This is a genomic window from Ktedonospora formicarum, from assembly GCF_016587355.1.
Classification (GTDB): Bacteria; Chloroflexota; Ktedonobacteria; order Ktedonobacterales; family Ktedonobacteraceae; genus Ktedonobacter; species Ktedonobacter formicarum.
In genome coordinates this window covers 1-57189 of sequence record NZ_BNJF01000008.1, presented here as the reverse complement: position 1 = coordinate 57189, position 57189 = coordinate 1, and the positions used below count along the sequence as shown (strand labels likewise).

Sequence of the window (57189 nt, the reverse complement as noted above, 5' to 3'; positions counted from 1 at the left end):
AGGCAGATGGCAAGGACACGCCCATGGGAGGTCAGCGATGCATTGTGGGAGCATGTTGCTCCCTTTTTTCCTCCAGCCCCCTCGCATGCCAAAGGAGGCCGTCCGCGCCTGCCTGATCGCCAAGCCTTCGAGGCCATCGTCTACGTTTTGCGCACCGGCATCCAATGGAATGCCTTGCCACGGGAATTGGGAGCCAGTTCCACCATTCACGATCGCTTTTAACAATGGGAGCAAGCGGGGCTGTTCAAGGCATTGTGGCAAGATGGACTGGCAACCTACGACGAGCTGGTGGGCATCCAGTGGGAGTGGCAAGCGATGGACGCAGCGATGAACAAATCCCCCTTTTGGCGGCACCGCGACTGGTCCAAATCCCACCGATCGCGGCAAATTGGGGACAAAGCGAAGCGTGTTGACTGACGGGGCAGGGATCCCTCTGGCACAGGTGATCGATGAGGCCAATCGACATGATGTCAAACTGCTCAGCGCTACCCTGGATGGAGTGCTCATCCAGCGACCAGAACCCGACGGAGAGCGATTGGAGCAATTGTGTTTAGATGCTGCCTATGACTCAACCCCGGTCTATAAAGAACGTGTTGCTCGTCATTATTGGCCGCACGTGCGTAGCCGAGGGCAGGAGCGTCTGGAGAAAGAGATTCTCCCAGGTTATCGCGCTCGTCGTTGAGTGGTGGAACGAACCCATGCCTGGCTCAACCGCTCTCGTCGGATCCTGATACGGTGGGAGAAAAAGGCGGAAAACTCTCTCGCCTTTCTTCATCTGGTTTGCGCGCAATTGCTCTTTGCGAAGATTGCGGTTTTCGGATAAGCTCTTAATGACTCTGCATACAGGCGAAAGGAAAGATGTTACTCGGCAACGCGTAGGACAACTTTTCCGCGTATCTGGCCACCTTCGATCAGTTCGTGTGCTTTGCGTGCCTCTGCAAGCGGGAGAACCGTCTCGATGTGAATGTGGACATGCTCCAGACCAATGAGCCTGCCAATCTCGTCCAGTTGTGCCGCATTAGGCTGCACCCAGGCGATATCTTGAATGGTTACAGAAGCCGCAGCCGCCTGTTCGACAGAGTACTCACCCCAGAAAATGGGAACTAAGGCGCCACCACGCTTCAGTACCTGGAGCAGGCGATTACCATGTTTGCCACCCACTGCGTCAAAGACCAGATCAACATTCTGAGCCGCTTTCTCGACCGGAGTCGCAGTGTAATCAATAAACTGATCAACGCCCAGTTCCCGCAGAAACGCCTCATTGCGCCCCGATGCCACGCCAATAACCCTTGCACCTTTTCTCTTCGCAAATTGTACCGCGAAGTGCCCCACTCCACCGGAGGCGCCATTGATCAAGACAACCTGTCTGGCCTCTAAATGTCCATGATCAAAAAGTGCCTGCCAGGCCGTGAGGGCCGCCAGTGGCACGCCTGCCGCCTGGATATGATCCATGAAGGGTGGTTTGTGAGCTAACTGTGAAGCCTGGGCCGTGGCATATTCAGCGTAGGTGGCGCCGTTCATCGTGAGCCCATAGACCAAATCGCCCACCTGAAAGGCTGTGACCTCAGGCCCAACCGCTGCAATCTCTCCTGAAAGATCATTGCCTGGAATAAAGGGAAATGGGATGGTGAGCCCGAATTGTTTATTGGCAATCCCTGCACGGATGTTCTTATCACCAGGGTTTATTCCTGCGGCATGAATGCGAACCAAAACCTCTCCAGGTCCTGCGATGGGGCGTGGAACATCCTCATACTGTAAGACCTCGGGGCCCCCATAGGTAGGAAATCGGATAGCTTTCATGGTGGGTGTCATGGCTATATTCATTCTCTTCTTCCTCATTGTGCTGCTCAACCGGTAGCCTCTGGTGTCTCTCGATGATGTACATCAAGCTCTCTGAAAGGTGGCTTCCTGGCTTCTCTATTTGCCTGAAGTATACGCGCTGTAAATGATGAATGCAAATCATTTTTGTCATAATATCATGAATGTTTTGCATAAGATTTCTTCCCTTTTCAAAGCCTTGTGATATTGGGTCGTGCGGAACTTTGGCGACCCTATTGCACATGTGGTGCTGGAGGTGATTGAAGCCCTTGATAGGTAGTATCAGAACTGAGAATACAGAAAGCTTATCAGGGTCCAGAGAATGCTTCTTACTGTTCGTCTCTCGCTATGAGGCTGTTTGTATCAATGCCTTCAAGGCGACAAGTTTTTGGAGAAAAACACGTCGTTGTTCTGGGAGTGAGATCGGTTCTCCCATGGCGCGACGCGAACGGAGGTAGTTGCGTAATTCGTCAAAAGCACAACAGAAACGTGCCGCCGCTTCAAATGTTCCAAAGCCACGCATGGGATAGTTGCGCTGTTTGATCCCTCGATGGTCTTGTTCCAGGCGATTATTGAGGTATTTGTTGCTCCGATGCTGAACAGGGGTGCCCATGGTCTCGCTTATCGCCCTGGGATAGGAACGATGACCATCTGTCGTAACCGATTCTGGGGTATGGCCAACCACAGCGACTGCCTGCTGGAAAAACCGCTGAGTTGCCTCCATATTTCGTTTTTCACTTAACATGGAGTCAACCAGATGACCATCGTGGTCGATGGCTCGATAGAGATAACATCACTTTCCATGCACTTTGAGATACGTTCCATCTACATGCCAAGACTTCCCAGCTTGTCCACGTCGCCTGGCTCGCAAGTGATCTGCCATCAATGGAGCAAATCGTGCTTCCCAATCACGTATGGCTTCATGAGTGAACGGAAAACCTCGCGCCAAAAACATTTCCGCGATGTCTCGCAGACTGAGTTTATAGCGTAGTCGCCACACGATTGCGAGCAGGACAATGTCTGTCGGGAATTCAAGGTAATTGAAAGGAGTACCAGTTCGCTCGTTGAATGTACGTTGACAGTGAGGGCAAAAGAACGTGGCGTAACCCAGTTTCGTTTTCTTCGCTCGTTTCGTCGTGGTTGTCATAGCACAATGTGGGCAGAGTTCATCAGTCAACATTCCCCATTCTCTCCTGTTTTTACAAGATCAGCATACCAAAAGTCTGACTTTCTTGCCAAGGAGTTGTCTGAGTTCTGACAGAACCATATGACCTGGAGAAGATCGGCTTCAAGGAGTGCGCCGGCGAGGGATGCGTGTGCTCGTCGCTGGCGCGCCTGTTTTCTCTGTGTACGCTTCTGTGAAGCTTGTGGTTATGGGCGAGGAAACGTGATGGTGGGGTTTACGTTGGACCGTTGATCGACAATCAGAAAAGCTGTCTGAGAGGTATTCAAAGAAAGTCTGAGAGAAATGCTCTCTACTGGAGAGTAGACTGGCAAATCGGTGCTATAGCGAAGGGGTTGGTTTTTTGCGGCTGTTCGTGTACAGACCCAATCAGTGAACTCACATGTGTACACTTCCAAGCGAAACGGGGCTGTTGCCGTTTCATCATGATTGTCCATTTCCTTTCCAGTTGCTTGGAGTGAAAGCTGATATGTATGCCCTTGAGAGGTCAGACTATCTTTGTGGTCAAAGCTGGGAAACAGAGAGCAGAGCAAGAGGATGTATCCACAGATCCCCATTATACAGATGGCTGTAAGTACCCCTGCGCCAACCACCAGCCGTTTCCAGGCAATCGGCAGCGCCTTCCATGTCACGTTTCTCCCTGTTTTGGAAACAGCAAAACGTGTGAAGAGGGAGATGCTGAGAAGGATGAAAAGAGAACCGAAGAGGGTGTAATAGAAGAACCCATAACGTTGTGTCTGCACCATCAGCCAGTACAAGAAAGGCAGGTTCCAAGCGTAGAGTTGCTGATTGAGAAAGAGGAGAGCGATGATGCCGCCAGAGATACTGATGCCAAGTGCCATCCTATTGAGGCTCTTCTTGTGAGAACGTGTAGTTGCTGATAAGCCTTTCATGGTGAACGTGATGACCTCCAATGAAAACCTTCCAGTGATACAACTCTTCTACGATGTAGATGTGCTTCCAACACTATTCATCTTGCGTGGTAATCAAGTCTATCAAATTTTTTCCCCTACATGTATGCTATCCTTCACAATCCTGTTATGGAAGGTGCCAGTTATCTTATCGCGCCAGAAGACCTCTGTGCTTCACACATGGGGATGAATGGCGCGCTCCTTTGTGGGGTAGAGCGGGCGGCTCAAAAGATTGCTCTTTTACACTGTACATGGTGGACTGTAACACATGAAGCAGAAACACGCCTACAAGTATCGGTGCTCTCCCACTGACGAGCAGAAGCAGACGCTGGCTCGCACTTTTGGCTGTGTTCGCTTCGTCTACAATTGGTTGCGACAAGAAGTCGCTTACGTAGCTGTTGGGACTGCTTAAACAGGACTCAACCTGGTGTTTCACCACCAGTACTCTACCAAGACCCGCGTCTGAAGCAATTTTGAGGTGGGAAGCTCTTGGAACAATGTATCCTCCTGAAAAGCCGATGGAACCGTGAGGGGAAATCGGAACTGCGAGCATCAATGCGGTTGAGGGGCTAGGGTGGATGGTATGGCTAACCCACGTGAACCGTTGATAAACGTCGTAAAGACGAAGAAGCCAAAGATGCTGAGAGGCTTCAACCAAAATGGTAAGTGACAGGAATAGAGGTATCCAGTTTCCTCTATCGTGGACAAAGATCACCGGCGGACAGACGGAGCCTAACCCATCCAGGTACGTAAGTGGAACTTGGTAAATCTGTATCTCTCCCCACGAGGGGAAAGCGATCCATGAGGAGAGCCCATAGAGATGCAGATAGAGGAGGACGGAGAAAGCAAAAGCCTTTCTGTAATGGAGGGGATAGGGATTGCTCCAATGAGGAAACATCATCCCACGCGAAAGCGGGCAGACTTCCGTCTGGTCTTTCATGACGAAAAGGATTGGCAAACGACACAGAAGGAATAGCAGATGGCGGCAGAAACGACCTCATTGGAACTCTCCAACGAAGAAATGTCTGCTGGTGCGTCCTTCCACGATATGCTCGAATGGCATGGTATCCAATGGTACCGGACCGAGCGTAACGTGCGGCGGCTCCAAGCCAGAATCGTCAAGGCAACTCAGGAAAAGAGATGGGGTAAGGTGAAAGCCTTGCAACGGCTCTTAACCCACTCATTTAGCGGTAAAGCACTTGCTGTGAAACGAGTGACAGAAAACCAAGGGAAAAAGACCCCAGGCGTAGACAAGATCACTTGGGAAACGCCGGAAAAGAAAGCACAAGCCATACGCGACTTGAAGCCGAGAGGCTACCATCCTCAACCGCTCAGGCGTGTGTATATCCCCAAGAGTAACGGTACTCAAAGACCACTCTCGATCCCCACGATGAAGGATAGGGCCATGCAAGCTCTCTATCTTCTGGCACTCCAACCTGTAGCAGAGACACTTGCTGACCCGCATTCGTATGGCTTCCGCCCCGAACGATGTACGGCAGATGCCCTTGTCTACAGCCATATACTCTTTTCACAAAAGAATGGCGCGGCATGGGTGCTGGAAGGAGATATCAAATCGTGTTTTGACAAAATCTCACACGGTTGGCTCCTGGCTCACATTCCCATAAAGAAGGATATCCTGAGAAAGTGGTTGAAAGCGGGATATATGGAGGAAAACGTCCTGCACGCAACCGATGAGGGTACACCGCAAGGCGGGATCATTTCACCCGTCATTGCGAATATGGCTCTGGATGGTCTAGGCCAGCAACTCCTTCAGCGATTTCCACGATCAGCTCATGGAAATAGCCCAAAGGTGAACATGGCAAGATACGCCGATGACTTTATTGTGACAGGAACAACCAAGGAACTCCTCGAACAAGAGGTGAAGCCGTTCATCGAAGAATTCCTGGAGAAACGGGGGCTTACCTTGTCACAAGAAAAGACAGTCATTACCCACATCAAGGACGGTTTCGACTTTCTTGGACAAAATGTACGTAAGTACAACAATGGTTCAGTCCTTACGACTCCATCGAAGAAGAATGTGAAGACATTCTTGAAGAGAATCCGAGAAACTATCGAAAGCTTTAAAGGGGATACAGCCGGACAATTGATCGTAACACTCAACCCCATGATACGGGGATGGGCGAATTACCATCGGTTCGGTGCCAGTAAGAAAACCTTTAACTCCGTGGACTGTGCAATCTACAAGAAGCTCTGGCAATGGGCAAGAAGAAGACACCCAAAAAAGAGTGCGACTTGGGTACGAAAGAAATACTTTACGACACAAGGGAACTACAATTGGGTGTTTACTGGGGAGATACAGGACGAGGATAGCCAGCCAAAGCTCGTCCATCTACGGCGAGCAGTGGATGTGAAAATCCAGAGGCATACTCCTATTCAAGGGAATGCCAATCCGTTTGATCCAGCATGGGAAACGTACTTCGAAAAGCGACTCGACGTAAAGACGGAGCGAAACCTAACTGGGAAGCGACAGCTCCTGCATCTATGGCGAGAACAAAACGGCATCTGCCCTATGTGCTACCAGAAAATCACCAAGATTACAGGGTGGCATTGCCACCACACCATCTGGCGAAGCAAAGGGGGCGCAGATCGAGTAGAAAACCGTGTTCTTCTCCATCCTAATTGCCACATGCAACTACATAACCAAGGTTTACATGTGGAGAAGCCGCGTCCGGAAAACAAGAAGGGCGTTCGAAAGGCTTGAGCGGCATGAGGACGAAAGACTCACGTGCCGTTCTTAGGGGGCTTGGGCGCAGCAATGCGCCCCGGCTACCCGGCGCACTGCGCAAAAAGACCGATGCGTTCTATAATGAGCACCAACACCTCTACTATAAAAACCTCTCTGCCATGCGCCCTCTCTTGAAACAGCAAAAGGAGCATGCCTGGCTCGCCGAGGCGTCAAGCGTCCCTTTGCAGCAAGCCCTTCGCCACCTCGACCAAGCCTTCCTCAATTTCTTCGAGGGGCGTGCCAAACATCCAGCCTTCAAGAAGAAGCGCCACCATCAATCGGCAACCTACACCGCCAATGCCTTCACCTGGCGCAATGGATGCCTCACCCTTGCCCGCGATGGGTGAGCCTCTGGCAATTCGTTGGTCGCGTCCTTTACCAGAAGGTGCGACCCCTTCGAGTGTCACCATCACCAAAGGCAGTGCTGATCGGTACGCGCGTGAGCATCCTGGTGGAAGAGGAGATAACGCATTTGCCATCCAATGAGCAGGTGATCGGGGCTGATCTTGGCTTGACGTCTTTTGTGGTGCTCTCCGATGGTGAGGTGGTCGGCAACCCCAGGTTGAGGTAAGCCCAGGATACGTGTAAAAATCGATCACAAAGCAATTTGTTATATTTTCATCCTGAGAGAAGGCCATCAAACTTTTGGATGGCCTTCTCTCAGGATGAAAACGTTGGAACCCCAAAGAGTTCTTTTTCTCGTCCTCATGGGTCAAGGCGAACCCGTACCAGTGCGGTCGCGAGTGCGGCCCGGCGAACCCCTTCTTCCTCTGGCTGGCCTTGCGCGTCCAGCTCGATCTCATAGAGCTTTCTCATCTGACGAGAGCGTCCGGCAAGAGGAATGAGGGCTTGCGCAACGGTCTCATCGCCATAAAACACTTCTGCCTCGCCGGTGCGTTTTTTGCCCCGGAGCCAGAGTGTCACTCGTGCATTCCCCCGCAGATTTTTCCACCAACTCCGACTCGAAATAACCTCTATCTGATTGCCCTGCTGGGTATATCCAGTCGGAAAGGTGTAGGTTTTTCCAGTCTTACGTCCCTGGAATGAAAGCAGCACAAGCGTGTGACTTGCGATACCATGCAAAGGAGAGCGCAAAAGGGGGATCATCAGCCGGTTTATCAGGGTAAAGATCGCCGGTGCTTTCTCGCTGGCATTTGCTTGGGTGGTTGATTGTAAAGAATCCGTCGTCATCTGTTTGTTCTCCTCAATGAAGGAACCATATGTACTCAGAGAGCAGGATCAGCAAAGGAGCGTCTGGCAACAGCTCAAGCCTGACTGGCCTTAGCCGTTTCGCGGCGCACGACTGGGAGAACTTCGCTGCCCAGCAGTTCAATCGTTTGGGCTACCTTCTCAAAGGGCAGCCCTCCAATGTCTACCTGGCCGATGAAGCGCTGATGCTCGAATAATTCATGCTGGGAAAGCATCTTATCAATAATTTGTTGTGGACTGCCAACAAACAGCGCGTTTTCTTGTCGGGCCTCCTGCTCATACTCCGCACGGCTAAACCTCATTCCCCTGGTTCGCTCGCCTCCCAATGCCAGGAAGTAGTTATTGCGGTAGGGATAGAAGGTGTCCAGCGCTTCCTGGGAGGTTTTCGCGACATGGATATAGCTGGTGACCGCAACCTTGAGGGTGTCCTGGTGATGCCCAGCGCGCAGACCCGCATTACGGTAGAGATCTACCAGAGGGACAAAGCGCCTGGATGCGCCCCCAATGATGCCCAGATTCATGGGCAATCCCATTGCACCTGCACGAACGGCACTTTGTGGTGTCCCACCAACGGCAATCCAGATTGGGAGCGGCGTCTGTACGGGACGAGGGGCAATCTCGGCGTCATTGAGCGGAGGGCGGAAACGTCCCTGCCAGGTGAGACGTTCGGACGCACGCAAGCGGACGAGCAGGTCGATCTTCTCCGCAAACAGATCGTTATAATCGTCGAGATTATAACCAAAGAGCGCGAAGGATTCGAGAAAAGCTCCCCGACCTGCAATGATTTCCGCTCGGCCATCAGAGAGCAGATCCAGTGTGGCAAAGTCCTCGAAGACCCGCACGGGGTCAGCCGTGGAAAGCACAGTGGCCGTGGTGGTTAGACGAATCCTTTTCGTTGCCTGTGCGACTGCCGCCAGGATAACTGGCGGCGCGGAGGCGGCAAAATCGAGGCGATGATGCTCGCCAAAGCCAAAGATATCTAACCCAGCCTCTTCGGCTAGCACAGCCATCTGGATGACCTCTTTCAGCCGCTCCTGCGCGCCTGGCGTGCGTTGGGTGTGAGGATCAGGGACCAGTTCACCAAAGGTATGAATGCCGATTTCCATGAGACCGTTTCTCCTTCCTGTTGAGGCTGGCACATGTCCTCTCTCCCCTTTTCCTAAAGCCCTGTTTGCAAGGTGTACAACGGGAGAACCGTGCCAATTTCTCGTTGCTTTCTCTTCATCCGAGGAGGCGCTCTTTACAAAGGAGCGAGTACCCAACGACCAACGACGATAAAGAGAGCAAGAAGCAGGAGAACGAGATTCATCCCAAGGACGGAAAATTCTCGACGAGAAAGATGAAAGATCATAGCGCACACCATGACCACACCTAACCCCAGGGCGGCAACGATGGTGAGCCAGGGAAGAATACCCGTCACCGCAGGAAGAACTAATCCCAGCCCTCCAAGTAGCTCACTGATTCCGATAAAACGGGTCAAGTCATCAGGAACATGATTGGCCCAGGGAAAACTCTTTTTGACTGCTGGCAGTGGCTGGAAGCCTTTCCTGCTTCCAGCAAAGAGAAACATCAAGGCGAGTAGCCCCTGAACAATCCACAAAGCGATATTCATTGCATGTGATCCTTTCGATCTTAATAAATGTGGACACGGGAACATCCACATTTATTAATTACCATATGATTAGGTTCCTAATAAATAGGCCAAAATTTTTAGTCTGTTCGACTCATGTTCTGGTGCATCTGCGTGAGTAGCTGGCGTAAGAAGGCTCGTTCGCGTGGAGCAATCCCCGCAAAAACCGCTTCCTGGAATTTCATGAATTGATCCGTGATGGATCGTTCCTTTTCGCGCCCTTGCTCTGTCAGATAGACCCGAACCAGGCGATTATCTTCCGCATCGCGTTCTCGCCTGACCCAGCCTGCCTCTTCCATTCGTTGGAGCACTTGTGTCACACTTGCTCCTTGAATGGAGAGTTGAGAAGCCAACTCTGACTGGGTTAACCCATCCTGGAGAAAGAGTCGGCACAGCACACCTGCGGGTGCTCGATGCATGCCAATTTGTTCCATTAAGCGATCAGAAAGGTGACGATACCCCAGGCTGATCTGTGCAAGCAGCTCCCAATCAGCAACAGCGTCTATTTCGTCAGACATCTCTCTCTCCTAGTTCATAATTCATTAAGAACCTAATCTTTTGAGAGCATAACAGATACCTTCTTCATCTGTCAAGCTACTCTACCAGACTGCTCCAGTACTTTCGCAATCTATCGAGACAAGAGAGCTTGATTGGAAGACGACCCACCGGAAAACTGTGCTCCCGTCCTTTCACGCAGGAAAACGCTACCCTTCAGATGGTTGGCTTCTCCCCCATTGACGACATATTTATAAAAGGTGGTTCGGCTGCGAAAACCCGTCCGTTTCATAATCTCAGTGACACTCATGGCCTGGCTCGCATAGAGTTCCTTGGCGCGTTCGAGGTTGGCAACGCTCATCTTCTTGGTGACAGCAGGCCGACCACCCTTGCGCCCCCTGGCACGAGCAGCCTCCAGTCCGGCCTGGGTCCGTTCGCTGATCAGATCGCGCTCAAACTTCGTCAATGCCGCCATGACGTGAAACATGAACTTGCCTGTAGGCGTGGTGGTATCAATATTCTCCTTCAAGCTCTGGGTATGGCGTGTCCATATTTGGGTCAATTTCGGAGAACGGCTGTAATCCCCAGATTTCATAGTGTTTGTGGTCGTGTGTGTGGAGTGCTGTGGTAAGGATACGATCCTGCCAGCCATTCGTCAGGGCAAGACAGGCCCAGTGGGATTTATTTCCATTGATCGATCGACCATCCTGGGTCCTTGATGGGATCTCTTGCCAGTAGCGAATGGCACAAGGTGATTCGATCAGTTTGGTCTGCCAGTCTTGTATGGCATGCATATATTCTTTGATGCCACATGGAAGCGTGTTGATAAAGGCGTCAACTTGTGAGAGCAGATGGTGTGGTGTGATCCTCTCTAGAATGGCTCGTGTGATGGCATAATATTTCGCTTGATACACACCAACCTCTTCCCAGCTCACGTTTTGTTCTCGGTCAAATCGTTACCGAGAGCTGCGGCGGCTTTGCTAGGCGCGTGTGCGTCACTGGCAGGAGCTGGAGCGATCTGGAAAAGATCTGCCTTTCATTGTGCGCCTCGCCGACGCGAGACGGCCGTGGAGAGGTTTTGCCCGTCCATACGAGGCGTAAGCGCATGGGAAATGCGCTTACGCCTCGTATGGACGGGTCTTTGACAGAGATACCATTGACACGTTTGATGTGTCGTTCATCATGGCAATGCCGATGGAGGAGACATTTGTTGCTGAGTGCTTCTCCTCCGCCTTCGCTCCTGGGCGTGATGTGGTCGATTTCAATCACATCCATATCCCCGAAGAGTAATCCACACCACCGACATTTCCCTTGTTGTTTGCATAACAAGGCTCCCTTGGCTCCATTGAACATGGGATGGTTTTTGAGTCGTTGGCTTCAATAGAGGCGGTTCCCATCGTAGGGACTGGCCACTCCCTTGACTTTGATGTGCTTCTGGATGTGTGCCTGTGCATGCTTGCGATCTGTGTTTGTCTTCCATTAACGAATGTTTGAACCTATTGCTATCACTATGTTCATCTGAGGATAGGAAGGAGAGCGGCTTTGGCAATGCCATCTGGAGTCTCCACCCTTACTAGAACATCTGGAACTTGCTCCTCGTGCTCGAGCCGGGAGCTCTGGGACCGCCCTACAGGATCAACCTCAACGTGCATTGAGATAAATTCTTTGGAGATTGGTGAGTTGGCCGAGCTCGGAAGGGAGCTGATCGAGCTGATTCTGGCTGAGATCGAGCTGCAATTCGGCCAATTGGCCAAGCTCAATGGGCAGTTGTGCGAGTCGATTCTGGTCAAGATCGAGTGTTTGCAATTTAGTGAGCTGCCCGAGCTCGGCTGGCAGTTGCGTGAGCCGATTCTGACTGAGATGTAAATGCTGGAGATTGGTGAGTTGACCAAACTCAGCGGGCAATTCTGTAAGCTGATTCCGCCTGAGACCTAATGTCTGCAATTTGGTGAGTTGCCCAAGCCCGGCGGGTACATGTGTGAGCCGGTTCTGACCAAGATAGAGCGTCTTGAGCGATTTCAAGTTTTGAAGGGTAGTAGAAAGGTATTGTAGTGTATTCTCCGATAGTGACAAAACCTCCAGATGAATTAATTGCCCAATCTCAAGAGGAAGAGAAGAGAGCTTATTGTGGAATAGCATAAGCACTTGCAGTTGTGTCAAGTCTCCAATTTCAGGAGGCAGCTCAGAAAGCATATTCATGCCTACATATAGTCTTTTTAACGTGAGTTATGGATAAACCCAACCCGTCAAGCAGCCAGAAGAGCGTGTTCATCCAGACGCAGACTGGGCTTTTTGTCCTGATGGCTGTAAGCAATGAGTCCAGCAATCAAATGGACGACAAAATTAGTAGGGCTGCGATGACGAGAATGCTCGAGTCTCAGAAATATTCTTGAGCTGGTCAATGATGGACTCGATGATGGCCCGTTAGAGAAGGGGTTCAGCCCACCGCAAATGAAATAAGTCTGCCTCCTCTTCTAGTTCTCGCTAAAGAATACTCCCTAGCAGCAGACCTTTTGAGCCATAATTACCACTAATAGAGAGAAGCAAAGTTTATGAAGAAAGGTTGTTACTCATCTACGTGAAGGAGTACAGTGATGCCCAACTGGTAGCTCGCGCGCGAGCGGACGACACATACGCTTTTCAGTTGCTCATCGAGCGTTACCAGGCAATGGCTTTCTACCTTGCACAACACTATATTGGCGAGACAGAAACCGCTCGCGAGCTAGTCCAAGATGCTTTTTTGCAGGCTTATCTTTCACTCGATCGTCTGCGCGATGCTGCTCGCTTCAAAAGCTGGTTGTATGGCATCGTCTTAAATACTTGCCGTAACTGGAGGCGCGTGCATCTTGATAGGACACTCTCGTTGGACGCTCAAACCATGCTCTTTGAAGATTCATATTCCGACAGTCTTTGCCTTGACCCACAAGAGATCGTCGAGGAGCGTGAATTGCAACAATTGCTACGCGTTGCCGTCGGTACGCTCACTCCCAAAAATCAGGTTGTCGCTTATCTCTTCTATTATGAAGATATGAGCGTTCAGGAGATAGCCCGCCGTCTCAACATAGCACAGACGACGGTCAAGAATCGCTTGCACAAGGGACGACAGCAATTACTGGCCCAACTCCAAATGCACTATCCAGAAATCGTAAGGCTAACTACAAGCAGGAGGAAGAAGAAAACTATGCTCTCGCTGAAGCTTGTCAAAGTTCTGTCAAAGAAGCAGCGTTTTTCCAGTGATACAACTATTATCCTGCTCGACGAGCAAAAACAACGCATCTGGATGCCGAGGATCTTTGAATACGTCCAGCCTCGTGACCAGATGCTTCTCCCCTTAGATGACGCTGTCATCGTTGATCCGAGCACGACCAATTTTCTCGTAGATATGATACGTACCTTGCAAGGAAAAGTAGAAGAAGTTGTCATTGACACTTTGTACGAGGACCTCCTCTACGCTCGTGTGCGTCTGAGCGGTCAGCGTGGGCGGCATACTATCAAAGCTCGCCTGCAAGATGCACTCCCATTGGCTCTACGAGATCACTGCCCTATCGTAGTAGCTGAAGAGATCCTCGATTTGCAAGCTATCGAGCTGGCAGAGTATGGTGAGACACTGCAACAACGACTAGCAGCCATAGAGGAAATCGCGGAGCAAAATCCACATCGTTTGCGGCTGCGTAGCCAGAGTCCTTCCAACTTCGATTTTAGCGATGGTCTGAGTGGCTGGAGGATTTTCACCACCCCACAGCAAGCGGATTATAGGCTTGATCTGCAGCAGACCCGTAGAGGAAAGGCCAGCCTTGCGCTCACCATCCACCAAGATATGACACCACAAGTTGTTCTGCTGAGCTATAAAAGTTTCTCGGCACTTCCTTACCGAGGTAAGCGCTTGCGGGCGAAGGCTTATCTCAAGGCAGATGGTATGCAGCAGCCAATCTTCAATATGAGCATCGCGGGTTCTTTTACAGACATAGATATGCCAGAGAAGTATAAACAACACACAAGCTATCAAGCAAATACATCATTGCTCTATATCCCAGACACAGGTAGCTGGACAGCGCATGAAGTGGTTATGGATATTCCGGCGAATGCGGATACGATCTCGTTCAGCTTTAGTATGCGAGGGCAAGGTAAAGGCAACATCTGGCTGGATGGTATACAGCTAGAGACGGTGGGTAAGAGTATGCCACTGACAGGAACGCTGATAGATCCGCTACCTCGGCAACCATTGAACCTGAATTTCGCGAACGGCCTGGAATTCTGGAGGGTGGAAAGCGAAACGCCCTGGCAATATGAGCGTGGCGTTGATCTCAGCCCGTCGTCTCCCGCTGCTTATATGAAGGTTATTAGCTCTGCCTCAGAGAGTCCCTGCACGTTACAGCAGATATTGAGCACAGAACTTTATGGTGGTCGTTGCGTTCGTTTCTCCGCTAACGTCAAAATTGCCTTCGCCGAAGCGCATGCCAGCCTGTTTATGGCACAGTTCTTAGGTGCGGCCAGGAGCGAAGAGAGCATCAAAGGCGCAAGCGAATGGACGTCCTACGAACTCATCTTAGCTGTGCCGGAAGGCTCATTTGGGTTGTGCTTTGGTATTACCTTGTATGGCACGGGGCAGGTATGGCTGAAAGACTTACAATTGCAACTAGAGAACGAGACTCATTGATGACAACAAGCCTCTTATACGTAAAAAGGATATACCGTTATGTCACAGATGCGAATTTTGAAAATAGTTGTGCAGAACAAGCATCATACCCAAATTACCACTTTTCTCTTACTTGATGCGCAGCAACAGAGAGTATTGGCGCTGAGCCTGTATGAAACCATACCAGTCGGTCCTATGCGCGTCTCTGCACAGCAAGATGCTACTGCTACTGAACCCCTCACCATTGATTTTCTCGCCAATGTACTGCGTGCTCTGGGTGGGACAATCGAAGAAATTATGCTCGTGACCCAGCCAGGAGGCGTGCTCTACGCTCAGGTCCATTTGCGCGACCTGCGTGGTCAGAACGTAGTGACTGCTCGTCTGAACGACGCGCTCCGGCTAGCTGAGCGTGAAAACTGCAAAATCTCCGCTTCTCAGGAGGTGCTGGATCTGTATGCTGTCAATCTGGCTGATTATGGAGCTATGCCCCAGGAGCAGTTCGCAGCCGTCGAACGTCTTGCGGAACATAATCCGAGGGCATTACTCCCTGCTTTGAGAGAACCGCGCAACCTCGATTTCTCCATGGGTTCGCGCTATTGGAGATTTGGCAGAGATACAGAAAATGCAAGCTATGCTCTTGATCCACTGGTCACCTACGCAGGCAATGCCAGCCTCGCCATTACATTGCACCAACCATTCACGAGGGGAAAGGTAAGCATTCTCTCATATGAAAGCTTCTTAGCTGACCACTATCGCGGTCAGCGTCTGCGCCTGGTGGCCTATGTAAAGGTGGAAAATATGCATCAACCGCTGTTTGAATTGATGGTGAATAGTTCTGTGGAGGAGTGTAGTGCTTCTATTTCTGGCTTCCCAGCCCGCTCCAGCAGATTAACACGCTCACATATCACACCTCCTACCGAAGGGAGCGACTGGGCACAGCATGAACTGGTCATCGATGTGCCAGATGATGCATACGATATTCATTTCTCGCTTGATACACATGAACAAGGCAAAATCTGGCTGGGTGGCCTGCACATTGAGACGGTAGATCAGCATGTGCCATTCACGGGTACTCTATTACGACCACCATCCCGGCAGCCGTTGAATCTGGACTTCTCAAGTGGTCTTGAATACTGGTCCGTAGAGGAGAGCGCTCTCTGGCACTATGAATATGGCATCGAAGAGAGTGCAGAGCCCCATAGAGCAGCTAGCGCCTACCTCAAAGCCATAGATGCTGCTCCTGGAGATTCATGTACCTTACAGCAGATGGTGAACATGCAGGACCACAAGGGCAAACAAGTTCGCTTGCAGGCCATGCTCAAAACGCAAGATGTTGAGCTGCAGATGAGCCTGTTCATTGGTAGCCCGTTTGTGGGCGTGGAAGGAGATAGAATTGAGGAGGCTATCAAAGGCACGACTACGTGGACATCTCATACGATGATCTGGCAGGTGCCCCAGGAGCAGCGGGGCTTGATGAGCTTCGGCATCGCACTACGTGGCAGGGGGCAGGTATGGCTGAAAGATGTGAGATGGGAAGTGATAGTTTGATTGTCTTGGCTATGGCATTGAGCGTCAAAGGAATGAACATCGCGACTTTTCAGTGACAGGAGCGTATCAACAGCATTATGCGGTTACTGATCAATGGCAGCCAGCCGTTGGGTATTGCGCTGACTGGGTTGCTCATTCAGTTCATAGGGCCGGTCGCGACAGTACTGGTTCTGGGCGTTCTACAGTTGTCGCTGGCTGTGATCGTGACTTTATCCTATCGTTGTCTCTTCGCACTCACCAGATGAAACAGAAAAATATCATTTGCTATCTTTTCGGGATTGTACTAAACAATCCTGAAGGGAGCCACACCTCATCGGGTGGCTCATATGGTCCTAGAGCCATGAGGTTCATTGCCTTTATTGCCCGGCAGCCTGCTTTCAGTGCTTTGCGATACAAGCTCGCCTCGCTCAAGGGGCAGAAAAAGAGAGTAACTTCAAGTAGGAGGTGTCCGGCTACATTACCAACAAGAGTCAAGGCATCCTCCTCTGTCTCGGCTACGTCGTGGCCGAAGAAGCCAGGTATGACGTAGCCGATGATGCGTTGCTGATGCTCTATGAGCAGTGGTGAGAACCCAAACCGTACAGCGGCAGCCACCTCATTGCACCGACCTGTCTTGTAGATACGAGCGGAAAGCTCCTCAATCGTGGACAGGTCGGCCTCTGTAACTGGCCGCATATTCTCGTCTGCTTTTACCGCTGGCGTGGCTTGTAACAGGGCTTAGGAACGAACAGTATCTATTCATCATCGGAGGGATCTCGCAATGAGTGTACTCGAATTGTTTTGTGCTGTCGATGATTTTTGGCAGCGCTTTGAACCGCAATGGAAAGCCAGTCGCTTGGCAGCAGGTCAACAGCGAGATCGTGCAGGCCAACTGTGCCCAAGTGAGGTAATGACCATTCTGATCCATTTTCACCAATCGAACTATCGCACGTTCAAAGCGTACTACATGGAACATGTGCAGACCCATCGGGCGAAGGAATTTCCCAATCTGGTGAGTTATCCGCGTTTTGTGGCACTCATCCCTGGCCTGATGGTTCCATTGCTCGCCTACCTACAGAGCCGGTTTGGAGCTTGCACGGGCATCAGCTTCATTGATTCGACATCTTTGGAAGTCTGTGATCCCAAACGCATCAGTGGACACCGCGTCTTTGCGGCGGATGCCAGGCGTGGCAATACAAGCACAGGCTGGTTTTTCGGCTTTAAACTGCACCTGGCCGTCAATGATCGCGGCGAGTTGCTGGCTTGTTGCCTCACTCCAGGCAATGTGGATGATCGGGCACCTGTTCCTTACCTGGTCAAAAGACTACGTGGCAAGTTGTTTGGGGATCGCGGCTACATTTCTACTCCTTTGATACAACTGCTTTTTGAACAGGGGTCTTGAGAGATGTGAGCATCCCAATTTCAGGAGGTAGCGATGAGAGATGTAAGCTCGGTAAGGCAAGTATCTTGAGCCGAGTTAATAACCCCCCAAAAGTCATGGTGCTTCTTCTAGAAGTGGCGTTCCTTGCATATCCCTTATTATTGGCTCTACAAGCGGATCTATCTATAATTCACGTTTTTGTACCCCGACATTCGCAGATTGCATGCGACATCCGCCGATGACATCCCCTTTCGAAGGGGGCCACTCAATCTAAATTCAATTTCACGCGCTCTAGAGGCTGTTTCACTTGACGAGGAACGTCTCACATCCCCCATGCTTGCTTGTTGGAGCAAGCCATTGGGAGTCATGAGATGGAGATACCCGTTATCCGAAACTTACCCAAATATGGACAAGCCATATTTCGCGTTCGGTTCCTGCTTCAACGAACAACGTGCCTGGATCTACCAGGTCTTACAGGATCTCCACAGGCGTGAATTCCGGTGTAACTCACCGTACAAGAAGTAATTCTAGCAGAAAAGAGGGACGAATGCAAGAGCAACAGATGTCAATAGAAAGGAATATTTGTCTACTACTCAAGAAACTTGTTTTAACCCTCTCAGACTCTTCGCCGTTTTTGCCGTGTCTAATGGGTCTTCTCTTCAGTTGGAATTGGTGAAAAACCAGGTACACTCTCGATACGCTTGCCGTGAAATGTCGAAGTGCTTCCAAGAGATGTCCCTTTGAGGCTGATCCTCGTGAAACACGTACCGGAGAAAAACATCCTGGCAAAAAACAAAAAGAAACTACTCTTGCACGCTGGTTCTTTTGTCTGAAAGTCTTGATGATATAATCTTCAACCGCTCATTATGGAGAAGAGCTCAGAGACGCGCCTACTGAAGCTGCCACTTTCCAGTAGGAAGGGTATAGTTTTGCCTGCAAAACTCATCCGTCTGTAGAGAGTGTTGCATGTACCTCTCCATGAGGTCAATGAAACTGGGACTCCTCTCTTTCTCTGGATCACTCCAATGCGTCCAACAAATTTTCCATAACGACCACTATGAACGCTCTTTCACGTGTGTATACACCGAAGAAAAAGCTCTAGGTTTGTGTCCTTTTTTCGGGAAGCAGAAGGCTGAGATTGGAAAGTGAGCCCCTATGAGTACAGCTACATTACAACTACATGGTGTGGAGATCGATCAACAGCACGCGCACATGCTTGAACGTGTTCATCCATACACCCTGGCCTTCATCCAGAAGATGCTTTCAAGCAAGCAATTCGATAGTGTTCAATTTCTTGCGCATCTTCTACAATTGGCCGAAGTCAAACAGCAGAGTATCGTTCCTCCAACCATAGAGACGACCAATCGAGCAATTATTCATCTCCAAAGTGCCCAAGAACTCAGTCAACGATCAGGATGGCCATGGGGATATACGACCACGTATAAGGTACTTCGGGTACTCGAAGCCTTAGGACTCCTTCAACGCAAGCCGGGAGAACTCCATTTTTTCTACGGTGCCCCCCAATTCCATACTGATATTTTTCTGAATCTCCAAAAATTGCAAGCGAGCAAGACCCCAAAAGTCCGGCAGTTAGCAACAAAGGTACAGCGTCGGCTTGAGCGTGATGTGCTTCACGGACAGCTGAGGATATTCGATGACCTTCCCGCTGCATCGAATGCCCCTGTTGCTCAAGCCACACAAACTTTTACGACTCTTTTGCAACAGGAGGGGATAGCGATTTCACCACGGCTTGCAGCAAAGCTCTCTGCCACCTGCGAGGACATTGCCAGGATGTTTGCCCAAGTTCCTCTCAGCGTTCAGCAAAAGGAGGCGTTGGCTGCTCAAGAGCGACCCTGGTACCCTTTTGAAGGGTTCACCGCAGAGAAGCAAACCCAGGAGGGAAATTTCGCTCTTCACATGGGGAATGCGACCCCTACAAAGCAAAGGCAAGAAAAAAGCAGTGAAGGGAATTCGGCACAAGAAAAGGGGAATTCTTACGTCACTCTGGTTGCATGTGGTGTTGTCCCGCTTGGAGAGAAGGTCTAAAGTAAAAGAAGAAGACCCTTTAAGGAGACAACAATGGCAGAGCATCAACCCACGTATACACGTGAATTTAAGCAGGAGGCTGTGCGACTGCTGCACGAAAGCGGCAAGAAACAGGCTCAAATTGCTCGCGAGTTAGGCATTTCGGAAAGCAGCCTCTGGCGATGGCGAACCCAAGACGAAGAGCATGGTGTCCAGGCGTTTCCAGGCAGTGGACACCAGCGTCCAGAAGAAGCGGAACTTCGCCACCTCAAGCACGAGTTAGAAGTCGCCCAACAGGAGCGTGATATTCTAAAAAAAGCTATCGCCATCTTCTCGCGCCCGCGTCTGTAAGATTTCAGTTTATTGCGGAGCATGCCCAGGAGTATCCCATCCAACGCATGTGTCAGGTGCTGGAGGTCTCCATTAGCGGCTACTACGCCTGGCGCATTCGTCCATTGAGTCAGCATGCCCGAGAAGATGGCCATCTTTGCGAACTGATTACGCACATTTTCCAGACCCATCGTGGTCTCTATGGCAGCCCACGGGTGCATGCCGAATTACGGGATCTGGGCATTCACTGTGCGCGCAAACGGGTCGTGCGTCTGATGCAATCGCTGGGGCTTCACGTCAGTCATCGGCCTCATCACGTTCACACCACTCAGCGCCAATCTGGTGTGCGGATGGCCGAGAATGTGCTCAACCGTGATTTTGGTGCCAATGACCCCAATCGCAAGTGGGTTGTGGACATCACTGACATTTGGACAGTGGAAGGCTGGCTCTACCTGGCGGTGGTGCTCGATTTATGCTCACGTATGATCGTTGGCTGGTCAATGGCCACGACGCATGATGAAGCGTTGGTCGAAGCCGCCTTGCGCATGGCTCTGGCCCGCCGCGCTCCTCAGAAGCATCTGCTGCATCACTCGGATCAGGGATCGGAGTACACCAGCCAGGCCTACCTGGGGCTCTTAGAACAGTTGGGCATCCAGGTGAGCATGAGCCGAGTGGCTAATTGTTACGACAATGCTGCGATGGAAAGCTTTTTTGCCACGCTCAAAAAAGAGTGTGTGTATCGCATCCATTTGCAGAGCCGCCAGCAAGCTCGGCAGGTCATCTTTGAGTACATCGAGGGATATTACAACCGGGTACGACGGCACTCAACGCTTGGGTACCTGAGTCCATGGGAGTTTGAACATCGTCTGACCTAGTCTTTCTCTTTGGACTTTCTTCCAAAGCGGGATACGACCAATGCTCCTCACACGCAAAAAGAGAGGCTATTTCGGAATTTCCCATTTCGCGAGAAGAAGGGCATTTCACTGAGACGGAAGAACAACAAGCGTCGTGCTCAAATGTCCCTTCTCCCTTCGTGAATTCCCCATATGAGGAGCGAAATTCCCCAATTGGGCGGGAGGAGGGGAATTCGCGAACGTTTAACGTTTCTAGAAAATATAATAATACTATTACATATAGTAACGATAACGTTGAGAGTTCCCCTTTTTCTTTAGCATCTTCGCAAGACCCTATGGGTATCCAGGTGAGCCAGGCATCTCGTGTGTTTGCTCAGGTCATAGAAGGACATCAGCGCAATCTCGCAAACTATCGTGCATATATCAACCGCTTTGGATATAAAACAGTCCTTGCAGCCTTCTTGTATTTAGAGCAGCAACGCTCCTCCTCTCATTCCCGTATACAATCACCTGGCAAATATTACAATGCAATGGTGAAGGCATGGGGAGCGCTTGGAACGTATGACCAGGCATGCCAAGTATATACTCAGGCTTATGCTGAGGGAAAAACACTGAGGATGCCGGGTATCCCCTGGGATATACAGCGTCTTGTAGCCCAATTTGAGCGGTGGCCCCTTGAAATGATGATCAAAGAGCTTCGGCAGCATCCTGACATCTTACAAGCGATGCCATTACCGAGTGTCGAGAAGAAAGCGAATGAGGAGCATCTTGGGGAAAGAAAAGAAGCTAGCTGGGAGCAAGGACAGGAAAGAGAACCCCAGACCCCACCACAATGGATGGGATATGAAGAATCAACCACGTTATTAGCACAGGTGCGATCTCAGGCGGCTGAGATTGAGGCAAACGTGGGACGAACGTGCTTCAACATCGCACCAACTCCACGAGCCTATAATGTTCGTGGCACTCACATGGAGGCCTATGTCATTGACGTCACGATTGAAGGGATACCAGTAGCATTTGCCTCGGTGAACCAATGGAAATTGTATTATCTGGAGCAGACAGACCTGAACGCCTATAAGGTTTTTCGCAAGTTGATGGAGGAAGGTGCTGAATATCTTTGATATGTTGGGAAGAAGAAGATGGTACCCATCCAAGAGATCTCACAATTGCCGCCTGAACTACATATGTGCCTTGCCGATGCCAATGGAATGCATAGGGTAGCAGAAGAGTGCTTGGACACTCACCACAGAGCGAAGTGCGTTGAACATGTTCTTCCAGAATCGTAGCCTAACTGATAGTGTTGATTTGCTCAAATGCCGGTGTGAGAATGGTAATCGCTCACGACTGCCTGCCAAACGCGACCAGCGGATCAACCTCGCCAACTAGCAGAACTTCACCACCTTTTGCCTAGCCTGCGCATTACAATTGTTTTGCTACGAGGGAGGAGGCGTTTCTGTTCTCTAGCCAGAATGCGATACAATAAGAGAATGAGTGGCTATTTGTTTCTCGGATGAAGGTGAGACAGAACGGTAGTATGCGATTACTGGTCAGTCAGGAAACTATCATAGCCCACTTCTCTGTCCCCTGGGAAGTGGCCTATTTAGAGGCTTTCGCCGCGCAAGGAGTTCAGTGGGTGCGCTTCTCGCGTGTGGGAGGTGGATCTCCCATTGGGGAGATTGAGACGCAAACACACCTTGTTCGATTGTATGAAGGTGTTGAGATTGGGAATCGGCAGGTAGTGTTTTTGGTACCTGCAGAACAGTATTTCTCTGAAGAAGGATGAAAAGCAGGCGATTATACATATGAATAGTGTTTATATATTTAAATCGTGATAAGATGTTCCTATTTGTTGTTGAAGAGACCTTTGTCTGAGAGCCTTCCTCTCTGGTGAAGATGTAGAATACACATACTTATACAAGAGAAATGAATTGCTTATACTACGTCTTCTGTATGAGCAGGACAATGATTCCGGTGGGTCTCTCTTTCTCAGCATGGTTGAAGGCGTCTCCTCAATTTTTTTTTGATGAGGTGATGCTTGTACCACCTCTCCTCCCTTACCTCTCTTGGCTGCTTGCCCTTCGAGCACGATTTTTGTTCCTCCATGAATTTTCGCCACAAATTTTCATTTTTCCTGTGTTTCGTTTCCTCTAATCCCTCTATCCTGGATGTGTTGTGGCTACATATGGGTATTTTCCCCTTACATGAGGAGTAGAGAGTCATCTCATATGATTGCAGAGGCAGTGGAGAAGCAGGAAAGAGAGGCAAGCTACAACTAGAGTAGAAATTTACTCCTCCTTTAAAAGAAAGAACTGTGCTATGTCAACAACGCTTCTGGAATCTGATGTGCTGGCATGCGATCCTCATCAACTCTACAGCCATGAGATCGCGAGCTATCCCTTGCTTTCATCACAAGAGGTTATTGAGCTTGCTCAGTGCATGGAGCAAGAATCTGAAGCCGAGCATGAGAGGAAGCATATGCCGTTTCCGTCAGCTTCTTCCCTTGCTCTTGGTGGGGCTCATATGCAGCAGGCTAAACAACGACTGATTGAGTGCAACTTGCGTTTAGTACGCAGTATCGCGTATAAGTATCGAGGGTTTGGCGTAGAAATGATGGATTTGATCCAGGAAGGGAATCTTGGATTGATCCATGCTGTCGAAAAGTTTGATTATAAGAAGGGGTATCGCTTGAGCACCTATGCGACCTATTGGATACGGCAATATATTTGCCGCGAACTCGCCAGACAGATACACAAAGTTCGTATTCCAATTTACCTTCAGGAGCGTTTCAAGCTTGCCAGACACCTCCTGGAAACCTCAAGAGAACCAGGCAAGCATGATCAGTCGCTGGCGAATCTGATGACTGCCTATGAGGTTGCGGAGTCTCAGGTGATCAGCGTCGATACGTGCTCGCTTGATATAGAGGATCAAGAACTGACTCCAGAAGAGCAGTGTATTCGTGACACGCAGCTCCATATGTTAAGGAAGCTGTTTACGCAATCTGAGCTGACGAAGCGAGAATGCTTCATCTTATGTCTTCGTTATGGGCTTTCTTCCTCTTTGAAGCAAGGGACGTTAGAATCGCTTCTCTCAAAAGAGCAAGAGCCTGACCGGTGCGAGCAGAGCTATGCCCACATAGGAGCGCTGCTGGGCCTGAGCCATGAAGCGATCAGACAAATTGAACTGCGAGCGATAAAGAAGGTACAGAAACAGGTGCAGGTCATGCAGGCAGCCGGACAGGAGATACACTATGCTGATTTCTTCTGAGACTCCCATTGCGTTTGTGGTTGGTTCTCCACTCACTGCGAAGCTCTTTGCAACTACCCTGCGACGGGAAGGTGTTGCCCCATTGCTCGTGCCAGCCAACACGCTTCTGCAAACCTGTTCCAGGTGGAAGGCGCCCAATCCCCAGTTGCTGATCTGGGAATGGCAGAGAGATGCAGCTCTGCGAGAGACAATGACCATGCTCAAAATCTTTCATGTGTGGATGCCAGGCACCTCCATTCTTCTGTATGGATGGCAGGTGGGAATGCAGGGAGTGCAACAGATGTTTGCCTGCATGGTGCTTCGCCTTGAAGGGCTTCATGTGCATCTGCTCTCAAAGCCCTTTCAGACACAAGCATGCCAGGATGCGCTCAATACCTATCTTCCCCAACGGTCAAAACAGGATATTGATCATATTCCCTCTCTTTCCTGTGAGGGAGGTCCTTATACTGTCTTCGCCAAGGAGGTCTTATGAAGAACTTTGATGAGCATCCCTTTGTGTTGCGTGATGATGAGGTAGGCGGTGTGGGGAATCTGTATTCTGGACCACTTCCCTCTCTCTCTCCTGCGCCAGTGGCTCCACTATTTGGGGAACGTGCATTCGGTCAAAAGGAGGAAAGAATGGATGTGGTGAACGTTCCTCTGACACAGCCAGAGCGCATTTCCAATCCTACTCCTTCACAGCCGTCAGCCCCTGCCGCCTCTGTGCCAAAGGCTCGTAAGCCCCATGTGGCGACAAAAACGTTGGTTGCCCTGGTGCTCGTGGCATTCTGCCTTGTTGGGATAGCGGCAGTGGCATTTGCCGCGCCAGTCCAAATAATTGCTCCAACGAGAGTCACCTCATCTCCAATGAGCCAGAGTACGCCAACGACGCAACCACCTGCTCGTGCTACACCAACGCCACCTCCTCCCACACCACCTCCATTGTATATCAATGGGGGGGATATCATCCTTCCCCAAGGGTGGGATTTAAGCGCTGCTGATGGGGTCCTCGCTATGCGAACGGCACTTGCTTTTGTTGATCAAGAAATGACGTTGGATTATCGGTCAGCTGGAAACAGAGATCATCATGGAGGCACCTTTACTGCCTCCGTCCCTCTGTTGACGCCAGCAGCTAAATTTCGCTTTCAACACAATGATGTTCGCGCAGCCAATAACGAGCTCTACGACCGGGTCCAAAAACAACATTTGGTGCAACAAGTAGTGAATGAGAATGCCTTAATTCAAAAATACCAACATGATCGTCAACAGGTGGCTATCATACAGATCGCTTTTCAATTGTATCAGAGCACCTTCACGACCTCTCCCACTGAGGGAAAAGTGGCGACAGAGCACAACATGGAAGTGCTCTTGCTAAAAGTGGATCAGGCGACCCAGGGGGCTGATGCTCCAATGGGAGGGACGGGCTGGCTTGTGAGCAACTATGCGCTGGATGCGGCAACCGTTGAAGCGGTACAACCTGCCTGAATGAGAGCGAGAAAAAGCTGTGCAGTACTAAATACGTACTGCACAGCTTTTTCTTGTAGGACGTTGAGGAAGAAGTACTAGAGATCAGTGATTTTAGAGGATGCCAGGTATAGTCTCTTCTTGAGAAGATGTAGAAAATTGGAGATGGACATAGCATAGAGAGGTGATATACATCTTCTCTTCTTTCAGAGGGCCTCTTCCCATTTACGTATATGTTAAACTGCAAATTCGGTTCGTGGTGAGCTACATGAGCGGACTAGAAGCAGAGATCTTTGCAAAGTTGTCCTTAGGCGTTTGAAAACCTTAACGCATTGATGAGAAGGTGCATCGTTGTCCTATGCATTCATGCGTATGGTAGGCATGAGGTTGTATGGCTGTTCTTCTGCTTCTTTTGCGGTGATGAAGGAAGAGGGAAAAGAGAATGCAACTGTTTCCGAAAAAGTAGGAAAAGGGATCAATCATGTGCAAGGCGCCACGCTTTCGGGCTGCTTGACAGATGAGAACATTTGCTCTACAATAATGAAACTAACAGGCAGGAGAAAGAGCAGAACCGCATGATTCGCGCCCATAAGATCAGACTACATCCCACCTCAGAACAGGCCAACGCCCTTGCACGCGCCGCAGGGGTGGCTCGCTTCGTGTGGAATTGGGCGCTGGCTGAGTGGAATCGGCAATACGAAGCCCAGGAGCAACCAACTGCCCTCAAGCTCAAGAAGCAATTCAACGCGATCCGACGAGCATCCTTCCCCTGGACGTGGGATGTGACCAAGAACGCCTCTGACCAGCCCTTTCTCGATGTGGGCAAAGCCTTTACGGCGTTCTTCGAGGGGAAGGCTCACCGCCCGAAGTTCAAGAGCAAGAAACGCAGCAAGCCGAGCTTCTATCTCGCCAACGACCAATGCAAGATCAGAGATCATCGCCTCTGGGTGCCCAAGCTCGGATGGGTCAATATGGCCGAGCATCTGCGCTTTCAGGGAAGAGTCCTCGGGGCACGCATCACCAGAACCGCCGAGTGGTGGTTTGTTTCCATCCAGGTCGAACTCCCGGACACGAACCCGATGGAGAAAGCGGCAGCGGTGGGCATCGATGTTGGACTCAACCGTCTGGCAACCTTGAGTACGGGAGAGCACGTCGAGAACCAAGCGTTTCTCACAACCACGCTCAAGAAGCTACGCCAAGCCAACAAACGCCTCCATCGCCGGAAGATGGGATCGCGCGAATCGGGACAAAGCGCGCAGAAAGGTGGCACGCCTGCACTACCAGATCGTCTGCTTGCGCCAGGATGTCCTTCAGAAACTCACGACCAGGCTGGCAGAGAGTTATGGAATCATCGGGGTGGAGAACCTGCACCTCAAGGGATTGCTCAAAAACCGACGTCTAGCGCGCGCGTTCTCCGATGCTTCGCTGGGCGCGCTGGTGCGTCTGCTGGAAGCCAAAGCCACTCAGCAAGGTGGACAGGTGATCAAGGTCGACCGTTTCTTTCCTTCCAGTAAGACCTGCCACGGCTGTGGATGGACCTGGGATGAGATGAGCCTCAAGGATCGCATCTTTGTGTGTCAGAATCCCTCCTGCTCGTACGTTCATGTTCCCCAGGATCGCGATCACAATGCTGGACACAATGTCTTGCAAGAAGCCCTTCGCTTGATCGGGCTCGTTGATCAAGCCGTCTCCGGTACTGGCTCGGACGAAGACGCAAACTTGGCTGTGGACGCGGGGTAAGACCAAAAAGACCAGCTGGTCTTGAGGCACCTACGGAGGAAGCAGCAACAACAAAAGATGGAGGAAGGCGATGCTTGCAGACGTTTTCCCACATTCATTGGAGCAGTTACAGGGAAGATCTTTGTCGTATGGTTGAAGCAAGAGAAAACGCTGTTGTTTCAATGTTTTTACTGAGGGCAAAGATTAATGAAAGCTAATGGAAAAGTGCATGTTCATGATGAGCTTGATGAGCCTCTTTCCCAGGATTTTCGTGACGGGTATCTGGCAGGATATCTTCAAGCGTTACAGGATATCCATTTCTTGCTTGGACTTGGGCATGACCCTTCCTCTGCTCAACGTTGGTGTCACCGGTTTTGCGAAGGGCCGCTTTTGAGATGGCAAGAACAGCATGGAGAAGACATACCAGAGGTTTGTGCGCTAGGAGGTACCTTGGAGACGCTTCTCCTGCGACTTGTTGAAGCACATCCTTTGGGAGCTCTCTGTCGTGTCGCGTGGATCAAACGGGGGCAGCAAGAGAATGCAATGACTATTGAGCGCTTGATGAAACAGCTACGCGCTTCGGATGGTTCTACGAATTTGCTCCAGGCTCCAACTCACTATCTTGTAGAGAAAAATGCCATCCGTTTTGATGAAGATTCCTTAGTATTACAGCTCATTGATGGGTCGGATGAAGATGGTTTTTGGTAATTCTCCTGTTTGATTACCTGTTTTCTCATAAGCAGAACCCCATCTGGATGTGAGACATCCAGATGGGGTTAAAACAAGTTTCTTGAAGAGTAGACAAATATCTCTTTCCGTTAGCATTTTAGCATTTGTTGCTCTTGCGTTCGTCCTTCATTTCTGCTATAATTACTCCTCGTACGGTGAGTTACACCGGAATTCACGCCTGTGGAGATCCTGTAAGACCCGGTAGATCCAGGCAAGTTGTTCGTTGAAGCAGGAACCGAACGCGAAATATGGCTTGTCCATATTTGGGTAAGTTTCGGATAACGGAACCATCACTGGAAGATCAGAAGATGGGTTGATTTGGGCAGGGCCAGAGGCTTCTGGCTCGGGGCCTTGGAGTACCTGCCCAGGCTTTTTTTAAGCACCGCTTCTTCTTCTGTGACTCGCAAGGCCGTTAAAAAAGCCATGGCGAGCATTGAAAGCGTGATGTGACGGAACCAACCATGCCAGGAATGCACTTCGTACTCACCCAGGCCCACTTCTCCTTTGGCGTCCTCAAAACACTGCTCCACTGTCCAACGCGCGCCGAACGCCTCGACCATCTCCTCCAGAGAGGTGCCAGTGGGAGCAAAAATCAATACATAGGCCATCTCCGCAGGTTTCGCGCCCTTCTCTAAGCTGCGTCGCACTAACAGCCAGCGCTGCCACCCCTCGGTCTCTGGTGCTGCCAGCTCGATACGTGTCCATACGAAGAGGCGCGGGCCTTTGCTGCCTGCGCCTGCACTCAATACCTGCCAATCTCCTCTCGCAAGAGCCTGGACAAACTGATCTACTCGTTTGCGAACGCTTCCCACTTCTATCTGCTCTTTGCAGGTTACCGCCAGGGCATATGCCTGTCGGCGATCCTCCAGAGCCTTCCGCAGTAACTGGGCACTCCCATAGACCGTATCTCCTGTAACCCAGGCGATGGGAAGACTAGCATCCAAGGTTCGTTCAAGCATGCGCTGCGCTAACTCCGGCTTGGTCGCAAACGTCACCGAATCTGGCACATGAGCTTCTCGGCAGCGCTCCTTGGGTGCGGCAAGTTTTTTTGCACGCAGATACATACCTCATTTATGCATTTCATTTTCTATACTCTTTGCATTGGATTGTGTATCGTTCCTCAGCGGCGCATTTGGTTGAGAACCTTTGGCGCGCGATCCATCGATCAGCAGCCCCAGTGAACCTCCTAGATCAGACGCAAGGAACGGCACCAAAACATGCCCCTTTAGGCATGGCTCCGACCTCAAAAAGTCTGTTGCAGACGTGTCATAAAGGGCTTGTATGGCGTTTCGTGAAAACGAAGCGAACACAGTTCTCGTGTTGAGAACGCTCGTTCTCTTCCTGCGTTTCTGATGATACCAAGTCTTCTCAGCCATCCTCTCCGAGGTGTGGATGAGATTGGGCAAAGTGCCCACCCTGGAAGTCCAGGATGAAGTCGGAAGGAGACAGGCATGTCCGAGAGCCCTGAGTACGAGAAGATCGAGACCCAGGAACTCCAGGACTCGGCAACCGTCGAGGAGACCTACGACGCCCAGGAGGCGTCGGAGGGCAGGATGCCGCTGGGGTTCGACGACCCGAGCCGGCACGCGAACTGATCGAGTCCCCATACTAACCAAGTATGGGGACTGAAGGATGGAGGAGCGAGGGTGTATGCCCTCGCTCCTCCATCCTTCTATTGAGTTCCCATGAGCGGAATCTTCTCATTATTACCGCCTCTCGGCGCAAAAAAACTTGCCGTACCCGCGCTCCTTGTCCTCTACCCAGCTTTTCGGCAAATACAATTCCCGGTCCAATAAGGCATGTCCACGTGCGCTTGCGTAGGAAAGAAACACGCCGATTTGACAATTCTCGATCCGTCCCGCCGTGCCACTGTATTGTCGTTGCACGCCGACTGATTTGCTCCCCTTTTTAAGAAAGCCCGTCTCGTCGATGACCACGACTGCTTCAGGCGTCGAAAGACTCTCCGAGACATAGGCACGCAACGCATCTCGTACTCTATCGCAGTCCCACTTTCCTCGATCCAACAGATGCTGGATGGCATAGGGGGTGGCTGCTCCCACCGCTTCCGCTACTTGCCATCCATTTTTTCGTTCCGCCATCCCCATTCATCCCTGCACATAGACAAGCGCCAGCTGAGAGGATTCGGGCCGCACAAAAGCCTGTCTGATCCGCTGGCCCAGCTTGTTGAAGGCGGTGGCCCATACCTCTTCAGGTAAGGCAGAGGAGGCATAAAGAGGCATGGAGACATCTCCTTTCGAGACAGAGATCGTGGTGGCGGAACGCCTCAAAGCCGGGAGATCTGTTCGAGAATCTCGTCAAGAAAGAGGACTTTCGCAAAGCCTTTTCTGAGCACCTGTAATTCGGGCTCCTGCATCGCAGGATCATCGGTGGCGGTGATATCGCTGCCGAAGATGACCTTGAAGCCGCGTTCATACGCCTGCCGAGCGGTGGTTCCACAACAGAAATTGGTGAGAGTACCACAAATGATCACCGTGTCCCTGTGTAGGTTCTTGAGGATCGTTTCCAGGGGGGTATCGTAAAATGCGCCATACGACGGCTTGTAGAGCACGATCTCGTCTTCTAAAGGTGCCAATTCGTGCCAGATGACGCCATCGCGAAACCAGGCAGCGTCTTCTTCAGCGTAGCGATTGGGCATGAGTGGCCCGGCCAGAGGCCGATCCAGGTAATGATGAGTTCTGGCAAAGGCTGTATAAATGACCGGAACGCTCTTTGCACGGCACGCTTCGATCAGTTGCTTGATGAGAGGAACCTGCCGAGTGGCTTCTGGAACCCAGAAGGGCGTGGAGTGTGGTTTGACAAACTCCTCCTGCATATCGATCACGAGTAATGCGCAGTAGTCTCGTTCCACCCCGAAGGCGGCGTTTCCTTCTCGATAGGCATGACGCGCGAAGGCGAGAACTTCTTGTTCCGAAAAGGTTTTTGTCATGGGATCTCCTTGAAAGGTCTGCTTGTCTGTGCAGAGTATAACAGGAAAGCGGTACCAAGTACATTCATTTCTGAAAGCGATATGCTATACTTCTTTCAAAATCGAAAGGAAATGGTGCGATGACTTTCAAAGATGATCGTCCGCTGGATGAGACGGGGTGGAGTATCCTGCGTGAGTTGCAAAAAGATGCGCGGCTTTCTTTTCCTGAACTGGGCCGACGGGTGGGACTTTCTACCCCAGCTGTTGCTGAACGAGTGCGCAAACTGGAAGATGCCGGGGTGATTACTGGCTATGGAGCGCGCGTCGATGCGGCAAAGGTTGGCTTGCCCATGACGGCATTTGTTCGCATTACCACGACTCCCCAGACCGAGGCCGGTCTGCGTGCCCTCATGGCGGAACTCCCTGAACTGTTGGAATGTCACCGTGTCACAGGAAATGAGAGTTTTCTGTTGAAACTGGTGGTCACATCGATCACCCATTTGGAACAGGTCCTCAATCAACTCATGGGTTCTGGACCTGTCACCACATCCATTGTTCTCTCCACGCCACTCTCTGGAGAACCGATCAAACAAGAGGCGACAAAAAGAGAGCACAATCCGATTGCTCATGCGAGCCAGGAATGCTGATCAGGCTTCTCCAGAGAAGCTACCATTTCATCTACAACTGTAGGGTTATGAGAAAACAGGGTTCTAAGTATATGCGAGAGGATGGTATTGATGTATATGGAATGTGCTAGTTTTTCCAATACAGGCTGGGCGCTACGGATTTCCCTCCATTCCAGTAGGTGAATGGTGCTGAGTTGAGTTGAGGACCTATCACTTTTATGTTAGGGAGTGCTCCTCCAGGCCAAAAGATCAGGGGATATTCATTCGGCCAGTAGCTGGAGGGATCTGATGCAAAACTATATCCTACCTGGAAGAGACGATTTGTTGGCCAAAAAATAGAGGGCTTCGCGAAAAGTAGATCCGCCATAAACCGAGTAGGCGCTGAAACAGCTGTGTTTTCTACTGCCTGTTGGTGAGTGAAGAATGTGTTGCCGACCCTGGTGAGGCTATTTGTTGGCCAATATGTGGTAGGCTGGTGGGTTATGGAAACCTTGTCTGAAGGCTGTTCCATGATTGGCGCAGACAAAGGCCAATAAGAAGTTATGAGACGAACGGCTGCTGTGCTTCCTGTAGCCTGCTGTTGATTGAAGAATACGACTCCTACTAGGAAGAGAACACCTATGATCTCAAGTACAAGCACAAAACGTTTCATACCTGTGTTGCCTTTCATTATAAATTTTTTCAGAGGTATAAAGTGAATATAGAGCACAGGTCTTCACTCTTACTCATTTCAGGTGTAATTGGTTGGGGGTGCTTACGATAAGTATGTTCGTTGGTCTACAAAAGGCGTGTCTTGGATTGTCAATTTTTCTGCTTATACAAGAATAGTACAAGCAGAACATCTTATTGCTTATACTAAAATACGAAGTCTTCTCAAATATATGCCAGTCAGTCTAACTCCAGACACTTGATGTCTGCTAGTATGGATGAGAATTAGAAGGAATGAGAGCTAGAAAAGCATTAAGGGGTTAGAAGTGCTCAAAATCTCAGAATGCTTTTTTACAGCTAGTAAAAGATAGGCAAACGCCAATTTAATCACAGTAATTGCAATTAGCTTTCCTGAATGTATATGCCAGGTATTGTCAACTTGATGAAATAAGAGAAGAGCTTTTTAAGGAAGAGACAAGAGAGAGAGAAAAGAAGCTGAGTATCAAGGAGGCAGATTCGGCCTTATGCGACTGTTTCCCTTCCAATTACCTCATTCCATATCTGGAATCGTTCCTGCATGATGGTACGATACTCCCCGGCCTGGAAACGATGTCGTTTGGGACGAAAATGATCAGAGATCAAACCAAAAGCAGAGAGAAAGCGTTGCGCGTGACCAGGGGATTTGAAACGGCGCATCGTACGTTCACGTTGCCGTGTTGGCTGGTGCGAGTTCTCCGCTTGGTTATTCAAGCCCTTGTGCTGGCGATGCTCGACGCCTGGCATGATGTCTTTCTTGGCGGCAGCATAGCTCGCCAGTTTGTCGGTGATGATGACTCGCGGAACGTATTGGAGTCCTTTGAGCAGCTTGCGAAAGAAGCGTTTGGCCGCTTTTTTGTTGCGCCGACTCTGCACGAGGATATCCAACACATTGCCATGCTGATCGACGGCTCGCCACAGGTACTGTCTCTTCCCACCAATGGTGAGGTATACCTCGTCCATATGCCATTTGTCACCACAGCGAGGGCGGCGACGCCGCAGTTCATTGCCGTAGGTCTGACCGAATTTGAGGCACCACTGACGCACTGTTTCAAAGCTCACGACGATTCCGCGTTGTGCCAGCAGTTCCTCAACATCGCGAAAACTGAGCGAGAAGCGGAAATAGAGCCATACTGCGTGGCTGATAATCTCCGATGGGAAGCGATAGCCTTTGTAGTCCTGAGAGGTCAGGATTGTTTTCATGACTCTATTCTAACACATTGTTCAGGTATGTGACCAAGTTGACAATACCTCAACGATAGATAGAGGAAGTAATTCTTTATTGGGGGCTTTTGCATATCCCCCCGAAACGAGTACACCATTTCGGGGGATATGCAAAAGCCCCCAAAACCGTTCCCCATCTGGGTCCTTCTCTTCATCCCTTGTCAATTGGCCGGCTTGGGGAAGAACAGAAAATCAAGAAAGCCATCAGAATCATCGCACTCCTCCACCAGTTTCATGGGACGATGTACTGCTGGGGGACGATGCCCTTCCGCTTTTCCCACGCGCCCGAAGAAGAGAAACAGGAAAAGCGATCAAGAGCCACTCTATCCCTTGCCAAGGGAAAGGAAGGACAGATGATCACGAGACCCGTTTTGTAGGTCTCCAACTCGTTGGGATTTCTTCCATTGATACGAAGGCTTGTTTTAATATTAGTGTAAAAGGAGTTAAGATGACCCGCACCACGCCCCCAAGACCAGTCGATATCGCAGCCGTGTTCCCAGAGCTAGCACCGCTCGCCCGCACCACGACTCGGTTGCACCCGCGTCCGGGCACGCCTACGCCCCAGGAGAGCTCGGTTGGAGGCCCGCTGCTGTGGCAAATCGATGACCCGTGGCCCCACTGTGAGGGTCCACATCTGCCTGGCGAGCCGTTGACGACCCTCGCCGATGTCCGGCTGCAACGGGACATGTTGACCGCTGCCTGGAAGCGGCCCCAACATCCTGGTGTCAACCTCCTCACGCCGGAGGAAGACGCCATCATCAAACGCATTCAAGCTGGGCATAGCTGGACCAATGAGCCGATTGCGATGATACCCGTGGCGCAACTCTATGCACGCGACATCCCCGACTTGCACCCACCTCTTGGCTGCGATCTGCTTCAGGTGCTGTGGTGCCCGTTTGGCCATGATGATGAGTATCTGCCCAGGGTGAAGCTGGTGTGGCGTTCCTCCTCCACGGTCACCGCCTTGCTCTCCAACCCGCCACAACCCGTTGCGGTGGAGTCCGGGGACTATGTCCCAGAGCCTTGTATCGCCCATCCTGAACAGGTCATCGAATACCCTGCCCTCTCTGATCTCGATGAGGCTCTGCGCGAGCAGATCAAGGCATGGCAAGCGCGTGAGAAGACAATCGCCGACGTAGGAAGCTTTGCCTATTCATTTGGGCTGTCCGTGGCACCCGGCTGGAAGGTCGGAGGCTGGACTTCCTTTAGCTTCCGAGATGCCGCGCCAGCGATCTGTTCCTGCGGGACGCAGATGCAACCCCTGCTGAGGATCGATTCCACCGAGTGGGACGGGGGCAGTGGCAGCTGGATTCCCATCGAGGACCAAGCCCTCGATAGAAATCCTGGTAGCGGCTACACACGCCCATGGGAGCCGGTTATGGTCACCATCGGTCGCAGTTACACAATGCAGATCTACACCTGCCCCGCATCGGTCGATCATCCGCCCGTTGCCTGGATGCAATGACCCTCTGGCTCACCTGCCCGCAGACGAGAGGAAGAGGAGCCAGGTAGTCTGGCCATACCTCTCTCGCCATGCGGCCAAGACCTTCAACCTCTTTGGCTTCGATCTCTCTCAACTGTTTTCCTTTTCCCCAAGCCGGCCAATTGACAAAGGATGAAGAGAAGGACCCAGATGGGGAGCGGTTTTCCCAGGCACATTCCTCTTGGTGCTCATGATTGAGGGCAAGTGCTCATGTTTGAGGGCCAAACCCGCTCACTTGGTGGATCTGTCTCGCTTTTGGTGATAAGCTCTTCTTTAAGCAGGAATGAGTGAAATTCATGAGCTCAACAAGTGGATGTTGTCAGGGGAATAAACCCATCCTTCACCAAAATTGAAACGCCATGCGTCACAGACGCACCACTCCGCATGAGGTCTACACGACCTCAGAAGATACTGCTGGCGAATCCTCCTCTACCGCATCAGGATGGCATTCTAAAAAGCGCGTCTGGATTTCAATCATCCTGAAAGCCCTTGGATATTCAGCGTGGTGCCGAACAGATCAACAATTGCATCTTTTGCTGGGCATCTGCCTGCTTCAGACGTTTTCGTTGATCTGGGTGAGTTCACAGTGTTGATGTTGCTTGGCTGCCTCGTCACGCTCTTCAAGGTTCGCCAGTGGTATCAAGAGCCAGACCCACTTGGTCGGTCATTTACCACATCTCTCGCCGATTACCTCAGCCCATATTCATTTGCATGGCTTGCATCATTTGGACTTGCAGGCTCTCAAAAAGCGCAGAGGGCAACTGAGCCCCTTACGGACAATACCTCCGCTTTTCTGAAGAGGCTTAACGTTGTGGCTTCAACCCACTTATGGGCAGCTTTGAGGGCTTAACGTTGTAAATTTCTCCGGCGGGCCTAATAGGGGGCTTTTGCATATCCCCCCGAAATGGTGTACTCGTTTCGGGGGGATATGCAAAAGCCCCCTTATTGAGGCAAGGAAGAGTATCCAACCGACACAAACAGATGAGATCGACCCGGGACAAAAATTCTGGATGGCTCTTCGGCCAGTGCCCATCTACTCAAAGGCCTCATTTACACTTTCTAGAAGAAGGAAACCAGATGGGAGGCGGTTTCTCCAGCGTCTTGCTGGTCGATTCCCATATTTCGCACCAAAATCCCACATTTTACCTCAAAAATTGTCGAACATTCGCGCCATTTACCACTTACAAGTTCTGAGGAATGAGGGTTCTCTTTTTGCAAAAAAACAGCATTAGTGTACCACAAAGGAAGACTGGCGGCGGCAAAACTTATGGCACAATTCGGCAAATGATTTGGCTCTCCAGCAAAGTGGTATTGGTGGCGAAATCCAGTGAGCTTGTATCTGGTAGAATACAAGGGTGTTTATCGTTCCTATGAGAGAGCTGAGGCCAGCCATGTTGAAACTCCAACCGATCCCTGAGATCCCAGCCGAAACCGTTTGAGTCGTGTGTGCCTCTTTTCCAAAGGGCAATCTGTATATCCACCTGCGTGACATATTGGGAACGATCTACCAGGATGAATGGTTTGCAGACCTGTATCCTGGTCGTGGGCAGCCAGCCTATGCCCCGTGGCGACTGGCGCTCGTTACCGTCTTCCAATTCATGGAGAATCTGACTGACCGCCAAGCCGCCGATGCTGTACGTAGTCGGTTGGATTGGAAATATTGTCTTAGTCTGGAATTAACCGATGCTGGTTTCGATCATGCCGTCTTGAGTGAATTTCGGACTCGTCTAGTGGCGTTGACTGCCGAAGAACGCTTCTTGGAGGCGGTATTAGACCTGTGCAAAGAACACGGCTGGCTCAAAACACGCGGGCGTCAACGAACCGACTCGACCCATGTGCTAGCGAAGATTCGTGCACTCAATCGAGCCGAATGCGTGGTAGAAACGCTGCGCCATGCCCTCAATGTCCTCTCCGTTGTCACCCCCAATTGGTTACAACGCCAGGTCCAGCCAGAGTGGTTGGAACGCTATGGACACCGTGCCGAGGAATATCGCTTTCCTTCTGGAGAGGAGGAGGAGCGAAAGTCTCTCTTGCACCAGGTGGGTCAGGATGGGTGGGGATTGTTAGCTGCGATCCAAGCAGATCCCCAAAATCACTGGATGCTCTCCATCCCAGCGGTTGATACCTTGCTGCGAGTGTGGAAACAGGACTACTTGCCCCAGGAAAAAGGAGGCACCTGGATTATTGATGAAGATCGTCTGGAATCGGCGAAGCTCTACTTTTCTCCTTACGATCTTGACGCATCGGCAGCCACCAAGCGTTCAACACATTGGATTGGTTACAAAGCGCATTTTAGTGAGACCTGTGACGAAGACCTCCCCCGATTGATCACGCAGGTCACCACGACTATCGCTCCTACCCCAGATCGACATGCCCTTCCAGATATTCATACCAACTTAGAGCAGCGGGAATTACTCCCAGAACAGCATATTGTGGATGCAGGCTATATCGATGCCGAAGCGCTGGTCACCAACCAGACAAGATACCAGATAGATCTGGTGGGTCCAACTGCCAAAGATTACCGATGGCAAGCACGGGAACAGAATGGCTATGCGTTAAGCAATTTCTCGATTGACTGGGCAAACAAGCAAGCCCGTTGTCCACAAGGGCAGATCAGTAGCAGTTGGACACCCACCTGGACACGCAATCAGGAGATTATTAAAATCAAGTTTGGCTATGCTACTTGTGGACGCTGCCCCGTGCGTTCTCAATGCACCAAATCAAAACAACGGACCCTCTCAGTAAGGCGACATGAGGCGCATTTTGCCTTAGATGCTGCTCGAAAACGAGAGCAGACTGAAGAGTTCAAGCAAGAGTACGCCAAACGAGCAGGCGTAGAGGGAGTGCATGCCCAGGGCGTTCGCCGGATGGGCTTGCGGCGCTCGCGCTACATTGGGGAGCCTCGGACCCATCTTCAGCATGTCGTGACTGCGACCGCGATGAATGTGTGTCGATTGCATGATTGGTTGCAGGGCATTCCTCCGCGTTCTACCCCTCTCTCGCACTTTGCCCGCTTTATGAAAGAGGCTGCTTGATGGGGATATCGATTTCGCCACCAATACCAATGAGCGGAAGACCCAATGATTTTGGCAAAGGGCACTTGGTATTTGCCAAATTGCATCAAGAAAGATAGAAGAAAGGCCATTAATGTTATGGAGAACCTAGTGATGCATGCGAAGGAATCGTCTCCTTTTCCCAAAATCCTTGTTGATGGGGGAGGATATCGGGCTGTGTTGCAAAAAGAAAGCTGGCCTGTCAAAATAGAGAGAAAAGAAGAACAAGAGAACCAATCATGGCAGAGCAACCCCCCTTCAAATGGCGTCATTTTGAAGCAGAGATTATACTCCTCGGCATGCGCCGGTACCTTCGTTATTCATTGAGCTACCGAGATCTGGAGGAGTTGATGCTGGAACGGGGTTTGCATATTGACCACACGACGATGTACCGCTGGGTCCAAAGATATGCTCCTGAGTTGGAAAAACGTTGTCGACCTCATCTCAAGGGAACAACTGACTCGTGGCGGGCGGATGAGACGTCTGTCAAAGTCAAGGGAAGCTGGATGTATCTTTACCGTGCAGTGGATTCCCAAGGAACGACCCTGGAGTTCCATCTGAGCGCTTCTCGTGATGCAGAAGCCGCCAAGCGCTTTTTCGCGAAAGCCCTGAGTGCCTCCCACACAGTGATTCCTCGCGTGATTACAGTCGATAAAAACGCAGCCTATCCCAAAGCCGTGACTGAATTGAAAGCGGCAGGAACACTTGCCATTGCATGTGAACTGCGGCAGAGCAAGTATCTCAACAATTTGGTTGAACAGGATCACCGCTTCATCAAACGGCGCATCAAACCCGGGTTGGGCTTCTTTTCGTTCAAGACTGCATGGCGAACCTTACAGGGATTTAAAGTGATGCATATGATTAGGAAAGGACAGATGAAAGACGTGGGGAAAGGGGATATCCTCAGTCTGGTTGCCCTTATTTCCAGCTTGTTTGGAGTGGCTACCTAAGCTGAACAAGAAGGATCAATCCTCCCGTTGCTTCTCCTCCTGATTTTTTGCAACACAGCCTACAACATAACGCCGCAGCAACAAGAGAGCACGAGTGCTAGCCTCGAAGGAAACCCAAGTCTTGAGGGTCTAGATGAACATCCCTTCTAAGGGAAAAAGCAGGCGGACCCGGAATCTTCCCGGGTCCGCCCTGTGCCTGTGCGGCGTGTGGTGTCACCTCTCGTACTGCGCGTAGGTGCGGCCGCCCACCGTGTACCTGGTCGGGTCCTCTGTGCCGCGGAGACGCTCGTTCAGCGCCTCGATCTGCTCCACGTCGAAGTGTTCGATCAGACCGCTGGCCAGGAGGCCGCGGAACTTGGGCACGGGCATGTCGCGGATCTCGTCGGGAGTGGGGTGATTACCAATGCTCATGGTGAGCTCCTATTCAGAGAGGGGAAGTGCCACAAGAGAACACTTCCGATGGCATGGATACCTCAACATTACGAGGCCCCGGGGACACATCTGAGTAACACAAGCGTGTCTCAGCCGATTCCGCAGAGTCCAGAAGTTGATGACTCCACCACATCGCTTAAGGCTCATGTTTCGCTTGTTGTGCTTCCGCGCAAAAGACGCGATCAAGACAGACATCAGCGAAACGTCTCCCAGGTCGAATCAGACCATCAAGAGACAGATGTGATGCCTCCTATGATAGCATGCTTCGCTTGTGAGTTCTAGTCATTTTCTTCCCTATAATTCCCCAATTTCAAGAGAAAGTCAGGTGAAACTTATGGAAAATCGAAACACAAAACACAAAATACGTCTCTTCAAGCGCACGCAGCCGCGAAAGGTCGCATATCCTCACAAAAGAACCACTTCCCAGGATGAATTTTATTGGCGAGGATATGCGGCCGCGCATCGGGCATTTCCTGGGCAATCACTATATCAGCCTCGCAGAAACCTGCACACGCATCGGGCATCCTCTACCGAAACGCTCTTATCAAACAGGGATAGACCGGGCAGGGGCCAGCTGTATGTCCTGCAAGCAATGGCAAAAGTATTATCAAGTTGATGAAGCGACACACAAAAGCTGAAGAGCAAGAGAGAATACCCTCATGAAAAAGAGCGTCTTATCTTCACCTTACAAAGGGTATCGCTTTCCGCCCGTGATGATCAGTCATTGCGTGTGGTTGTACTTCCGTTTTTCGCTCAGTTTCCGTGATGTCGAAGAACTCATGGCAGAGCGTGGAGTTGTGCTCACCTTCGAAACCGTCCGTCAGTGGTGCCTCAACTTTGGCCAAAAGTCTGCCAATGAGCTGAGGTATCGCCGCGCAAAGCCAGGAGACACGTGGCATCTGGATGAGGTGTTTTTGACGATTAAGGGCAAAAGACAGTCTCTGTGGCGTGCGGTTGATCAAGATGGCAACGTGCTCGATATGCTGGTCCAGAGTCGACGCAACACACAAGCTGCCAAGAGGTTCTTTCGCAAGCTCTTAAAGGGACTGCAATACGTCCCACGTGTGATCATCACCGATACACTGAAGAGCTATGGAGCAGCCAAACGCGAGATCCTGCCTGGCGTGGCACATCGGCAGCACAAAGGTTTGAAGAATCGAGCGGAGAACTCACACCAGCCCACGCGGCTGCGCGAGAAGAAAATGCGGCGGTTTCACATCAGCCAAACACGCGCAACGTTTTCTCTCGGCTTTCGGCCTCATTTCTGGCCATTTCCAATCACGAAGGCACTGTTTGCGTGCTGGAGAATACCGTGCCATTTTACAGATCCGATTCCAGACCTGGAATGAGGTCACCGAAACAAAAACTGCGGCATAGCACTGCATTGTTCACTCCTATTTTTCTGCTTCTTTCCTTCATCCTTCTTTTTTGCAAGCTCTTCCATTCTTTCAATAAGTTGACAATACTAACGAAAGCAACCAGCAGAGAGGGATAAAAGGAGGCAAACGAGCGATGTCCAGGCGAGCCTATCCATCCGATCTTACTAACTCCCAATGGGCCATGTTGGAACCATTGATCCCTTCTCCAGCCGAAGAGGCTCCCAATTTGACATATGAGCGGCGCGAAATCGTGAATGCCATCCTCTACGTGTTGCCTAGCGGCTGCTCGTGGAGATTGCTCCCCCATGTTTCCCAGCTTGGGGCACCGTCTACTGGATCTTTAGAAGGATTGATAGGAACAGGTAGCCGTCAAGTGTTCGGTGGTTGGCGGCTCAGCGATCCAGGTCTTGAACTTCACTACGAACGCCTGGTATTCCGGAAAGGCCAACAACGGATTGTCTACGCCGTCGTCAGTGACTGCTTCAACTACGTGAAGTTGTCACAAATACTTAGAAAAGACCCCACAAACAGAGCATGACTGAATTGCTTAGCCTTGACAATGCGTACCGTTCTCAGCTAAAGTAAATAACTGACCAGACAGTTATTTATTAAGGAAGAGAAGGGAACCATGAACAACACGCTCACTGCCCCGCTCAAACCGAAAGGACTGCTGAAATGGGCGTTTCACCTGCCACGCTACCTCTACCGCTGGCACCTAGGCTGGCTGCTCGGCCATCGATTTCTCATGCTTACCCACCTTGGGCGCAAGAGTGGGCGCAGACGACAGACTGTCCTTGAAGTCGTCCACTACAATCCCAAAACACAGGAGTGTATCGTGGTGACTGGCTATGGAACACAGAGTGATTGGTATCGCAATATTCAGGTCCATCCCGCCATCGAGGTGCAAGTTGGACGCCAGCGCTATACACCGCAGCAGCGTATGCTTTCAGCGGAAGAAACCGTGCATCTGCTCGAAGAGTATCAGCAACGCCATCCCAAGGTGTTTCGTGCATTTATGCGCTTCATAGGATATGCCTATGATGGCACGCCTGAAGCGCTAAGTGCCCTTTGCTCGATTCTCAAAATGGTGGCCTTGCGTCCATGAAAGTATTTTTCCGACGTACCATGCAGCCATGAAAGGGCCTGTCGTGCCGATCTGTTCTGTTTACCGGGCGTATCCGCTCGTTCAGTGAATATGCCCGATTGAGAAAAAGCTGTTCGGAGGTAGTTATGTCTCCCCGCCCTGATGTGAGTGAGGAACGCAAAAATCAGATCTTGGAGGCCGCTCTCGCAGTCTTTGCCCGTCTGGGCTTCCATGAAAGCCGGATGGATGATATTGCCAGCCAGGCAGGTCTCTCGAAAGCCGCGCTCTATCTTTATTACAAAAGCAAGGATGCCATCATCGCAGCGCTTCTGAAACACTTCTTTGTCCAGGAATTCAAACGGGTTCAGGGCCTGTTTGAAACCAACCGAGAGGAGACTGTTTCTGAACAATTGCTACTCCTGGCCCGTCAATTTGCCGAAGCACTCCCGTGGATGACACAGGCGATGCCGATTGCCTTTGAGTTCTATGCGATAGCAGGACGCAACAAGGAAGTTCGTCAGTTCCTCAAAGCATATTTCCAGGACTATCGGGCGCTCCTGACTCGGCTCATCCAGCGTGGCATCGAGCATGGCGAGTTCTGCGAAGTCTCTGCCGAAGCAACGGCGATCATGCTGGCTGCCTTGTTCGAAGGGCTGGCCTTGCTGTTTTTCGTGGACCCTGAGGCGATCCGATGGGCCGACGAGGCAGAAACGTCGGTGCGTTTGCTGCTCTTCGGGCTGCAACGTCCATCCTCTTCATGAGCAACACTGGTGTGCTGTTCGTGCGCAACTCTCCAGTACCCTCCGAATGCCTTTGACATCAAGCAAAGGAGTTTGATCCATAACTCTGGATCTTCGCCATCACGATATGCACCTATCGCTGGTTGGTCAATTACCTCTTTTTGTCAAATGGCCATCAGAAGGGAGAAAAAATATGAGAACCCTTCACTCTCGCTACCCAGTAGGGCTGGGCAACGAACCTTTCTGGAAACGATGCTCCATATGAGCAGCACTCCAGCGAAGCACTACCTGGTAGCCCGAGTGCTGCTCATGAGTGATCAGAATCAAGGCAATACCAGTGCTCATGCCATCTTACATCCCTGGCTCAAAAAGGAACTGGCAACGATCCTCAAACAGTGTCCACCTGCTCCAGAGCAAGTGCAGGAGGGGTGCCGGTGGCAAGATTGGGATTTCTATCCATCTGCAGACCAACTCGACCGCTTCTTTCCGCCCATTCGCGTCTTGTTGATCTTGGATAACCTGATGGGTCATCGGAGCCATGATCTGGTCCAGTGGTGCGCTGAACACGGCATTTGCTTGTTCTATACGCCCAATGCTGGTTCCTGGCTCAACATGGCTGAATCGGTCCAACGCATCATTGTGCGGCGGGCGTTGGAGGGACATCACATCTATGATGTGGAGATCCTCAAAGATTGGCTCCGCGAGGCCATTGCTGGGTGGAATCGTCATCCTACTCCATTCCTCTGGGGAGGGAAGCGGCATGCCCGCCGTGATCGGGCTTACGCACGCCGCCATCGTCTGGGGGATCGGGAGCGACACCCCTGTATGTCCTCCCACAACGGATTCGTTCCGTGCGCTTCTACAAGCATGTCGCTAACATCGACGGAGTTGGCAAATGACCCACTAGGTACTGCGGCAAAAAAAATTCGCATATTCATACTTTATAAGATATACTTGTTTTCAAGGAGTATGAAATAGGAAAATGCTGTATTGATGAAAAAAGGCATGAATGAAACTTCGCATGTTGTGTAATAGGTGATCTGTGCGATAGAGGTTGCTGATAATGGCTTGGAATGCTCTGATTAGTCTGCGTGCATTCCCCATTGTTGCTCCTGGTATGATACGTATGGGTTTGACAGCGCGATTCGTCGACTTGAGAGTGGGGAAGCTTGCGAGAGACACACAAGAAAGCGCTTCCCTGTCTTCATGCAGAAAGAAGAGAGACCTCCTTTCAGCAGAATCTATGAAGGAGGTGACCATGACACCAAGGAGGATGCCTGATGCCAACACTCTTCGAACATGCTGGTGGTCTTGATGCACTGCACCGATTAGAGGAGGTCTTCTACGCCAGCGTACTCAAGGATCCTTTGCTCCAGCCCCTTTTCGGAGCTGGACAACCACACCACGTTGACCATTTGGCCGCCTTTACCGCCGAGTCCTTCGGTGGACCTGATCGTTTTACCCGTGAATTGGGTGGTATGGATACCTTAATCGCCAAACATCGCCACCTCAGGATCACCGAAGCCCAACGGCAACGCTTTGTTGAGTTGTACCTAGCTGCCCTCGATACAGTGAGGATGCCCGATGATGAACCTTTTCGGAAGGCGTTTCGAGAACATGTTGAGTTTGGTTCACGTGTGGCGATGCAAAACTCTCATGCTGAGTGCGACGAAGACCTCTATCCGTTGCACGAAGTGCCTCGTTGGTCTTGGGCAGATGAACAGTCAGATGATCAGTAGGTTGGTTCTCCAACAGGGGGAATTGACCCGGTTGATTTTTCCTAGTAGGATATAACTCTTCTGCCACTTTGATCTCCCCTCCTCTTGCTCCTGGTCCTTTAGAACATATTACACATGGAGCAGTGGGTGACATGTCCTGTGCTTTCTCTGTGCGAATGTTGCTTCCCATTCTCGACCATTGTCTTTAATGGCGTGAGGAGCAAACGCTACTGTGAAGGATGGCGTCGTGAATCATGGATCGGTGGAAGCTCTGGGTAATACTTCTGCGGAAGTTCAGCATGATATGCCTGGAGGTCTTCATCAGCGTGCTGGGTTGTATTTGAAGCAACAGCTTGGTATCTTCGTTCGTAGGACAGCTCATATTCACGCCTGCCTGGCATGGACTGCTGGGGCGATGTGAAACCACTGAGCGAATGGTTTCATATCATCAATGAGGTGCATTGGAAACATTTATTCCTGGAGATTGGTGGTATTGACGATGTGCATGAAAATTACGCAAGGAAGCAACTAATGGACGAAAAGAAAGAGACTGCACGTGTTGAAGCCTTTAGCGATGGAGTCTTTGCCATTGCTATTACGCTCCTTGTACTGGAGCTCAAACCCGCTATTGATCACATACTTGAGAGCCATCCAGAAGTGGGGCTTTTTGGTGCTATGCTGGAACAATGGCCGATTTTTCTGGCGTTTGTCACCAGCTTTGCCACTCTGGGTATTATGTGGTTGAATCATCACCGCCTCTTCAATATTATTGTGCGTACTGATCATAATTTGCTCATCCTTAATCTTTTTTTGTTATTTGCTGCTACCGTAGTGCCCTTTCCCACGGCTTTGCTCGGTGCGTATAGTAAAGAACCAGCCAGTTTTCGCGATGCGGTCTTGCTTTATGACGGGGTCTTTTTGTTGGTAGCGATTGTTTACAATGTTCTCTGGCGCTATGTGACCTATCGCCATCGCTTATTGCATCGACATGTAGATATACAGGCGGTGAGGCGTATCGACCGGCAATACCTTTTTGGCCCTCTACTGTATGCGATCGCGTTTGTCTTTGCCTGGATAAGTCCAGCGCTGAGTCTAGGCATAGAGGCGCTGTTGGCAGCCTTCTATCTCCTACCCGGTGTTGCGTGGAGGAGGTCTGATGCAAGCCAGAATAGTACTCGTCAGGAACCCCGTGCCTCTGTGGCAGGTGCAGACGCAAGCAAACCTGAATCCAGCTAGCCTCATCTAGGGAGCTGGTTCTGTCAGAACTGAGGCCACAGAAAAGTATACTGGGCGAATGGAAGACTCACTTCTCGCTCGTTGACCTATGAGGCTGCTTGTATTGCGGTCTGTAAAGCGGCAAGACGCTGGAGAAAAGCTTGTCGTTGTTCTTGGAGAGAGACCACTTCGCCCATGGTGCGGCGAGGACGAAGGTAATTGTGCAATTCATCGAAGGCAGAACAGAAGCGTGCAGCCGCTTCAACGGTTCCAAAACCACGCATCGGATAATACCGCTGTTTGATACCACGATGATCTTGCTCGAGCCGATTATTGAGATATTTACTCGTTCGATGCTGGACATCGCTACCCATCGTCTCGCGTATGGCACGCGGATAGGAAGCATGACCATCAGTTGTGACCTGATCGGGAATAGAGCCAACCACAGCCGCCGCCTGTTTGAAAAGGTATTGTCAAGTTAGCAAGAATTGATTGCAGTCAAGGGAAACGTCTGGCATACTCAGCGGTATGAAAACGCATGTCACTGCTTCTCAATACAAAGGATATCGCTTTCCGCCCATTCTTATCAGCCACTGCGTGTGGCTGTATTTTCGCTTCTCTTTGAGCTTTCGTGATGTCGAGGAGATCATGGCAGAGCGCGGCATTGTGCTGACCTACGAAACAATTCGGCAATGGTGTCGGAAGTTTGGTCAAACCTACGCCAATGAACTGAAATGTCGGCGATCTCGACCGGGGGACAAGTGGCACCTCGATGAGGTCTTTCTCACCATCAATGGGAATCGGAGCTACCTCTGGCGCGCAGTTGATCAGGATGGCAATGTGCTTGATATCCTGGTACAGAGCAGACGTGATAAGAAAGCGGCCAAACGCTTCTTTCGCAAGCTGCTCAAAGGGCTTGAATACGTCCCACGCGTGATTGTCACCGATAAGTTGGCCAGCTATGCAGCCGCCAAAAAAGAGATTATGCCAGGAGTTGAGCACCGCCAGCACAAAGGCTTGAAGAATCGGGCTGAGAACTCGCATCAACCGACAAGGCAACGAGAACGGGCCATGCGGCGCTTCAAATCGGGAGGCCATGCCCAACGATTTCTTTCCGCCTTTGGCCCAATTTCCGATCATTTTCGCCCCAAACGGCATCGTTTGCAGGCAGCGGAGTATCGCGCCCTCATGCAGGATCGGTTCCAGGTATGGAACGAGTTGACGGGGATGAAAACAGTCGCATAGCACTCCATTATCCGCCACTCATCTTCCACCTCTCTCCTTCTTCCTCACCATTTTCAGAAAAGCTCTTTATTTCTTTTTATAAGTTGACAATTCCAACCGCAAGCCCGAACCGATCACGGAGATGATCCACATCGCTGAGGAGCCGACCGCTTTTTCCTGGGGGAAGCCGGAAGAAGCGGAAGCCTCCTCTTCGTGAGAGCGTGTTCCAAAACACGCTCTCAGCGCTCTGTTGCTTAGCCGATGCATCTCCTTTCACAGGGGACACCGGGTCAAGCCTGGCTTCTCGCCTCCTTGCTCAGAGCAAGGATGCACATGCGTTGGTTCCCGGTTGTCATTGAGAGGTGTGTTTGCTACAATAGATGCTGTTCAATGCAGCATGTATTCTCACGAACAGGATGAAGGGGAGCCAGCCATCATGGGGACAGATCCATTGCTTGGGACAGTGATTCACAACTATCGTATTACCGCAGCGATTAATCGTGGAGCCTTCGGCAGCGTCTACCAAGCCGAGCATCTCCACCTGAAGCACCGTCTGGTAGCGATCAAGTTCCTCCATCGCCATCTCTTCTCGGAGAAGGAGCGTGCGCTCTTTGCGCAAGAAGCGCAGATCCTTTCCGAGCTCAAGCATCCTCATATCCTTGCTCTGCTTGACTTCGGCTTCAGTGAGGGACAGTCCTACATGATCGCCGATTATGCCCCTGGGGGGTCCCTGCGCGATCTGCTCCAACGCCAATCACCACTGCCCATGACAGAGGCCTTGACCATCATGGAGCAGCTTGGACAGGCCTTACACCACGCCCATTCCCTCAATATCATTCATCGTGACCTCAAACCGGAGAACATCCTCTTTGATGCCCAGGGCGAGGTCTTGCTGGCAGATTTTGGTATTGCCGCTATCCTCTCCGCCAGTGTCAAACAGAGTACCACGATTGTTGGGACACCCTTCTACATGGCTCCAGAACAGTTTCGAGGGATGGTAAGCAAAGAGGGCGACCAGTATGCGCTGGGGTGTATTGCCTACGAACTGTTGACGGGGCGACGACCCTTTGAGGCTGCGGATTTTTTCGCCATGGGTGCCCAGCATCTTTATGAACAACCAATTCCCCTGCTCAACGGAATGCTCAGATCCCACCGACTATGGAAGCCGCCGTGCTCAAAGCCCTGAGCAAGCAACGGGCCGAGAGGCATGCCTCCGTGGAGGCGTTTGTGTTGGCGTTGCGAGAAGCATTCGCGCAGCCCCCGTTGGCTCCGACATCTCCTGCGATAGCATCACGAAGTAACACGAAAGAGGAATGGTTCAGTGTAGGAAGGGATCATCAGAAGGCGAAACGCTACGAGGAGGCCTTGGCTGCCTACGATCAAGTGATCCGTCTCGATCCCAACGATGCCGATACCTATTACAACAAAGGCAATGCTCTTCACGATCTCAAGCGCAACGAGGAGGCCTTGGCTGCCTACGATCAAGCCATCCGTCTCGACCCCAATAATGCCAATGCCTACAACAACAAAAGTGTCGCTCTTAACGCTCTCAAGCGCTACAAGGAAGCCTTAGCTGCCCTCGATCAAGCGATCCATCTCGACCCCAATAATGCCAATGCCTACAACAACAAAGGCAATGCTCTTAATGCTCTCAAGCGCTACGAGGAGGCCTTAGCTGCCCTCGATCAGGCGATCCGTCTCAATCCTCGCTATGCTTACGCCTACAACAACAAAGGTGTCGCTCTTAACGCTCTCAAGCGCTATGAGGAGGCCTTGGCTGCCTACGATCAGGCGATCCGCCTCGATCCCAACGATGCCGATACCTACTACAACAAAGGTAATATTCTTCGCTACGCTCTCAAGCGCAACGAGGAGGCCTTGGCTGCCTACGATCAGGCGATCCGTCTCGATCCTCGCGATGCCGAGGCCTACTACAACAAAGGTGCAGCTTTTAACGATCTCAAGCGCAACGAGGAGGCCTTGGCTGCCTACGATCAGGCGATCCGTCTCGATCCCAACAATGCTTCATATTACCAATCCAAAGGCCAGATACTCCAAGAACTTGGTCGGCAGAGAGAGGCTCAACAAGCTTATCAACAGGCAAACGCTCTCCAAAACAGGTAGGTGTTTGGGGAGTGCGGTGGAGGAGGTATTGTCGCAGTGAGCAGGGGGGGCTGAAATAGGAAACAGAGGTTGTATGAAACAATGAACTGGGAGGAGCAGATCAGACGGTCTTTGGCATACCAAGAGGACGCCTTCCCGTAAAACACGCCTTCAGGTGACAATGATGTGGCTGCTCATTGCCTGTCTGAACCGAAGGCGCCTCACCTTTTCTTAAACACGCTACCGAAAGCCTGATCCGATCACGGAGATGATCCATATTGCTGAAGAGTCAATAGCATTTCCCTGGGGGTGTAAATCGACGAAATAGATGAGGTAGGAATGACAGGAAAAAATGAGGGAATGGAGGATATTTAAGGAGTAAAAGGAGAAAGAGGTAAGAGAAGAGGAAGGAATGTGAAGGACCTCCTTACCGAGGGTGAAAAAAAGAGGAGCGGAGAAAGTGAGAAATAGGGGCAAAACACGAGGGGGTGAGAGGAAGAAGAGCAGCCTAGGGAGAAGAGCAGGGCAAGGGGGAATGGATGGTGGAGTGGCCTGGGGAGGGTGTTGAACGAAGAGCCTTGAAGAAAGTGCCAAAACAGCCCTCACAGAATATGGAGAAGGGGAAGGGACGCTTTTTTGCGAAATAGCTGAGGAGAAAGTGTGGAGAGAAGATGAGGGTGAGGGAGGGAACGAGGGGAGGAAAAGCTGCTGGTGCAGGGGAAGAAGGGATCAAGAAAAGGAACAACGAGGACTTTGGTTTCGGTGGGAGGAGACCAAAGCCATCAATTTTTCATAAAAATTGATGGGAAAAGAGGAGTGGAAGAGATATACTACTTCTCATAGGTAAGAAAGGGGTGAGTGATGCGAGAGATGTGGAAAAGAGGAGAATGCGATGAAGCGGGAGAGACAGGTGCTGACGTTATCGGAATTGACGGAGAGGCAGCGTGCGGAAGCGTATCGGCGCTATGAAGTGGTCCGAGAGCATGTGGAAGAAGGGATAGCGCAAACGGTGGTGGCGCGGGAACGTGGTGTGCCGTTGAAGACGTTGCAGCGATGGGTGCGTCAGTATAGGGAGGATGGATTATGCGGCTTGGCTCGCCCACCGCGTGTAGATCGAGGGAAACGGCGTGGGATCTCGGAGGAGGTGGTGAAGGTGGTGGAAGGGTTGGCGTTGCGCACCCCTCGTAGATCGTTGGCAACGATCCATAGACAGGTGAGCAAGATCGCGTTAGAACAGGGGTGGGAAGAACCCAGCTATACGCAGGTGTATCGGATCGTGAAAGAACTGCCTCCGGCGCTGGTGACATTGGCGCAGCAGGGGGCCGGGATGTATCGAGAGGAGTATGACTTGTTGTATCGGCGGGAGGCGGGAAGGGCGAATGAGATTTGGCAAGCCGATCATTGTTTGTTGCCGATTCTGGTGAAAGATGGGCAAGGCAAGAGTGGGCGACCGTGGTTGACAGTGATTGAGGATGACAAGAGCCGGGCCATTGCTGGGTATCGTTTGAGTTGGTCAGCCCCTTCGGCGATTCAGACGGCGTTGACCTTGCGGCAGGCAATCTGGCGTAAGGAGGACCCAGGGTGGCAGATATGCGGTATTCCTGATGTCTTTTATACTGACCACGGTACAGATTTTACGAGTGTGCATCTTTCCCAAACAGGAGCAGACCTGAAGATACAACTGGTCTTTTCCCAGGTAGGAAGACCACGAGGACGGGGCAAGATTGAGCGATTTTTTCAGAGTGTGGAGCAATTACTGTTAGAGCAATTGCCAGGGTATGCGCCCTCGGAAGCGTGGCCTGGGGCGGGTGAGCCGCATCGGAGGGAGCGTGCGGGGGTGCTGACACTGGAAGAGCTGGAGCAACATTTTCGGACCTGGTTGCTCTCCGATTATCACTACCGGATACAAAAGGGGCAGCGCAAAGGGCCCAGGAGCGCTGGGAAGAAGGGGGATTTTTGCCGAGAATGCCAGAGTCGTTGGAGCAGTTGGATCTGTTACTGGTGCAGGTGGCCAGAAAGAGACGGGTGCAGCAGAGCGGGATTGCCTTTGAAGGTTATACATACATTGATCCGATGCTTGCGGCCTACGTGGGGGAGGAAGTGCAGATTCGCTATGATCCGTACGTTAATGTGAGTGATCGAGAGGAGTCGCAGGACCTCTTTCCTGTTTTGTTTACAACATCCCTTTTTGGGTGTATTCTGCGCAGAAGAATTGAGTGGTGAAGATGTGGGAAGTGCAGGGAAGAAGATGCCAACAACAAGCTCTCCAACACAACAGGTGAAGCTGCCTTCACAGGTTCGTCGTGTGCGTGGCCAAGCGGGCGATATCTACGAACTCATTTTTCTTGATCAACAGGATCGGATCATTGTTCCGCTCACCGAATGGTATCGTTTGCGCAAAGAGCAAGGACCGACGAGCACGAGAAGCACATACCTCGCTTGCCTTCAGTCCTACTTTGCGTTCCTCTCAGAGAGCGAGTGTCCCTGGAATGCGTCTCCAGAACGGTTGCGCCAAGCATTGATTGCCTTCCATCGGGATTCTCTCAAATGCCACGTTCGCCCCCAAAGAGAAACGGAGAGTGTTGAGATTGTCATGACTCGTGAAACGCCGCTCCGCGAGAGTTCACTCAAGGTCATGCGCGCCGCCTTACGCGATTTTTATCTGGTCATGAGAGAGGCCGGATTGTATGCGTTTGCCAACCCACTGTCCTCAGGCGTGCTTGTGGCTCTCAAACGCGACCAGGAACGCACGTTAGCGAACAAAGGGGCTCCCGACCAGGCTGGAATCCGGGAAGAGACGCATGAGCAGTCCCGGCGGCGACCGACGGCCTTTCTCCGTCAGCATCAGCCCCAGGGGTGGAAACCCGAGATACGCAAAGAGCTGGCTGATGTGCGTCAGGGGATTCATGCTGTGCTGGATGTTCTGCTGGAGAGCCCGGAAGTTTCGCTCCGTGAGAAAGCGGTGCTTCAACTCTTGCAATCCACTGGAGCCAGGCTTCACGAAATTGCCTTCATGACGATCGGTGGGTATCAGAACAAGGGGGTTGCTGGCCAAGCGCAGGTCATGAACAAAGGGAGCTATGGACGCGAAGTGAAAACGATTTATTTTGCCCACAACCCTCGCGTTCAGGAGGCACTCAATGCCTATCTTGAGCAGATGAGGCCGCTGCATGATCCAGAGGGTCGACGCCGGCTCATCGATGTTGCTCCGAACGCCTCTCTCTTTCTGACCGAACGAGGGACATCCTACTCACCAAATGTGTTTTACTGGCATTGGTATCGCCACTCCATTCCGCTGCAGGCGCTGTGTCCGGTTCGTTTCTCTCCGCATGATCTGAGACACCTCTTTGTGACAGAGTATCTGATGAAGCTCAAACTGGCGTGCGGAGCTGGCACCCAATCGTTTGATGCCGAAAAATACCTGCGCGAACGAGAGGCATTCGGCAAGACCATTATGGCCTGGCGGAGTATTCACACGATTGATATTTACGATCAGAGTCGTGAAGGAGAAGCGATCTTTTCTGTGCTTGCAGGCTATCAACAGGATCTTGCTCAGCGTTGCTCTGCTGTACAATCGCCACAGGTGCGGTCTGCCTCAACGCCTTGTGGAGGGGCCGAAGCTGCGTGTCTGCCCAATCAGGATGCACCTGTTGTGTGGATGCATGATGAAGAAACGCTCAACTGGATTAAGAGCATGGACCAACAGACAGGCCAGCCATGGTAAGTGGGCGTGCGCAAAGAGGGAAACAATGACCCCAGAAGTTGACACCAGGCCTGCCAGAAGCTGTTCTGGAGAGATGCTTGATCGAGTTTCGCGATTGCATTTCAACAATCCGAAGGAGCGGGCAGATCATATCCAGGCGTTTTTGGCGTGGCTCCCACCGATGCTCAAAACCGCTCCTGGTATCGATTGGGAGCGCTTGCCAAGCAATGTCATGGGGTATCTCATTCGTGCTGCTGACCTGCCAGAAGTGGTCGCCATTACGCTTGCAATTGGCTGTGCTATGGATGGGGTGAAGCCAAAAACCTTGTATATGTATTGCATCCAGGTCACGAATCTCTTGCGGAGGTTGCGTAGGAGCTATGGAATGGCGACGCTTGCTGAGCTGACTGAGCGTCGTGTGTGGGATACATTTGTGGAGGGGAGATTGATCTCCAGTGGTGATCTCAATATGCTCAAACGGTATGAGACGTTGGCGTGTGTCTATCAGCGACCGTACTTTGAGACGCTCTCAGAACGACAGCAGGCGTTCTGGAAGCCCTATCTTTTGCCCCGGCTCCCTCGGGGATTTTGTGAAAAACAAGCGCAGCAGCAAGCGGTGATCGCCGCCACAGAGGCCCGGCGTAAGGAACAGTCGGACATCATTGTTCCTCTGTTTCCCTTACTCGTTGAACTCGTTCAATTGCGCAAACAGGCGGCAGAACGTCTGATCAAGGAATTTCGAAGGCTTTGTGTGCTCGCCACGCGAGGAGAGATCACGCTGCCCTATCAGTTTGACTATGTGGATCGGCAGTTTTCCGTCTCAGAGCAAGCCATGACGCTGGCGGATGTCCAACTCATTGAACAGCCCGTCACGCTGATCCTGACACTCTGGAATCGGACGGAGTGGGTCAAAAGCCATCCAGACCTGTACACCAAAGACGTTCAGAGGCGTGCAGAACGACAGGTCGAGGCATATGCGCCGGGGCGCAATGCCTACTTTCTGCAGTACGAAGGACCGTCGACCTATCTGCTGTGGTGCGGTGATCTCATTGAGAAGCAACTGCTTGGTCAATCTCACGGTCACGAGATGATTGGTACGCGTCGTTCTGGAGTCATATCACCTGCCCGCGCTATTACCCAGTGGTTTCTGTGGGCGAGGAGACTCTCTGGAGCCATCCTCTTTGATCCTGAACCTCTCTACAGAGGAACACTTTTTGCTGCGGCTCTGGCAACGCTGGCTCTGACCAACGGGAGCCGCGTTAGCGAACTCCTGCAGGTAAGTGCCTCCCGTTTTGAAACCATTGTCGTGGATGAGCTGAAGAACCAGCAGCCAACGGGCCGCAAAATGGGAGTGCTCGTCCAGAAGCTCTTGCCGAAAGGATACCAGCACGAAAGCGAGCGGCAGTTTTTTCTCATCAGTGATATGGCGGTACGCCACCTCAAGGAAATAGCGGAAATGCTTCAAGCGGCCCACGGTGGGCGCATTCCCAAGGTTTCTCCTGAGGCGTTTGGCAACAAAGCCGATGATTTGGTGGCGGAGCCATACTTGTTTCAATGGGCAGCCACCCCCGATGGACGTCTGGGGCACTTCACTGCCCAGGATGTTGCTCAGCTGCTGCGTTTTCTGTTCCATGGGCTGACCCTGACCACACGGGCAGGTGAGCCTATCCGCATCGCTCCTCATCTCCTGCGACATGTCCTTGCCACGCATGCAAGAACGGCCCTGAATATTCCAGCAGAGGCGATTGCCTATCTGTTGCATCATCGGGTGAGGTGGGAAGGCTCATCAGCGGCGCTCACTATCCCCGAAGCGACTGCCTACTACAGTCGTTTACCAGTGGCACAATTACTGGCTCTCCTGTTAGAGATGCAATCGCCACTTTCACCAGAGCAAGGGCGTTCCTACCTCCAAGCTCCTTCTCCACAAACGTTAGAGCAGATGGACGAGGCGTTGCGCACACAATTCGAGCGCTGCGGCCTGATTGGACCCACCGTTCTCGGATTTTGCAGTGCTGGCACCTGTATTCGTCCTGATAATCGGGGAATCTGTGCCAATTGCCCGTATCTGGTCCCTCATTACAGTAACCTGCTCAAGGCCAAGACGTGGCGAAGACTCTACATCCTGCAAGCCAAACTTCATGACGATCAGGGCCATGCCATCGACGCAGAGCAGGCTCGCAAGGTGGTTCAGTCTCTTGATGACGCAATTCGGATCATGGAGATTCAGATGCGTACGCGCCAGGATGGCGGCTATTTGCCGTTTGCGGATACGCTACCGTCGATCCAGGACGAAGAAGGAGAAGCGCTATGACCGGTGCCCCAGGAGATCAGTATGAGCATTTGCGTGCCAATGCAGCAGCCCAAAAACAGATGACGGTTGATCGTCTCAGCAAGGCTATTTCTCAGCTAGAGACCGAGGGTCGCCCAGTCACTACCTTCACCATCAAAGAAGTGAGCGGTCTGGACTACATGACCTATTACCGCAATCGAGAAGCTTTCCAATTGTTTCAGGAGCACAGTACTCATTTGCGCAAGGAACGTGAACAGGCCCAGGCAAAGCAGAAGACTGCTCGCCGTGGTAGTTCGCGAAAAATGAGGAAGAGTCAGGCCGCTTTTCACGCGATCAAAGTAGCACCGCGCGACCCGCTGCTCGACTACAAGCGCCCGCGTCTGATCGAACTCTTGCATGAGGCTCGCGCTGAACGCGACGAAGCCAAACGACAACGACGCACGGAACGAGTTGAGTTCGAACAGCGTGCACAAGCAGAACTCGCCGATGTGGAAAGGCGCTATCACAAATTACTGCAAGAGCATATGAATTGCGGAGTAAAGATAGCCCGCCTGGAAGCAGAACTCGCAGAATTTAGGCAGTTTATGGAACGATACCGCTCTTCACTTCAACGAGAGGAACAGGGATCGTAGCTCTTTGAGATCAGCAAACGCGTGCTTTTTCTCCGACAGGCGAGTTTTGTGAGCAAGGATGTTTACAACAGAGAAGAGGTTCAGCACATTCCTGCTCAAAATAAAGATGGTGAACATCAACTAGAAGAAACCACTCGACCTTGCAGAAATCAGGGTGTTTTTTGAAGATCGTTTTGTCTGCCGGGCGATTTGCCCGGAATTGTCAGGACAGACGGTGAGCTTGAAGGAAATTGTGGCGGCGCGTCAAGCCCAAAGAAGACGGCTCCGAGGGGAAATTGTGGAGCGAGAAGCCTTGGTGAAGCGCTACGTGAAAGAGGGTATGGGAGCGAGGAGATTCAGCCTGGCCGAAGCCGAGTCAGGGAGGGTGCAGGGGCAGGAGGAAGCAGGAGGCCAGGTGTCAGCGCTCCAGGGAGAGCAGAAGGAAGGTCTTCCAGCGCCCAGACGCCTGAAGAGGTATCGCCATGAGTGAGATGGCGCAGACGAATGGACTGACCGTGTTGGCGTCAGGAGAAACGGTGGCTTGCGTGGAGCAAGTAGGTGAGAGGCTGCCGGGAGTGGGGAGGCGCACGGGGAGGGATGGTATTTGTACAGACGAAGGAGTATCGACGCTTTGTGGAGATGTGTGAAGAGTGTCGAACCTCCTGCTTGATAGGAGTGTGTTATGGTGGTGCGGGAGTAGGGAAGACGGAAGCCAGTCGGGCGTATGCGCGGTGGGATGAGATCGAGCCGTTGCTGTCCTGGCATGGAGTGGTGCAACCGAGGTTGTCACCAGAGAATCCGCGCCCGCGCGCAGCGTTCTATACGCCAACAGCGACGGTGACGGCCCGACAAATCGAGAAAGATTTGGCGTTATTACGCTGGAGTTTGCGGGTGATTGGAGAGGCAGCACGCAGTGTTCCGCAGGAGGTGGAGACCGTCGAGGGAATGGTGCGTCCAGGGCAGGTGGAGATCCTGATAGTGGATGAGGCGGATCGGCTGAAGCCTCTCGCATTGGAGGTGCTGCGAGATGTGTATGATAGTCATCCGATGGGCTTGATCCTGGTGGGAATGCCAGGATTGGAGAAGCGACTGGCGCGGTATCCGCAGTTGTATTCACGGGTGGGTTTTGTCCATCAATATCGGACGTTGGGGAAAGAAGAACAGCAGGAACTGATAGAACAACAAGTGAGTATTTTTGGTGGTGAGGAGAGAAGGATAGAAAAGGAGGTCCTGGCGCAGATTATCCGTATGACAGGAGGAAATTTTCGGCAAATGGAACGGCTGCTCACCCAAATGAAGCGGATTCTCGCACTGAATCCGGAGGTTGAGGTGGTGAACAAGGAAGTCGTGGAAGCTGCGCGCGAGCACCTGGTATTTGGAAAGGGAATCTGACCCGCGCGCCATAATATCTCCAACATCACGTTCTGGACCGGCGAGCGATCCACGATGGGTGGCATGGTTGAGAGCGCACCTGGCTGGTCAGAAGCCGACCATTGGTGTCATGGCTTCCCAAGCATGCTGTCATCAGCCGACAGCATGCTCACAAAACGTGCCTTTCCCCTGTGTAAGCTGCTGAGACGCGAATATGGGAAGGATGAGGAGGAGACGCTCGCTTTCTCTACGAGAGGATTGGAGGTACCATCTTGACGTGTACCAAAGGATGGTATACAATAGGTAATAAGGATGACAAGATGAGAGGAAGAGTCTGCACGATGGGCGAGATTACCAGATGGCAATACGAGCGATTGTTTGCTGCCGGTGGATTGCTAGAGCAGTTACAGCCGTTAGGGGTGGCCGACGAAGAGAGGATAGCCCAGCTCTGTCGGGCCGAGATCGCCGACTGG

51 protein-coding genes and 11 pseudogenes are annotated in these 57189 nt (G+C 51.5%); 42 read left to right on the top strand and 20 right to left on the bottom strand.

Annotated features, from left to right (window positions below):
* Positions 1-6 precede the first annotated feature (6 nt).
* Positions 7-823 (top strand): annotated as a pseudogene (locus K3T82_RS41620) (IS5 family transposase).
* A gap of 38 nt (positions 824-861) precedes the next feature.
* On the opposite strand, the gene K3T82_RS41615 reads toward K3T82_RS41620, so the two are convergent.
* From K3T82_RS41615 to K3T82_RS41605, 3 genes and pseudogenes are all read right to left on the bottom strand, one after another.
* Complete coding sequence (locus tag K3T82_RS41615) at positions 862-1824, bottom strand: NADP-dependent oxidoreductase (protein ID WP_220199378.1); 963 nt, start codon at positions 1822-1824, stop codon at positions 862-864.
* A gap of 340 nt (positions 1825-2164) precedes the next feature.
* A pseudogene (locus K3T82_RS41610) lies at positions 2165-2998 on the bottom strand (IS6 family transposase).
* 191 nt (positions 2999-3189) lie between these two features.
* Complete coding sequence (locus K3T82_RS41605; protein WP_220199377.1) at positions 3190-3843, bottom strand: lipoprotein LpqH; 654 nt, start codon at positions 3841-3843, stop codon at positions 3190-3192.
* Between the two features lie 337 nt (positions 3844-4180).
* Here K3T82_RS41605 and K3T82_RS41600 point away from each other — a divergent pair.
* The 5 genes and pseudogenes from K3T82_RS41600 to K3T82_RS48600 form a co-directional block, all read left to right on the top strand.
* Positions 4181-4282: pseudogene (locus K3T82_RS41600) on the top strand (helix-turn-helix domain-containing protein); the annotation flags it as partial.
* A gap of 450 nt (positions 4283-4732) precedes the next feature.
* Complete coding sequence (locus K3T82_RS41595; RefSeq protein WP_220199375.1) at positions 4733-4888, top strand: hypothetical protein; 156 nt, start codon at positions 4733-4735, stop codon at positions 4886-4888.
* A gap of 3 nt (positions 4889-4891) precedes the next feature.
* Positions 4892-6634 carry a group II intron reverse transcriptase/maturase gene (gene ltrA / locus K3T82_RS41590; RefSeq protein ID WP_236031880.1) on the top strand — a complete coding sequence of 581 codons (1743 nt, stop codon included), beginning with the start codon at positions 4892-4894 and terminating at the stop codon, positions 6632-6634.
* A 5-nt stretch (positions 6635-6639) separates the two neighbouring features.
* The gene (locus K3T82_RS48605) at positions 6640-7005 is read left to right on the top strand and encodes a hypothetical protein (protein WP_236031879.1); all 366 of its coding nucleotides are present in this window, start codon (positions 6640-6642) and stop codon (positions 7003-7005) included.
* 53 nt (positions 7006-7058) lie between these two features.
* Positions 7059-7229, top strand: a complete 171-nt coding sequence (locus K3T82_RS48600) for a hypothetical protein (protein ID WP_236031878.1) — start codon at positions 7059-7061, stop codon at positions 7227-7229.
* A 134-nt stretch (positions 7230-7363) separates the two neighbouring features.
* Here the strand turns inward: K3T82_RS48600 and K3T82_RS41580 are convergent, their stop codons facing one another.
* The 9 genes and pseudogenes from K3T82_RS41580 to K3T82_RS48590 form a co-directional block, all read right to left on the bottom strand.
* Positions 7364-7849: a nitroreductase/quinone reductase family protein gene (locus tag K3T82_RS41580; protein ID WP_220199374.1), complete on the bottom strand. Its 486-nt coding sequence runs from the start codon at positions 7847-7849 to the stop codon at positions 7364-7366.
* A gap of 74 nt (positions 7850-7923) precedes the next feature.
* A complete protein-coding gene (locus tag K3T82_RS41575) occupies positions 7924-8973 on the bottom strand; it encodes an LLM class flavin-dependent oxidoreductase (protein WP_220199373.1) in 1050 nt (349 codons plus the stop codon).
* Between the two features lie 134 nt (positions 8974-9107).
* Positions 9108-9479, bottom strand: a complete 372-nt coding sequence (locus K3T82_RS41570) for a DoxX family protein (RefSeq protein ID WP_220199372.1) — start codon at positions 9477-9479, stop codon at positions 9108-9110.
* Between the two features lie 98 nt (positions 9480-9577).
* Positions 9578-10015, bottom strand: a complete 438-nt coding sequence (locus K3T82_RS41565; protein WP_220199371.1) for a MarR family winged helix-turn-helix transcriptional regulator — start codon at positions 10013-10015, stop codon at positions 9578-9580.
* Positions 10016-10125: 110 nt separating this feature from the next.
* Positions 10126-10479, bottom strand: coding sequence for a recombinase family protein (locus tag K3T82_RS41560; RefSeq protein WP_236031877.1), 354 nt, complete (start codon positions 10477-10479; stop codon positions 10126-10128).
* A gap of 25 nt (positions 10480-10504) precedes the next feature.
* Entirely contained in the window at positions 10505-10906 is a 402-nt protein-coding gene (locus tag K3T82_RS48595; RefSeq protein ID WP_236031876.1) for a hypothetical protein, read from the bottom strand.
* 34 nt (positions 10907-10940) lie between these two features.
* Complete coding sequence (locus tag K3T82_RS41555) at positions 10941-11321, bottom strand: HNH endonuclease (RefSeq protein ID WP_236031875.1); 381 nt, start codon at positions 11319-11321, stop codon at positions 10941-10943.
* A 312-nt stretch (positions 11322-11633) separates the two neighbouring features.
* Positions 11634-12191 (bottom strand): leucine-rich repeat domain-containing protein, encoded by a 558-nt coding sequence (locus K3T82_RS41550; RefSeq protein ID WP_220199368.1) that lies wholly within the window; start codon positions 12189-12191, stop codon positions 11634-11636.
* A 47-nt stretch (positions 12192-12238) separates the two neighbouring features.
* Positions 12239-12416 (bottom strand): annotated as a pseudogene (locus K3T82_RS48590) (transposase); the annotation flags it as partial.
* A gap of 154 nt (positions 12417-12570) precedes the next feature.
* On the opposite strand from K3T82_RS48590, the gene K3T82_RS41545 reads away from it, so the two are divergent.
* From K3T82_RS41545 to K3T82_RS41535, 3 genes are all read left to right on the top strand, one after another.
* Positions 12571-14649, top strand: a complete 2079-nt coding sequence (locus tag K3T82_RS41545) for a bifunctional nuclease domain-containing protein (protein WP_220199367.1) — start codon at positions 12571-12573, stop codon at positions 14647-14649.
* Positions 14650-14688: 39 nt separating this feature from the next.
* Positions 14689-16176, top strand: coding sequence for a bifunctional nuclease family protein (locus K3T82_RS41540; protein WP_220199366.1), 1488 nt, complete (start codon positions 14689-14691; stop codon positions 16174-16176).
* A 77-nt stretch (positions 16177-16253) separates the two neighbouring features.
* The gene (locus tag K3T82_RS41535) at positions 16254-16421 is read left to right on the top strand and encodes a hypothetical protein (RefSeq protein WP_220199365.1); all 168 of its coding nucleotides are present in this window, start codon (positions 16254-16256) and stop codon (positions 16419-16421) included.
* A gap of 19 nt (positions 16422-16440) precedes the next feature.
* On the opposite strand, the gene K3T82_RS41530 is transcribed toward K3T82_RS41535, so the two are convergent.
* Positions 16441-16851 carry a hypothetical protein gene (locus K3T82_RS41530; protein WP_220199364.1) on the bottom strand — a complete coding sequence of 137 codons (411 nt, stop codon included), beginning with the start codon at positions 16849-16851 and terminating at the stop codon, positions 16441-16443.
* Between the two features lie 85 nt (positions 16852-16936).
* Between K3T82_RS41530 and K3T82_RS41525 the strand changes: the two are divergent.
* The 10 genes and pseudogenes from K3T82_RS41525 to K3T82_RS41475 form a co-directional block, all read left to right on the top strand.
* Positions 16937-17551, top strand: a pseudogene (locus K3T82_RS41525) (IS982 family transposase); the annotation flags it as partial.
* Between the two features lie 1140 nt (positions 17552-18691).
* Positions 18692-19582, top strand: coding sequence for a hypothetical protein (locus K3T82_RS41520; RefSeq protein WP_220199362.1), 891 nt, complete (start codon positions 18692-18694; stop codon positions 19580-19582).
* 33 nt (positions 19583-19615) lie between these two features.
* Positions 19616-20766 (top strand): annotated as a pseudogene (locus K3T82_RS41510) (IS3 family transposase).
* A gap of 326 nt (positions 20767-21092) precedes the next feature.
* On the top strand, positions 21093-21866 hold the full coding sequence (locus tag K3T82_RS41505) for a hypothetical protein (RefSeq protein ID WP_220199360.1): 774 nt from the start codon (positions 21093-21095) through the stop codon (positions 21864-21866).
* Between the two features lie 413 nt (positions 21867-22279).
* Positions 22280-22528 carry a transcriptional regulator gene (locus K3T82_RS41500; protein ID WP_220199359.1) on the top strand — a complete coding sequence of 83 codons (249 nt, stop codon included), beginning with the start codon at positions 22280-22282 and terminating at the stop codon, positions 22526-22528.
* Between the two features lie 533 nt (positions 22529-23061).
* The gene (locus tag K3T82_RS41495) at positions 23062-24009 is read left to right on the top strand and encodes a sigma-70 family RNA polymerase sigma factor (RefSeq protein WP_220199358.1); all 948 of its coding nucleotides are present in this window, start codon (positions 23062-23064) and stop codon (positions 24007-24009) included.
* Complete coding sequence (locus K3T82_RS41490; RefSeq protein WP_220199357.1) at positions 23993-24481, top strand: hypothetical protein; 489 nt, start codon at positions 23993-23995, stop codon at positions 24479-24481. Before K3T82_RS41495 ends, K3T82_RS41490 begins: the two co-directional genes overlap by 17 nt.
* Complete coding sequence (locus K3T82_RS41485; RefSeq protein WP_220199356.1) at positions 24478-25473, top strand: hypothetical protein; 996 nt, start codon at positions 24478-24480, stop codon at positions 25471-25473. Before K3T82_RS41490 ends, K3T82_RS41485 begins: the two co-directional genes overlap by 4 nt.
* A gap of 554 nt (positions 25474-26027) precedes the next feature.
* Positions 26028-27192 (top strand): annotated as a pseudogene (locus K3T82_RS50560) (RNA-guided endonuclease InsQ/TnpB family protein).
* Positions 27193-27378: 186 nt separating this feature from the next.
* Positions 27379-27879 carry a hypothetical protein gene (locus tag K3T82_RS41475; protein WP_220199355.1) on the top strand — a complete coding sequence of 167 codons (501 nt, stop codon included), beginning with the start codon at positions 27379-27381 and terminating at the stop codon, positions 27877-27879.
* A 311-nt stretch (positions 27880-28190) separates the two neighbouring features.
* Here K3T82_RS41475 and K3T82_RS41470 read toward each other — a convergent pair whose 3' ends face one another.
* Positions 28191-28964 carry an IS701 family transposase gene (locus tag K3T82_RS41470; protein ID WP_236031874.1) on the bottom strand — a complete coding sequence of 258 codons (774 nt, stop codon included), beginning with the start codon at positions 28962-28964 and terminating at the stop codon, positions 28191-28193.
* 387 nt (positions 28965-29351) lie between these two features.
* Between K3T82_RS41470 and K3T82_RS41465 the strand changes: the two genes are divergently transcribed.
* On the top strand, positions 29352-29495 hold the full coding sequence (locus K3T82_RS41465) for a hypothetical protein (protein ID WP_220196542.1): 144 nt from the start codon (positions 29352-29354) through the stop codon (positions 29493-29495).
* Between the two features lie 147 nt (positions 29496-29642).
* On the opposite strand, the pseudogene K3T82_RS41460 reads toward K3T82_RS41465, so the two are convergent.
* Both K3T82_RS41460 and K3T82_RS41455 read right to left on the bottom strand, forming a co-directional pair.
* Positions 29643-30140: pseudogene (locus tag K3T82_RS41460) on the bottom strand (IS701 family transposase); the annotation flags it as partial.
* 44 nt (positions 30141-30184) lie between these two features.
* Entirely contained in the window at positions 30185-30847 is a 663-nt protein-coding gene (locus tag K3T82_RS41455) for a cysteine hydrolase family protein (protein ID WP_220196541.1), read from the bottom strand.
* A 119-nt stretch (positions 30848-30966) separates the two neighbouring features.
* Between K3T82_RS41455 and K3T82_RS41450 the strand changes: the two genes are divergently transcribed.
* On the top strand, positions 30967-31473 hold the full coding sequence (locus tag K3T82_RS41450) for an Lrp/AsnC family transcriptional regulator (protein WP_220196540.1): 507 nt from the start codon (positions 30967-30969) through the stop codon (positions 31471-31473).
* 106 nt (positions 31474-31579) lie between these two features.
* On the opposite strand, the gene K3T82_RS41445 is transcribed toward K3T82_RS41450, so the two are convergent.
* Both K3T82_RS41445 and K3T82_RS41440 read right to left on the bottom strand, forming a co-directional pair.
* A complete protein-coding gene (locus tag K3T82_RS41445) occupies positions 31580-32161 on the bottom strand; it encodes a hypothetical protein (RefSeq protein WP_220196539.1) in 582 nt (193 codons plus the stop codon).
* A 461-nt stretch (positions 32162-32622) separates the two neighbouring features.
* Positions 32623-33339, bottom strand: a complete 717-nt coding sequence (locus tag K3T82_RS41440) for an IS6 family transposase (protein WP_220197588.1) — start codon at positions 33337-33339, stop codon at positions 32623-32625.
* A 469-nt stretch (positions 33340-33808) separates the two neighbouring features.
* On the opposite strand from K3T82_RS41440, the gene K3T82_RS41435 reads away from it, so the two are divergent.
* The 3 genes from K3T82_RS41435 (at position 33809) to K3T82_RS41425 (ending at position 38846) form a co-directional block, all read left to right on the top strand.
* Complete coding sequence (locus K3T82_RS41435) at positions 33809-34825, top strand: hypothetical protein (RefSeq protein WP_220199354.1); 1017 nt, start codon at positions 33809-33811, stop codon at positions 34823-34825.
* 1460 nt (positions 34826-36285) lie between these two features.
* On the top strand, positions 36286-37878 hold the full coding sequence (locus K3T82_RS41430) for an IS1182 family transposase (protein ID WP_236031873.1): 1593 nt from the start codon (positions 36286-36288) through the stop codon (positions 37876-37878).
* Positions 37879-38135: 257 nt separating this feature from the next.
* Entirely contained in the window at positions 38136-38846 is a 711-nt protein-coding gene (locus K3T82_RS41425) for an IS6 family transposase (RefSeq protein WP_220199353.1), read from the top strand.
* Positions 38847-39059: 213 nt separating this feature from the next.
* Here K3T82_RS41425 and K3T82_RS41420 read toward each other — a convergent pair whose 3' ends face one another.
* Positions 39060-39257: a hypothetical protein gene (locus tag K3T82_RS41420; RefSeq protein WP_220199352.1), complete on the bottom strand. Its 198-nt coding sequence runs from the start codon at positions 39255-39257 to the stop codon at positions 39060-39062.
* 680 nt (positions 39258-39937) lie between these two features.
* Here K3T82_RS41420 and K3T82_RS41415 point away from each other — a divergent pair.
* From K3T82_RS41415 to K3T82_RS41380, 8 genes and pseudogenes are all read left to right on the top strand, one after another.
* Positions 39938-40655, top strand: a pseudogene (locus tag K3T82_RS41415) (IS6 family transposase).
* A gap of 135 nt (positions 40656-40790) precedes the next feature.
* On the top strand, positions 40791-41195 hold the full coding sequence (locus K3T82_RS41410) for a transposase (protein ID WP_220199351.1): 405 nt from the start codon (positions 40791-40793) through the stop codon (positions 41193-41195).
* 90 nt (positions 41196-41285) lie between these two features.
* The gene (locus K3T82_RS41405) at positions 41286-41762 is read left to right on the top strand and encodes a nitroreductase family deazaflavin-dependent oxidoreductase (RefSeq protein ID WP_220199350.1); all 477 of its coding nucleotides are present in this window, start codon (positions 41286-41288) and stop codon (positions 41760-41762) included.
* Positions 41763-41887: 125 nt separating this feature from the next.
* Positions 41888-42502: a TetR/AcrR family transcriptional regulator gene (locus tag K3T82_RS41400; protein ID WP_220199349.1), complete on the top strand. Its 615-nt coding sequence runs from the start codon at positions 41888-41890 to the stop codon at positions 42500-42502.
* Between the two features lie 240 nt (positions 42503-42742).
* Positions 42743-43459, top strand: a complete 717-nt coding sequence (locus K3T82_RS41395) for a transposase (RefSeq protein WP_236031872.1) — start codon at positions 42743-42745, stop codon at positions 43457-43459.
* 302 nt (positions 43460-43761) lie between these two features.
* Complete coding sequence (locus K3T82_RS41390) at positions 43762-44220, top strand: group II truncated hemoglobin (protein ID WP_220199348.1); 459 nt, start codon at positions 43762-43764, stop codon at positions 44218-44220.
* Between the two features lie 226 nt (positions 44221-44446).
* The gene (locus tag K3T82_RS41385) at positions 44447-44620 is read left to right on the top strand and encodes a hypothetical protein (RefSeq protein WP_220199347.1); all 174 of its coding nucleotides are present in this window, start codon (positions 44447-44449) and stop codon (positions 44618-44620) included.
* A gap of 110 nt (positions 44621-44730) precedes the next feature.
* A complete protein-coding gene (locus tag K3T82_RS41380; RefSeq protein ID WP_220199346.1) occupies positions 44731-45435 on the top strand; it encodes a TMEM175 family protein in 705 nt (234 codons plus the stop codon).
* Between the two features lie 86 nt (positions 45436-45521).
* Here K3T82_RS41380 and K3T82_RS41375 read toward each other — a convergent pair.
* Positions 45522-45887: pseudogene (locus K3T82_RS41375) on the bottom strand (DDE-type integrase/transposase/recombinase); the annotation flags it as partial.
* 55 nt (positions 45888-45942) lie between these two features.
* Here K3T82_RS41375 and K3T82_RS41370 point away from each other — a divergent pair.
* The 10 genes and pseudogenes from K3T82_RS41370 to K3T82_RS41330 all read left to right on the top strand — a co-directional run bounded on the left by K3T82_RS41370 (position 45943) and on the right by K3T82_RS41330 (position 56737).
* Complete coding sequence (locus K3T82_RS41370; RefSeq protein ID WP_220199345.1) at positions 45943-46659, top strand: IS6 family transposase; 717 nt, start codon at positions 45943-45945, stop codon at positions 46657-46659.
* 415 nt (positions 46660-47074) lie between these two features.
* The gene (locus tag K3T82_RS41365; RefSeq protein ID WP_220199344.1) at positions 47075-47824 is read left to right on the top strand and encodes a serine/threonine-protein kinase; all 750 of its coding nucleotides are present in this window, start codon (positions 47075-47077) and stop codon (positions 47822-47824) included.
* Positions 47809-48762, top strand: a complete 954-nt coding sequence (locus K3T82_RS41360) for a tetratricopeptide repeat protein (RefSeq protein ID WP_220199343.1) — start codon at positions 47809-47811, stop codon at positions 48760-48762. The genes K3T82_RS41365 and K3T82_RS41360 overlap by 16 nt, the downstream gene beginning before the upstream one ends.
* Positions 48763-49633: 871 nt before the next feature.
* Positions 49634-50437, top strand: a pseudogene (locus tag K3T82_RS50555) (helix-turn-helix domain-containing protein); the annotation flags it as partial.
* Between the two features lie 269 nt (positions 50438-50706).
* Positions 50707-50964: a Mu transposase C-terminal domain-containing protein gene (locus K3T82_RS50550; protein ID WP_420799402.1), complete on the top strand. Its 258-nt coding sequence runs from the start codon at positions 50707-50709 to the stop codon at positions 50962-50964.
* A 25-nt stretch (positions 50965-50989) separates the two neighbouring features.
* Positions 50990-52465, top strand: coding sequence for a site-specific integrase (locus K3T82_RS41350; protein ID WP_220192676.1), 1476 nt, complete (start codon positions 50990-50992; stop codon positions 52463-52465).
* 25 nt (positions 52466-52490) lie between these two features.
* Positions 52491-54755 (top strand): hypothetical protein, encoded by a 2265-nt coding sequence (locus K3T82_RS41345; protein WP_220199341.1) that lies wholly within the window; start codon positions 52491-52493, stop codon positions 54753-54755.
* Entirely contained in the window at positions 54752-55366 is a 615-nt protein-coding gene (locus K3T82_RS41340; RefSeq protein WP_220192679.1) for a hypothetical protein, read from the top strand. Before K3T82_RS41345 ends, K3T82_RS41340 begins: the two co-directional genes overlap by 4 nt.
* 154 nt (positions 55367-55520) lie before the next feature.
* Complete coding sequence (locus K3T82_RS41335) at positions 55521-55835, top strand: hypothetical protein (RefSeq protein WP_220199340.1); 315 nt, start codon at positions 55521-55523, stop codon at positions 55833-55835.
* A 107-nt stretch (positions 55836-55942) separates the two neighbouring features.
* Positions 55943-56737: an AAA family ATPase gene (locus K3T82_RS41330; protein WP_220199339.1), complete on the top strand. Its 795-nt coding sequence runs from the start codon at positions 55943-55945 to the stop codon at positions 56735-56737.
* Positions 56738-57189: the final 452 nt, after the last annotated feature.

Bases quoted from the DNA above. Each gene is read 5' to 3' on its own strand.
- K3T82_RS41570 (WP_220199372.1), bottom strand. From the start codon at position 9,479: ATGAATATCGCTTTGTGGATTGTTCAGGGGCTACTCGCCTTGATGTTT.
- K3T82_RS41565 (WP_220199371.1), bottom strand. From the start codon at position 10,015: ATGTCTGACGAAATAGACGCTGTTGCTGATTGGGAGCTGCTTGCACAG.
- K3T82_RS41405 (WP_220199350.1), top strand. From the start codon at position 41,286: ATGAACAACACGCTCACTGCCCCGCTCAAACCGAAAGGACTGCTGAAA.
- K3T82_RS41410 (WP_220199351.1), top strand. From the start codon at position 40,791: ATGTCCAGGCGAGCCTATCCATCCGATCTTACTAACTCCCAATGGGCC.
- K3T82_RS41495 (WP_220199358.1), top strand. From the start codon at position 23,062: ATGTCAACAACGCTTCTGGAATCTGATGTGCTGGCATGCGATCCTCAT.
- K3T82_RS41420 (WP_220199352.1), bottom strand. From the start codon at position 39,257: ATGAGCATTGGTAATCACCCCACTCCCGACGAGATCCGCGACATGCCC.
- K3T82_RS41550 (WP_220199368.1), bottom strand. From the start codon at position 12,191: ATGAATATGCTTTCTGAGCTGCCTCCTGAAATTGGAGACTTGACACAA.
- K3T82_RS41490 (WP_220199357.1), top strand. From the start codon at position 23,993: ATGCTGATTTCTTCTGAGACTCCCATTGCGTTTGTGGTTGGTTCTCCA.
- K3T82_RS41455 (WP_220196541.1), bottom strand. From the start codon at position 30,847: ATGACAAAAACCTTTTCGGAACAAGAAGTTCTCGCCTTCGCGCGTCAT.
- K3T82_RS41560 (WP_236031877.1), bottom strand. From the start codon at position 10,479: ATGTTTCACGTCATGGCGGCATTGACGAAGTTTGAGCGCGATCTGATC.
- K3T82_RS41400 (WP_220199349.1), top strand. From the start codon at position 41,888: ATGTCTCCCCGCCCTGATGTGAGTGAGGAACGCAAAAATCAGATCTTG.
- K3T82_RS41485 (WP_220199356.1), top strand. From the start codon at position 24,478: ATGAAGAACTTTGATGAGCATCCCTTTGTGTTGCGTGATGATGAGGTA.
- K3T82_RS41615 (WP_220199378.1), bottom strand. From the start codon at position 1,824: ATGAATATAGCCATGACACCCACCATGAAAGCTATCCGATTTCCTACC.
- K3T82_RS41330 (WP_220199339.1), top strand. From the start codon at position 55,943: ATGGTATTTGTACAGACGAAGGAGTATCGACGCTTTGTGGAGATGTGT.
- K3T82_RS41575 (WP_220199373.1), bottom strand. From the start codon at position 8,973: ATGGAAATCGGCATTCATACCTTTGGTGAACTGGTCCCTGATCCTCAC.
- K3T82_RS41530 (WP_220199364.1), bottom strand. From the start codon at position 16,851: ATGCGGCCAGTTACAGAGGCCGACCTGTCCACGATTGAGGAGCTTTCC.
- K3T82_RS41580 (WP_220199374.1), bottom strand. From the start codon at position 7,849: ATGACGACGGATTCTTTACAATCAACCACCCAAGCAAATGCCAGCGAG.
- K3T82_RS41475 (WP_220199355.1), top strand. From the start codon at position 27,379: ATGAAAGCTAATGGAAAAGTGCATGTTCATGATGAGCTTGATGAGCCT.
- K3T82_RS41450 (WP_220196540.1), top strand. From the start codon at position 30,967: ATGACTTTCAAAGATGATCGTCCGCTGGATGAGACGGGGTGGAGTATC.
- K3T82_RS41540 (WP_220199366.1), top strand. From the start codon at position 14,689: ATGTCACAGATGCGAATTTTGAAAATAGTTGTGCAGAACAAGCATCAT.
- ltrA (WP_236031880.1), top strand. From the start codon at position 4,892: ATGGCGGCAGAAACGACCTCATTGGAACTCTCCAACGAAGAAATGTCT.
- K3T82_RS41365 (WP_220199344.1), top strand. From the start codon at position 47,075: ATGGGGACAGATCCATTGCTTGGGACAGTGATTCACAACTATCGTATT.
- K3T82_RS41425 (WP_220199353.1), top strand. From the start codon at position 38,136: ATGGCAGAGCAACCCCCCTTCAAATGGCGTCATTTTGAAGCAGAGATT.
- K3T82_RS41535 (WP_220199365.1), top strand. From the start codon at position 16,254: ATGCGGTTACTGATCAATGGCAGCCAGCCGTTGGGTATTGCGCTGACT.
- K3T82_RS41350 (WP_220192676.1), top strand. From the start codon at position 50,990: ATGCCAACAACAAGCTCTCCAACACAACAGGTGAAGCTGCCTTCACAG.
- K3T82_RS41520 (WP_220199362.1), top strand. From the start codon at position 18,692: ATGAGTACAGCTACATTACAACTACATGGTGTGGAGATCGATCAACAG.
- K3T82_RS41380 (WP_220199346.1), top strand. From the start codon at position 44,731: ATGGACGAAAAGAAAGAGACTGCACGTGTTGAAGCCTTTAGCGATGGA.
- K3T82_RS41395 (WP_236031872.1), top strand. From the start codon at position 42,743: ATGAGCAGCACTCCAGCGAAGCACTACCTGGTAGCCCGAGTGCTGCTC.
- K3T82_RS41500 (WP_220199359.1), top strand. From the start codon at position 22,280: ATGCGATTACTGGTCAGTCAGGAAACTATCATAGCCCACTTCTCTGTC.
- K3T82_RS50550 (WP_420799402.1), top strand. From the start codon at position 50,707: ATGCCAGAGTCGTTGGAGCAGTTGGATCTGTTACTGGTGCAGGTGGCC.
- K3T82_RS48605 (WP_236031879.1), top strand. From the start codon at position 6,640: ATGAGGACGAAAGACTCACGTGCCGTTCTTAGGGGGCTTGGGCGCAGC.
- K3T82_RS41340 (WP_220192679.1), top strand. From the start codon at position 54,752: ATGACCGGTGCCCCAGGAGATCAGTATGAGCATTTGCGTGCCAATGCA.
- K3T82_RS41465 (WP_220196542.1), top strand. From the start codon at position 29,352: ATGTCCGAGAGCCCTGAGTACGAGAAGATCGAGACCCAGGAACTCCAG.
- K3T82_RS41595 (WP_220199375.1), top strand. From the start codon at position 4,733: ATGCAGATAGAGGAGGACGGAGAAAGCAAAAGCCTTTCTGTAATGGAG.
- K3T82_RS41370 (WP_220199345.1), top strand. From the start codon at position 45,943: ATGAAAACGCATGTCACTGCTTCTCAATACAAAGGATATCGCTTTCCG.
- K3T82_RS41605 (WP_220199377.1), bottom strand. From the start codon at position 3,843: ATGGCACTTGGCATCAGTATCTCTGGCGGCATCATCGCTCTCCTCTTT.
- K3T82_RS41390 (WP_220199348.1), top strand. From the start codon at position 43,762: ATGCCAACACTCTTCGAACATGCTGGTGGTCTTGATGCACTGCACCGA.
- K3T82_RS41345 (WP_220199341.1), top strand. From the start codon at position 52,491: ATGACCCCAGAAGTTGACACCAGGCCTGCCAGAAGCTGTTCTGGAGAG.
- K3T82_RS41440 (WP_220197588.1), bottom strand. From the start codon at position 33,339: ATGAAAACAATCCTGACCTCTCAGGACTACAAAGGCTATCGCTTCCCA.
- K3T82_RS41435 (WP_220199354.1), top strand. From the start codon at position 33,809: ATGACCCGCACCACGCCCCCAAGACCAGTCGATATCGCAGCCGTGTTC.
- K3T82_RS41470 (WP_236031874.1), bottom strand. From the start codon at position 28,964: ATGTATCTGCGTGCAAAAAAACTTGCCGCACCCAAGGAGCGCTGCCGA.